The 57198-nt window shown below is 74.2% G+C and carries 47 protein-coding genes (2 of these 47 running past the window's edge); 21 read left to right on the forward strand and 26 right to left on the reverse strand.

All coding sequences use genetic code 11. The annotated features are described in order from the left end of the window. Nucleotides 1-168, forward strand: partial view of an RraA family protein gene (locus tag OG550_RS26815; protein ID WP_442906079.1) — the end only. Its footprint begins 528 nt before the window's first position; only the last 168 of its 696 coding nucleotides appear in the window; the start codon falls outside the window, past its left edge; the stop codon is at nt 166-168. Nucleotides 169-335: 167 nt separating this feature from the next. On the opposite strand, the gene OG550_RS26820 is transcribed toward OG550_RS26815, so the two are convergent. Both OG550_RS26820 and OG550_RS26825 read right to left on the reverse strand, forming a co-directional pair. Beyond that, nucleotides 336-1577, reverse strand: coding sequence for a TerD family protein (locus OG550_RS26820; RefSeq protein ID WP_327684168.1), 1242 nt, complete (start codon nt 1575-1577; stop codon nt 336-338). Between the two features lie 264 nt (nt 1578-1841). Continuing rightward, a complete protein-coding gene (locus tag OG550_RS26825) occupies nt 1842-3380 on the reverse strand; it encodes a hypothetical protein (protein ID WP_327681723.1) in 1539 nt (512 codons plus the stop codon). Nucleotides 3381-3786: 406 nt separating this feature from the next. On the opposite strand from OG550_RS26825, the gene OG550_RS26830 reads away from it, so the two are divergent. After that, the gene (locus OG550_RS26830) at nt 3787-4287 is read left to right on the forward strand and encodes an SsgA family sporulation/cell division regulator (protein ID WP_327681724.1); all 501 of its coding nucleotides are present in this window, start codon (nt 3787-3789) and stop codon (nt 4285-4287) included. Here OG550_RS26830 and OG550_RS26835 read toward each other — a convergent pair. Further along, entirely contained in the window at nt 4239-6263 is a 2025-nt protein-coding gene (locus tag OG550_RS26835) for a GAF domain-containing protein (protein ID WP_327681726.1), read from the reverse strand. The two genes, OG550_RS26830 and OG550_RS26835, sit on opposite strands and share 49 nt — an antisense overlap. 962 nt (nt 6264-7225) lie before the next feature. Between OG550_RS26835 and OG550_RS26840 the strand changes: the two genes are divergently transcribed. The 5 genes from OG550_RS26840 to OG550_RS26860 all read left to right on the forward strand — a co-directional run bounded on the left by OG550_RS26840 (nt 7226) and on the right by OG550_RS26860 (nt 11280). After that, the gene (locus OG550_RS26840) at nt 7226-7894 is read left to right on the forward strand and encodes a phosphatase PAP2 family protein (RefSeq protein ID WP_327684170.1); all 669 of its coding nucleotides are present in this window, start codon (nt 7226-7228) and stop codon (nt 7892-7894) included. Nucleotides 7895-8047: 153 nt separating this feature from the next. Continuing rightward, complete coding sequence (locus OG550_RS26845; RefSeq protein WP_327681728.1) at nt 8048-8560, forward strand: pyridoxamine 5'-phosphate oxidase family protein; 513 nt, start codon at nt 8048-8050, stop codon at nt 8558-8560. Nucleotides 8561-8804: 244 nt separating this feature from the next. Then, nucleotides 8805-9926: a TIGR03364 family FAD-dependent oxidoreductase gene (locus OG550_RS26850; protein ID WP_327681729.1), complete on the forward strand. Its 1122-nt coding sequence runs from the start codon at nt 8805-8807 to the stop codon at nt 9924-9926. A 12-nt stretch (nt 9927-9938) separates the two neighbouring features. Further along, complete coding sequence (locus tag OG550_RS26855) at nt 9939-10622, forward strand: phosphonatase-like hydrolase (protein WP_327681730.1); 684 nt, start codon at nt 9939-9941, stop codon at nt 10620-10622. A 292-nt stretch (nt 10623-10914) separates the two neighbouring features. Beyond that, nucleotides 10915-11280 (forward strand): VOC family protein, encoded by a 366-nt coding sequence (locus OG550_RS26860; protein WP_327681732.1) that lies wholly within the window; start codon nt 10915-10917, stop codon nt 11278-11280. Nucleotides 11281-11355: 75 nt separating this feature from the next. On the opposite strand, the gene OG550_RS26865 is transcribed toward OG550_RS26860, so the two are convergent. Further along, nucleotides 11356-12015: an HAD family hydrolase gene (locus OG550_RS26865; RefSeq protein ID WP_327681734.1), complete on the reverse strand. Its 660-nt coding sequence runs from the start codon at nt 12013-12015 to the stop codon at nt 11356-11358. 769 nt (nt 12016-12784) lie between these two features. On the opposite strand from OG550_RS26865, the gene OG550_RS26870 reads away from it, so the two are divergent. After that, on the forward strand, nt 12785-14137 hold the full coding sequence (locus OG550_RS26870; protein ID WP_327681736.1) for a sulfatase family protein: 1353 nt from the start codon (nt 12785-12787) through the stop codon (nt 14135-14137). Between the two features lie 230 nt (nt 14138-14367). Beyond that, the gene (locus OG550_RS26875) at nt 14368-15273 is read left to right on the forward strand and encodes a formylglycine-generating enzyme family protein (protein WP_442906180.1); all 906 of its coding nucleotides are present in this window, start codon (nt 14368-14370) and stop codon (nt 15271-15273) included. Between the two features lie 64 nt (nt 15274-15337). Here the strand turns inward: OG550_RS26875 and OG550_RS26880 are convergent, their stop codons facing one another. From OG550_RS26880 to OG550_RS26890, 3 genes are all read right to left on the reverse strand, one after another. After that, on the reverse strand, nt 15338-17344 hold the full coding sequence (locus OG550_RS26880; protein ID WP_327681738.1) for a phosphocholine-specific phospholipase C: 2007 nt from the start codon (nt 17342-17344) through the stop codon (nt 15338-15340). Nucleotides 17345-17358: 14 nt separating this feature from the next. After that, complete coding sequence (locus OG550_RS26885; RefSeq protein ID WP_327681740.1) at nt 17359-18780, reverse strand: endonuclease/exonuclease/phosphatase family protein; 1422 nt, start codon at nt 18778-18780, stop codon at nt 17359-17361. Between the two features lie 676 nt (nt 18781-19456). Beyond that, nucleotides 19457-19888: a hypothetical protein gene (locus OG550_RS26890; RefSeq protein WP_327681741.1), complete on the reverse strand. Its 432-nt coding sequence runs from the start codon at nt 19886-19888 to the stop codon at nt 19457-19459. Nucleotides 19889-20559: 671 nt separating this feature from the next. Here OG550_RS26890 and OG550_RS26895 point away from each other — a divergent pair. Then, complete coding sequence (locus tag OG550_RS26895; protein ID WP_327681743.1) at nt 20560-22395, forward strand: ice-binding family protein; 1836 nt, start codon at nt 20560-20562, stop codon at nt 22393-22395. Between the two features lie 736 nt (nt 22396-23131). Next, the gene (locus tag OG550_RS26900; RefSeq protein WP_327681745.1) at nt 23132-23989 is read left to right on the forward strand and encodes a MerR family transcriptional regulator; all 858 of its coding nucleotides are present in this window, start codon (nt 23132-23134) and stop codon (nt 23987-23989) included. A gap of 81 nt (nt 23990-24070) precedes the next feature. Here OG550_RS26900 and OG550_RS26905 read toward each other — a convergent pair whose 3' ends face one another. From OG550_RS26905 to OG550_RS26935, 7 genes are all read right to left on the reverse strand, one after another. Beyond that, nucleotides 24071-24715 (reverse strand): hypothetical protein, encoded by a 645-nt coding sequence (locus tag OG550_RS26905; RefSeq protein ID WP_327681747.1) that lies wholly within the window; start codon nt 24713-24715, stop codon nt 24071-24073. A gap of 316 nt (nt 24716-25031) precedes the next feature. After that, on the reverse strand, nt 25032-25352 hold the full coding sequence (locus tag OG550_RS26910) for a DMT family transporter (protein ID WP_327681749.1): 321 nt from the start codon (nt 25350-25352) through the stop codon (nt 25032-25034). Nucleotides 25353-25358: 6 nt separating this feature from the next. Continuing rightward, nucleotides 25359-26096 (reverse strand): HAD family hydrolase, encoded by a 738-nt coding sequence (locus OG550_RS26915; RefSeq protein ID WP_327681751.1) that lies wholly within the window; start codon nt 26094-26096, stop codon nt 25359-25361. 40 nt (nt 26097-26136) lie between these two features. After that, nucleotides 26137-27216 carry an ABC transporter ATP-binding protein gene (locus OG550_RS26920; protein WP_327681753.1) on the reverse strand — a complete coding sequence of 360 codons (1080 nt, stop codon included), beginning with the start codon at nt 27214-27216 and terminating at the stop codon, nt 26137-26139. Between the two features lie 111 nt (nt 27217-27327). Then, the gene (locus OG550_RS26925; RefSeq protein ID WP_327681755.1) at nt 27328-28167 is read right to left on the reverse strand and encodes an ABC transporter permease; all 840 of its coding nucleotides are present in this window, start codon (nt 28165-28167) and stop codon (nt 27328-27330) included. Further along, the gene (locus tag OG550_RS26930; protein ID WP_327681757.1) at nt 28155-29120 is read right to left on the reverse strand and encodes an ABC transporter permease; all 966 of its coding nucleotides are present in this window, start codon (nt 29118-29120) and stop codon (nt 28155-28157) included. The genes OG550_RS26925 and OG550_RS26930 overlap by 13 nt, the downstream gene beginning before the upstream one ends. Nucleotides 29121-29187: 67 nt before the next feature. Then, nucleotides 29188-30357 carry an ABC transporter substrate-binding protein gene (locus OG550_RS26935; RefSeq protein WP_327681759.1) on the reverse strand — a complete coding sequence of 390 codons (1170 nt, stop codon included), beginning with the start codon at nt 30355-30357 and terminating at the stop codon, nt 29188-29190. 340 nt (nt 30358-30697) lie between these two features. Here OG550_RS26935 and OG550_RS26940 point away from each other — a divergent pair, with 340 nt between their 5' ends. Beyond that, nucleotides 30698-31483: a GntR family transcriptional regulator gene (locus tag OG550_RS26940; RefSeq protein WP_327681761.1), complete on the forward strand. Its 786-nt coding sequence runs from the start codon at nt 30698-30700 to the stop codon at nt 31481-31483. A gap of 180 nt (nt 31484-31663) precedes the next feature. On the opposite strand, the gene tmpA is transcribed toward OG550_RS26940, so the two are convergent. Together tmpA and OG550_RS26950 are read right to left on the reverse strand one after the other, a co-directional pair. Beyond that, nucleotides 31664-33247: a 2-trimethylaminoethylphosphonate dioxygenase gene (tmpA, locus tag OG550_RS26945; protein WP_327681763.1), complete on the reverse strand. Its 1584-nt coding sequence runs from the start codon at nt 33245-33247 to the stop codon at nt 31664-31666. Nucleotides 33248-33460: 213 nt separating this feature from the next. Next, nucleotides 33461-34552, reverse strand: coding sequence for a pyridoxal-phosphate-dependent aminotransferase family protein (locus OG550_RS26950; RefSeq protein ID WP_327681765.1), 1092 nt, complete (start codon nt 34550-34552; stop codon nt 33461-33463). A gap of 96 nt (nt 34553-34648) precedes the next feature. On the opposite strand from OG550_RS26950, the gene OG550_RS26955 reads away from it, so the two are divergent. The 4 genes from OG550_RS26955 (at nt 34649) to glnII (ending at nt 39208) form a co-directional block, all read left to right on the forward strand. Further along, nucleotides 34649-35749, forward strand: a complete 1101-nt coding sequence (locus OG550_RS26955; RefSeq protein WP_327681767.1) for an amidohydrolase family protein — start codon at nt 34649-34651, stop codon at nt 35747-35749. 192 nt (nt 35750-35941) lie between these two features. After that, a complete protein-coding gene (locus OG550_RS26960; RefSeq protein ID WP_327681769.1) occupies nt 35942-36619 on the forward strand; it encodes a uracil-DNA glycosylase in 678 nt (225 codons plus the stop codon). 273 nt (nt 36620-36892) lie between these two features. Next, nucleotides 36893-38017, forward strand: a complete 1125-nt coding sequence (locus tag OG550_RS26965) for an SCO1860 family LAETG-anchored protein (protein ID WP_327681771.1) — start codon at nt 36893-36895, stop codon at nt 38015-38017. Between the two features lie 168 nt (nt 38018-38185). Next, the gene (gene glnII, locus OG550_RS26970) at nt 38186-39208 is read left to right on the forward strand and encodes a glutamine synthetase GlnII (protein ID WP_327681773.1); all 1023 of its coding nucleotides are present in this window, start codon (nt 38186-38188) and stop codon (nt 39206-39208) included. A gap of 101 nt (nt 39209-39309) precedes the next feature. Here the strand turns inward: glnII and OG550_RS26975 are convergent, their stop codons facing one another. Next, nucleotides 39310-44640: a hypothetical protein gene (locus tag OG550_RS26975; protein WP_327681775.1), complete on the reverse strand. Its 5331-nt coding sequence runs from the start codon at nt 44638-44640 to the stop codon at nt 39310-39312. Continuing rightward, entirely contained in the window at nt 44637-46118 is a 1482-nt protein-coding gene (locus OG550_RS26980) for an esterase/lipase family protein (RefSeq protein WP_327681776.1), read from the reverse strand. Before OG550_RS26980 ends, OG550_RS26975 begins: the two co-directional genes overlap by 4 nt. A 466-nt stretch (nt 46119-46584) precedes the next feature. Here OG550_RS26980 and OG550_RS26985 point away from each other — a divergent pair, with 466 nt between their 5' ends. Next, on the forward strand, nt 46585-47685 hold the full coding sequence (locus OG550_RS26985; protein WP_327681778.1) for an LLM class flavin-dependent oxidoreductase: 1101 nt from the start codon (nt 46585-46587) through the stop codon (nt 47683-47685). A gap of 262 nt (nt 47686-47947) precedes the next feature. On the opposite strand, the gene OG550_RS26990 is transcribed toward OG550_RS26985, so the two are convergent. After that, complete coding sequence (locus OG550_RS26990) at nt 47948-48472, reverse strand: GNAT family N-acetyltransferase (protein WP_327681780.1); 525 nt, start codon at nt 48470-48472, stop codon at nt 47948-47950. Between the two features lie 321 nt (nt 48473-48793). Here OG550_RS26990 and OG550_RS26995 point away from each other — a divergent pair, with 321 nt between their 5' ends. Both OG550_RS26995 and OG550_RS27000 read left to right on the forward strand, forming a co-directional pair. Continuing rightward, complete coding sequence (locus OG550_RS26995) at nt 48794-48988, forward strand: hypothetical protein (protein WP_327681782.1); 195 nt, start codon at nt 48794-48796, stop codon at nt 48986-48988. 236 nt (nt 48989-49224) lie between these two features. Beyond that, nucleotides 49225-50610 carry an ALF repeat-containing protein gene (locus tag OG550_RS27000; protein ID WP_327681784.1) on the forward strand — a complete coding sequence of 462 codons (1386 nt, stop codon included), beginning with the start codon at nt 49225-49227 and terminating at the stop codon, nt 50608-50610. A 75-nt stretch (nt 50611-50685) separates the two neighbouring features. Here the strand turns inward: OG550_RS27000 and OG550_RS27005 are convergent, their stop codons facing one another. Then, nucleotides 50686-51333 (reverse strand): hypothetical protein, encoded by a 648-nt coding sequence (locus OG550_RS27005; RefSeq protein ID WP_327681786.1) that lies wholly within the window; start codon nt 51331-51333, stop codon nt 50686-50688. Between the two features lie 221 nt (nt 51334-51554). On the opposite strand from OG550_RS27005, the gene OG550_RS27010 reads away from it, so the two are divergent. Further along, nucleotides 51555-52094 (forward strand): hypothetical protein, encoded by a 540-nt coding sequence (locus tag OG550_RS27010; protein WP_327681788.1) that lies wholly within the window; start codon nt 51555-51557, stop codon nt 52092-52094. Between the two features lie 175 nt (nt 52095-52269). Here OG550_RS27010 and OG550_RS27015 read toward each other — a convergent pair whose 3' ends face one another. The 6 genes from OG550_RS27015 to OG550_RS27040 all read right to left on the reverse strand — a co-directional run bounded on the left by OG550_RS27015 (nt 52270) and on the right by OG550_RS27040 (nt 56771). Then, on the reverse strand, nt 52270-53526 hold the full coding sequence (locus OG550_RS27015; RefSeq protein ID WP_327681790.1) for a tetratricopeptide repeat protein: 1257 nt from the start codon (nt 53524-53526) through the stop codon (nt 52270-52272). A gap of 36 nt (nt 53527-53562) precedes the next feature. Continuing rightward, a complete protein-coding gene (locus OG550_RS27020) occupies nt 53563-54489 on the reverse strand; it encodes a hypothetical protein (protein WP_327681792.1) in 927 nt (308 codons plus the stop codon). Between the two features lie 123 nt (nt 54490-54612). Next, nucleotides 54613-54771, reverse strand: coding sequence for a hypothetical protein (locus OG550_RS27025; RefSeq protein WP_327681794.1), 159 nt, complete (start codon nt 54769-54771; stop codon nt 54613-54615). Between the two features lie 386 nt (nt 54772-55157). Continuing rightward, entirely contained in the window at nt 55158-56006 is an 849-nt protein-coding gene (locus OG550_RS27030; RefSeq protein WP_327681796.1) for a helix-turn-helix domain-containing protein, read from the reverse strand. A gap of 20 nt (nt 56007-56026) precedes the next feature. Next, the gene (locus tag OG550_RS27035) at nt 56027-56557 is read right to left on the reverse strand and encodes a DUF6879 family protein (RefSeq protein ID WP_327681798.1); all 531 of its coding nucleotides are present in this window, start codon (nt 56555-56557) and stop codon (nt 56027-56029) included. Continuing rightward, nucleotides 56529-56771 carry a hypothetical protein gene (locus OG550_RS27040; protein ID WP_327681800.1) on the reverse strand — a complete coding sequence of 81 codons (243 nt, stop codon included), beginning with the start codon at nt 56769-56771 and terminating at the stop codon, nt 56529-56531. Before OG550_RS27040 ends, OG550_RS27035 begins: the two co-directional genes overlap by 29 nt. 324 nt (nt 56772-57095) lie before the next feature. Here OG550_RS27040 and OG550_RS27045 point away from each other — a divergent pair, with 324 nt between their 5' ends. Further along, nucleotides 57096-57198, forward strand: the 5' portion of a protein-coding gene (locus OG550_RS27045) for an SRPBCC family protein (RefSeq protein ID WP_327681802.1). It continues 386 nt past the right edge of the window; the window shows 103 of its 489 coding nt (coding positions 1-103); the start codon lies at nt 57096-57098; its stop codon lies beyond the right edge, outside the window.

Below are 57198 nucleotides of genomic sequence, written 5' to 3' on the forward strand. Positions count from 1 at the left end.
GCCGCCGGGATCGCCCGCACCGAGCGCGTCCAGGCGGAGCGGATCCGCTCGGGCGACACGCTGCGCCGGCAGACCTCGTTCGACCGGTACCTGGAGCGGCGGGCCGCGGATCCGGCGTACAGCTTCCGGCAGCACCTGCGCCAGGTGGGCGGGGCGATCGAGGAGTAGCCGCCGCGCGGGCGTAAAACCCTTGGGGAGTAGGGGAGTTGGAAGGGCCCGGCCGCCCCCGTTCACGGGAGCGGCCGGGCCCTCGGGCGGCGCCGGAGGCGGCGGGTGCCGTCAGACCATCGAGGTCAGACCATCGAGGTCAGACCATCGAGGTCAGACCATCGAGGTCAGAGCATCGAGGCGGCGGGCTTGACCATCGCGCGGGCGGTCTTGGCGTCGACGTACTCGCCGATCGCGGTCATCACCCACTCGCCCGAGAACTGACGGACCAGCTTGCACATCACCACGCCGGTGCGCGGCTCGGACTGGGTGAGGTCGAAGCGGACCAGCTCCTGGTTGGACGAGGCGTCGACCAGGCGGCAGTAGGCGTTCTTGACGTCGGTGAACTTCTGGCCGGAGAAGGAGTTCACCACGAACACCAGGCCGCAGACCTCCGGCGGCAGGCCGTTGAGGTGGACGGTGATCGACTCGTCGTCGCCGCCGCCCTCGCCGGTCAGGTTGTCGCCGGAGTGGGCGATGGAGCCGTTGAAGATGCCCAGCTTCATGAACCAGGCGGTGTCCAGCTTCTCGCGCTTCGCGTCGAAGGCGATGCAGGAGGCGTCGAGGTCGATGTTGCGGCCGCGGCCGGCGGGCTCCCAGCCGAGGCCCATCCGGATCGAGGAGAGGAAGGGCTTGCCGTTCTTCTCCAGCGAGACCGAGCCGCCCTTGGTGAGGCTCACCCGGCCCTTGTCCAGGGTGACCTTGGTGAAGGACGGCGCGGCCGGGGGCACGGGCGGGGCGGCCTGCGGCATCGGCGGGGCGGAGGCCATCGCGACCCGGGGGTCGACGGCCGCGGGCGGGGCCGGCGGTGCGGCGGCGGCCGGTGCCGGGGCGGGCGGCGCGGCGGCCGGTGCCGGGGTGGCGGCCGGGGTGGGCTGGTCGTCGACGCTGACGCCGAAGTCGGTGGCGATGCCCGCCAGGCCGTCGGCGTACCCCTGGCCGACCGCGCGGACCTTCCAGGCGCCGTTGCGCTGGTAGACCTCGACCACGACCAGCGCGGTCTCCCGGCTGAGCGGCGGCGGGGTGAAGGTGACCAGCACCTCGCCGCTGGCGCTGTCCCGGACGGTCGCGGTCGGCTCGATGCCCGCGAAGGTGGCGCCGGCCTCGTCGGGGCTGGCGGTCACCACGATCTTGGTGATGCCGGCCGGGACGGCCGCGGTGTCGATGGCGATGGCGTCAGGAGTGCCCGCGGAGGCCGGACGGTGGGTCACGCCGGGCCCGTTCGGGGCGTTGTAGAAGACGAAGTCGGCGTCCGAGCGGACCTTTCCGGCATCGGTCAGCAGCAGGCCCGAGACGTCCAGCGCCTTGGGTGCGGTGACCTCGACGGTCACCCGCGCGGCGGTCAGCGGGGCGTTGCCGCCTTGGGTCAGGACCGTGGACACGAACTCCTCCTGGGATGCGGTGGTGCGGGGCCGGCCCCGGCGCGGGGCGGCTGTGCCGACTGGCGACCACAGTAACGAACGGGGCGGCCGAGATGAGCCCGAACGGGCGCTGACCTGTCGGGTTGCCGGGTGCTCGGCCGGGGTTCGGGCGTGCGGCGGGCGGCCCGGGCACCGGACGGGCGGCGGGGCGGCGTTCGGTCGGTGCCGTGGGGCCGGTCGGGCGGGTGCGGGGCGGCGGGCCGTCCGGCCGGGTCAGCGGGGCCCGGTGGTGGCGTGGGCCCTGCTGTGCGGCGGTGCGGCCGGGGCGGCGGCCTCGGCGGGGGCGTCCGCCGGGGGTGCGAAGGCGCCGAGGGCGGCGACCGCGCGGGGCCGGTGGATGCCGAAGGCGGCGGCGCTCCAGGTCTCGGCCGCGGCGGCCGGGCGCGGGGCGGCGGTCGGCGCTCCGGGACCGGTGGGACCGGTGGGCGGGGCCGTCGGGGCCGTCGAGGCGATCGGGGTGGAGGCGGCGGTGGCGGGGCGGCTGCCGAGGACGCCGAAGACGTACCGTCCGGGGCGGACGTCGGTCCCGGGCGGCGTGGTGAAGCGGTAGACCAGCGCGCCGCGCTCCTGGTGGGCGGTGGCCACCGCGCCTGTCAGGTCGGTCCAGGCGGTGCCGGAGCCGGGCGCCAGCGCGCCGGGGGCGAGCCGGAACTCGGTCTGCAGCGCGGTGAGCGGCTCGGTGACGGTCAGGGCGAGCAGGTGGCGGGTGCCGTCGCGGCCGAGGGACTGGACCAGGGCGGCGCCGCTGATCGTCCGGTCGGTGTCGGTGTCGGTGTCGGTGCCCGCGCCCGGGGCGGTGTCGGTTGCGGCGCCGTCGTCGGTCGCGGCGCCGTCCTCCCGGTCGGACGGCTCGCCGGTCGCCGGTCTGCCGCCGGCCCCCTCCGCGCCGGTGTCCTTGGCGGATCCGACGGCCTCACCGGTCAGGCCTCCCGGGCCCGGCGGCGCGATGGGCGGGCGGGGTGCGGAGCCGCCCGGCGACGGGACCATCGGCCGGGGGACGGAGGGGGAGGCGGCGGAGGGTGACGGCTCGGAGGGTGACGGGCCGTCGGGCCGGTGACCGGTGAGCGGCTGCCCGTCGGGCAGCTGGTCCGCGAGCTGCTGCTCCGCGAGCTGCCCGGCGGCCGGGCCGTCGGCGCCGTCCTGCTGTCCGTCGGCGGGCTGCGGGCCGGGTCTCGTGCTCGCGGTCAGGGCCTCCGGGCCTCCGCCGAGCGTCCGGTCGGAGGATTCGCCGGTCGTGCCGTGCGCGGTGGCCGGGCCCTCGGCGAGCGGTCGGCCCGACCCGGCGTCACCGGGGTGCGGTGCGGCCGGGGCGGACCCGGCGGGAGCGGGGGACTGCGCGCCCGCAGACGACCCGGCCGCGCGGCTCGGGTCGGCGGGACCGGACGGGCCGGACTGCGGCAGCGCGGCCGGGGGGTGGCCCGCGGGGGCGGTGGCACCGCCGGACGCCAGGCCGGACGAGGACCCGGCGGCGTCGGAGGAGGTGTCGGGCGCGGCCGGACTGGGCGGCCCGCTGGACCCGACCCTGGCGACCCCGGCCCGCCGGCCCACGCCCTGCTGCTCGTTGAGCAGGAAGGTGGTGGCGATGCTGATGCCGACCACGGTGGACATCGCCATCGCGGCACCGGAGAACCGCAGTGTGGGCAGCCGGAGGCGGCCGCCGAACGGCTTCGGCCGACCGTGTCGGCCACGGCGCCCGCCGCGCCGGTCGTGCGGGTACGCCGCGTCCTGCTCGGCGCCCTCGGACAGAGCCACCGGACCCCCTCCCTCCCCTGAAGTCGCCGTTGCGGTCGTCGCATTCTCCCACGTACCGACGGCGCAGCCGGTGCCGCCGGACCAGGTGGACGGCCGCTGGGCAGGCCTGATCCGGCCGGGTCTGGTCCGGGCTGCGCGTGCGGGGTCCGCCGGGACTCGCGCGCGGGCGCGCGCCGACAGGGGGACGAGCGTACCAGCGGGCGCCCCGGGGGTGGCCAGCCCTCGGACGGAACCGATCCGATCCGTGGACAGCCCATTGCTTAGCGGAAGTTGACGGTCAGTCTGACAGGATCGGTAAGGATCTGCCCGGTCGGGCAGGGATTATTGCAACCTCCTTGCAACCCTTGCCGCCCGGTGACCAGTGGCGCAGTCTGAGGGCATCCCACGCCGTCCCGGAGAGATCGTCATGCCGCCCGACCCGCTGTCAGCACCCTCCAGTGCCCCTCTCGCCGCTACCCCCACGGGCGGCGAAGAGGCAGGCTCCACCGCCGCTCCGGCGGCGGTGGAGGAGGTGCTGACCCTGCGGATCTCGTTGGGCGAGGAGGTGGTCGGGGAGGTCCGTACGCGGTTCCGGTTCGACGCCGACCGCCCGTACGAGGTGCTGCTGACGTTCCACCTGGGCCGGCCGGACGAGGCCGACTGGGTGTTCTCGCGTGAACTGCTGCGCGACGGCCTGCGCTCGTTGAGCGGTCAGGGCGACGTCAAGCTGTGGCCGGCGTACTGTCCGTGCCACGGCTCGACGTTGCACCTGGCGCTGGAATCGCCGCACGGGAGCGCCCTGCTGGAGGTGTCCAAGCCCAAGGTCCGGGCCTGGCTGGACCGGACCTACGCGCTCGTGTCGGAGGAGGCGGAGCGCGCCTACGGGCCGACCGACGCCCAGCTGTCCGAGTTGCTGACGGGCGGCTGAGGCCGCGCGGGCCGCGGGCCCGGGGGCTGGGCCTGGGGTTGCGGCCGGGGCCCTTCGGGGCGGAGGGCTGCGGGCGGATCGTTCGTGGGCCGACCGCTCGTGGGCTGATCGCCTGTCGACAGGTCGTGCGCCGGCAGGCCGTGTGTCAGCGGACCGTGCGTCGGTAGGCCGTGTGCCGGCAGGTCATGCGTGGGTAGGCCGTGCGTCGGCAGGGCATGCGTCGGCAGGCCGTGCGGGACGGGCCGGTCGTGCGGGGGCGGGACGGCGGCGGACTGTGTGTCGGCGGGTGGCGTGCTGCCGGGCCGCGCGCCGGTGGGGTGGACGGCTTCGCGCGGTGCGCCCGGGAGCCGCGGGTCCGGGTGCGGTGCACTGGCGGGCGGTGCGCTGGCGGGCGGTGCACTGGCGGGTGGTGTGCTGCCGGGCTGTGGGCCGGGGAGCTGTGCGTCGGAGGGCTGTGCGCTTGTGAGCTGCCTGCGGACGGGCTGGGCGCCCGGTGGCCGCGACGGCCGGGGCCGGGGCGCGGCCGCGTCGCCGGGCGCGCGGGGGTCCGGTAACGGCGGGGTGCCGGGGAGGCGGACCGTACCGGCCGCCAGGCCCGCGCGGAGCCGCCGCACGGCCGGCGCCGACGAGGTCGGCAGCAGGTCGTACGGGTCCTCCGGGCCGGCCACGCTGACCAGCACCGACTCGGCGAACCGGTACGGCCGGTGGGCCAGCAGCCCGCCCAGGTAGCGGCGGAGCCGGGACAGCTCGGCGCGGACCGTCACCGTCCGGGCCGGGTCGCCGAACAGCGCGTCGGCCAGCTGCGCCGCGCTGTGGCCGTTCCGCTCGGTGGCCAGCAGGAGGAGCAGTTCGGCGTGGCGCGGGCTGAGGGCGTGGGACCAGCTGCCGGCCGCGCCGTGCACCGAGAGCTCGGCGCGGTCGGGCCGGCGCAGGTCCAGCCGGAGCCGGGCGCCCTCGGCCTGCTCGGCGAGCAGCTCCTGGTCCGGGGCTCCCGCCGGACCGCCGGCCGTCGTCGGGGCGTCGTCCTGGGGCCGGACCGGGCGGACCAGCCAGCCGTCGGCCAGGGGTTCGATGACGCACTCGCCCAGGCTCGGCAGCCAGTGCACGGTCGCCGAGCCCCAGCCGCCGGCCGGCAGCCGCAGCCGGGGCGGCGGGGGGAAGCCCGCCGCGGCGGCGGTCCAGCCGGCCGCGTCCACGACCAGTGCCGGACCGTTCACCCGGGCGAGCAGCGGCGCGGCCAGGGTGCGGAGGTGGTGCAGCGACTCCAGGCGGCGGGCGCGGAGCTCGGTCTCGGCGAGCTTGGCGGCGGTGGCGGTCAGTTGCAGCAGGTACGGGCGGATGGTGTGGGCCGGGCCGCTGAGGTTGATCGCGCCGATCAGCCGCCCGGTGCCCGGGTCGTGGACGGGCGCCGCGACGCAGGTCCACGAGTGGTGGCTGCGCAGGTAGTGCTCGGCGGAGTGGACGTGCATCGGGCGCTGCGCGCGCAGCGCGGCGGCGATGCCGTTGGTGCCGACGCTCTCCTCGACCCAGCGGGCGCCGGTGAGGAAGCCGATCCGGTCGGCGCTGCGGCGCAGACCGCGTTCGCCCTCCTGCCAGAGGATGTGGCCGTCGGCGTCGGCGATGGCCAGGATCAGCGGGGCCTGGCCGACCGGTTCGAGCAGGGTGTCGCGGAGGACGGGGAGTACCGGGTCGAGGCCGGAGGTGCGGCGGCGGTGTTCGATCTCGGCCGGGCCGAGGTGGACGGCGGCGGCGCCGGCGTCCGGGTCGAGGCCGAGGCGGCGCAGGCGTGCCCAGGAGTCGCCGATCTCGGGGCGGGGCTGGAGGAGGGTCTGTTCGTCGTCGGGGGCGGTGGCGTCCCGGGCGGCGCTGCGGGCGGCGGCCTCGGCGAGGGCGCGCTCGTGGACCTTGGCCAGTTCCGCCGCGGTCTGCGGAGTTCGACGTTCGGGTCGTCGGGTCTGCCGTCCGGTCTGCCGCACTCCGTTTGCTCCTCGCCGCCGTTCGAGGGCGCGCCGGGGTCGACGCGCTGACGAAAGAGTACGGGCGCTACCGGTTCCTGGGGATGGGGTCTGCCAAGTCGGAATACCACAGGGTATGAGAGTGGACATGCCAATCGGTTATGGCCATCCGGCGTCGGGTCCCGTGGGGCCGTAGGGGCGGGTGGTGCTCGATGGGTGGTATGCGGTGGGTGGTTCGGAGCAGGAAGTCGGACGGGTCGACTTCCTGCTTTGGCGTGCCGGGGCGGCGGCCGGCCCCGGGAGGCTGCTGGGCTGGTTCGAGGTCGGCGTGAGGCCTGTGGGGAGGCGGGGTGGGGGCAGGGGCGGGGGTAGAGGTGGGGGAATTTTTATGTAGACCGGTTGGCATATTTTGCCGACTTTGCGGTGGGGGGCGGGTGCTTATGTAGACCGGTCGGTAGATTTTTTATCAGTGGACCGGTCTGCATATTTTCCCCGGGCAGGCGGCCGACAGGGGTGGGGATGGGGCGGGGAGGCGCCTCCGGGTGGGGAGGTGCGGGGGTGGGCTGCAACGGCGGCGGGCCGTCCGGTGGGGGCGGTCGTGCGAGGTGCGCGTCGGGCGCACGGGGGCGTGCCGGGGGCGCGTGTCCGCATGCTGGGCACGGGGTGTCCAGGGCCTCGTGGTGACGGTCGTGGGCGGTCCCGCCCGCGGGCGGTGCGCGCGGCGGGCGGCCCTCCTCGGGGAGGGACGGGGCTCCGGAGCACCCGCGCCCCGGTATCGAACGTTATCCGCTGTTCATCGCCGGTCTGGTAGTAGTTGTCTCCATGCTCCCGTTTGTTCTCGAAGTGTTCCGCTCCGGGCGGGCCCGCGGTCGCCGGGGTGACCGCCGGTGACCCTCATCGTTGCGGCGGCGGCCCCGGTGGCGGCGGCTCCGGCGTCGGTCGCCCCGGGACCGGTCGCCCCCGCGGTGACCGGTGCCGCGCAGCTGCCCCCGGTCCACCCGCTGGCCGCCTACGACGGCAGCGGCGTCGACGGCGGCCTCTACACCCGGGTGGTCGGCTGGGCCGACGCCGCGCCGCACTGGCTGGACCGGCTGGTCGCGCTCTGGTCCGCCGTCGGCCTGGCGCTCTTCGCGCTGCTCATGCTCGCCGCCTGGTGGCGCGCGCGGGGCGCGGCCCCGGCGGTGATAGCGCAGGTGCTCGCCTCACCGCTGGTCGTGGTCGTCGCGTACGCCGTGAACTCGGCGCTGAAGGGTGTGGTGGAGGAGGTCAGGCCGTGCGCCCAGCTCGGGGTGCGCGACACCCTGGAGGCTTGCCCCGGACCGGGCGACTGGTCGTTCCCGAGCAACCACACGGTGGCCGCGTTCGCGGCCGCCGCCGCGCTCTGGTTCGCCGACCGGCGGATCGGGGTGGTCGCCGGGTTCGCCGCCGTGCTGATGGGCGCCTCCCGGGTCTGGGTCGGCGTCCACTACCCGCACGACGTCCTGGCGGGCGCCGTGGTCGGCGTGCTGGTGGCGGTTCCGCTCGCGCTGGCGGCCGGCCGGGCGGGTCCGCTGGTCGGCCGGGCGCGCAGCGGTCCGCTGCGCCCGTTCCTCGGCGCCGGTCTCGTGCCGGCGGGGGGCGGCCGCCCGCCCACGGTGGTGCGGCGGGGCTGAGCGGGCCGGGTGCCGCCCGGCCCTTGTGTGGCCGGGGTGGCGGGGAGAGCATGTGAGCCGGGCGTGGGGCCCCTGTGGACGGGGCGCCCGCCCGGCTCAGTCGTGCCAGGGCGCCCGAGGGCGCCGGGCGTGTCATGGAGGGAAGTGCTGCCCATGCCGTACCGACTCGACATCACCCAGGGGGACTGGCCGGCCGAGGAGCTCGGCAAGGGGGTCGAAGGGCTGCTGGCCGAGGCGATGGTGCTCACGCTCGCGACCGCCGGTCACGAGCACGGTCCGCACGCCAACCTCGCCTTCTTCGCCTACGACGACGACCTCGTCCTCTACTTCGTCAGCGAGCGCGCCACCCGGCACAGCCACCACCTGGCGGAGGAGGCCCGGGCGGCGGCGACCGTCTTCCTGCCGCCGCCGGTCTTCGGCGAGCAGCTGCGCGGCCTCCAGCTGACGGGCAGTGCGGGCGAGGCGTGGGGGCGGCAGGCGGAGGCGGCGCTGGTCGCCTACCAGGGGCGGTATCCGTCGTTCGCGCAGGACGCGGAGGTCCGGCGGCAGTTCCTGACGGGGGGCGGTGCGGCGGCGCTGTACCGGTTCCAGGTGGAGGAGCTGACGGCGGTGGACGAGCCGAAGTTCGGCAGGCGGCACTACCTGCGGGCGACGGTGCGGCGGTAGCGGTGCGGCGGTAGCGGTCCGCCCGGTGCGGGTTCCCCTCCGGTCCGGGGTCCTGCGGGGGTGCGGCCCTCCCGGGGAGGGCCCTCCCCGGGGGCGGGTGGCGGGGGCCGAGCGGCCGGAGCGGGCTCCCGTCGGTCGGGCTTCCGCACCCCGCCCCAGGTTGGCTGTACAACTTTTCGGTCGGTTCATCTGTGGTCCGCCGCTCGGACGCCCCTCGGTCACCTGGCGGCACCACCCTGGCCGCATGAGAGTCATCGTCGTAGGAGCAGGCGTGCTCGGCACCATGCACGCCTGGCACGCCGTGGAACGCGGTCACGAGGTCGTCCACCTGGAGCGCGAGGCCGAGGCGCGCGGCGCCTCGGTGCGCAACTTCGGCCTGGTCTGGGTCAGCGGCCGGGCACAGGGGGAGGAGCTGGACACCGCACTGCGTGCCCGCGAGCTCTGGGAGCGGATCGGCGCCCGGGTGCCCGACCTCGGCTTCCGGGCCAACGGCTCGCTCACCGCGATCCGCACCGAAGCCGAACTGGCCGTCGCCGAGCAGGCGTTGACCCTTCCGGACGCGGCCGCGCGCGGCTACCGGCTGCTCGACCCGGAGCAGACCCGGGCCGCCAACCCGGCGGTGCGCGGCAAGCTGCTCGGCGCCCTGTGGTGCGAGCGGGACGCCGCCGTCGAGCCGCGCACCGCCCAGCCCGCCCTGCGCGCCGCCCTGCTGGCCACCGGCCGGTACACCTTCCTGCCCGGGCGCGAGGTCCGCGACGTCATCGGCGAGAACGCCGTCCGCGACGACCACGGCGACGTCCACACCGGCGACCTCGTCGTCCTCTGCACCGGCGCCTGGCTGGGCGGTCTGGTCCGCGAGCTCGCCCCCGAACTGCCCGTCCGCAAGGTGCGGTTGCAGATGATGCAGACCGACCCGCTGGGTGAGCCGCTCACCACCTCGGTCGCCGACGGCGACTCCTTCCGCTACTACCCCGCCTTCGCCGGCAGCGCGCTGGAGCGGCTCAAGGCCGCCCAGCCGCAGCCGCCGGTCGCCGCCGAGCACAAGATGCAGCTGCTGATGGTCCAGCGCCGGGACGGCGGCCTCACCATCGGCGACACCCACGAGTACGACCAGCCGTTCGGCTTCGACGTCGTCGAGGACCCGTACGACCACCTGGTCGGCGTGGCCGAGGAGTTGCTCGGCCGCCCGCTGCCCCGGGTCCGCCGCCGCTGGGCCGGGGTGTACGCGCAGTGCGTCGACACCACCCGGGTCGTCCACCGCGAGCGCGTCCGCGACGGCGTCTGGCTGGTCACCGGCCCGGGCGGCCGGGGCATGACCTGCTCGCCCGCCATCGCCGAGACCACCGCCGAACTCGCCAACCTGTAAGAGGAACTCACAATGTCGAACGACATCCGCCTGGTCGTCCTGGACATGGCCGGCACCACCGTGGCCGACGACGGACTGGTCGAGCAGGCCTTCCAGGCCGCGGCCGGCACGCTCGGCGTCGAGGCCGGCAGCCCCGAGCACGTCCGCATGCTGGAGCACGTCCGCGCCACCATGGGCGAGTCCAAGATCTCCGTCTTCCGCCACCTGTTCGGCGAGGAGGAGAAGGCCCAGCGGGCCAACACCGCCTTCGAGGCGGCGTACCACGACCTGGTCGACGCGGGCCACTGCGCGGCGCTGCCCGGCGCGGCCGAGGCCATCGCCGAACTCCGCGGCCAGGGCCGGACGGTGGTCCTCACCACCGGCTTCTCCCGGTCCACCCAGGACCGCATCCTCGACGCGCTCGGCTGGCAGTCCGTCGCCGACCTCACGCTCTGCCCCGCCGAGGCGGGCCGCGGCCGCCCGTACCCGGACCTCGCCCTCACCGCGCTGCTGCGCACCGGGACCGAGTCCGTCCGGCAGATCGCGGTGGCCGGCGACACCGGGTACGACATGCTGACCGGCACGCGCGCCGGGGCGTCCGTGGTGGCCGGGGTGCTCACCGGCGCCCACGGCGAGGAGCGCCTGCGGGCGGACGGGGCCACCCACGTGCTGGCGTCGATCGCCGAACTGCCCGCGCTGCTGGGCCCGGTGGGCTGAGCGGTCGCCGGGCGGGCGCGGCGGAGGGCGCGTCCGCCCGCCCGGTCCGGCCGCGGGGCCACGCCCGCGGTCGGCCGCGCGGGCTGCGGGGCCGGCCGCGGACCGACGGGCGACCCGCCGGGGACGGGGCGAGGTCCGGGGGCCCGGACGGACGACCGGGTGACCGGATCGAAGCGGCGGCGGGGAGGGGGCCACGGGGTGGACGCGGTCCGGAGCCGCGGCCCCGAGTCGCGGACGGGAGACCGGCGTTGCGCGCGGCGCCCGATGCGGAGCGGCTCGTAGGATCCGTGGCATGAGCCTTCGCCTCTACCAGATCGCCGTCGACGCACGGGACCCCGCAGCCCTGGCCCGTTTCTGGGCCGAGGTGCTCGACTGGCGCATCCTGCTGGAAGACCCGGACGAGGTGGTGGTCGGGGCGGACGAGTCGGCGTGGCCGGGGATGGTGTTCCTGGCCGTCCCGGAGGAGAAGGCGGGCAAGAACCGCCTGCACCTGGACCTCGCCCCGGAGGACCGGCCGGCCGAGGTGGCACGGCTGTTGGCGCTGGGGGCGGTGCTCGTGGACGTCGGCCAGCCGGCGGACGCTCCGTGGACCGTGCTCGCCGACCCCGAGGGCAACGAGTTCTGCATCCTCGGCCCGAAGCACTCGCTGACCGTCTGAGGAGGGCCGGGGCCGTCCCGTCCCCCCCGCCGTGGCCGGACGCGAGGGGACGCGAGGGACGGTCCGGTCCGGCCGCTACCCGGCGGCGAGCAGGGCGGGGAGTTCCCGCATGTCGTGGAAGACCACGGTGCCGGGCCCCGCCATGCGGTCGGCGGGGGTCAGGCCGCCGGCGTAGCCGAAGGCGCGCATGCCCGCGGCCCGCGCCGCCTGCACGCCGGGCGCGCTGTCCTCGACGACGGCGCACGCGGCCGGCGGCACGCCCATCCGCTCCGCCGCGTACAGGAAGAGGTCGGGGGCGGGCTTGCCGCGGGCGACCTCGGTGGCGCTGAAGATCCGCCCGGCGAAGCGGTGGTGGAGGCCGGTGCGGCCGAGCGTGTGGGCCATCTTCTCGTGCGAGCCGCTGGACGCCACACAGGTCGGCAGGGTGATCGCGTCCAGCGCCTCGGGCAGGCCGTCCACGGCGGTGAGGCCGGCGTCCACCTCCTCGGCGTGCCGCCGGACGAACCCGTCCCACCAGAGCCCGGCCGTCTCCTCACCGAGCCGGGCGGCGACCTGTTCGTGGATCGACGCCTGCGAGCGGCCGATGAACCGCTCGATCACGTCCGCCTCGGTGAGCGGCCAGCCGAGCTCGGCGCCGAGGGCGACCTGGACGCCGGCGGCGATCCGCTCGCTGTCGACGAGGACGCCGTCGCAGTCGAAGATGACGAGCCGTAGCGGCTCCGGTGAAGTGATCATCTTCGCAGCCTACGGAGTGCCGGACCCGGGGGGTGAGCGACCCCGGGCGGTGGGGGGAGGGCGTACGGGTCGGGCGGGCAGGGGCGGGCGCTCCGGCGGCGCCACCCGCCGGAGCGCGGGGGTGCGGGCGGTGCGGGTGGTGCGGGGGCACCGGAAGCGGCGGGGGAGGCGTGCGGCCCGCCGGTCGACACCGTGCCGACACAATGGGCCGAAGGTATTGCCAGCGATTCCCGGGAACTCCTAAAGTCGCTCGCATGGCAGCAGGAGATTTCCTGGCTGCTCGCCGGCATGTCGATTTCGGACGGCTGGCGAGCGCCCTCTGTACGGCCGACCCGGCGTGAGTCGGGCGGCGGTTCCCCGAAGGGTCGACGGGAACCGGCCGGACCGCGGCGCAATTCCTCGGGGTGGCTCGCACTCGCACCGTTCGTGCAGGTAGGCGGCCTCCCCGGTTCCTTTCAGGCGGACCGCCGTCGATTCGCCGTGCCCGTGGACGCCGTCCGGGGTGCGTGTCGCGGACCGGGGTTCCGCTTCCCGGCATTGGTCCGGTCGGCGCCGTGCCGGGGTTTCCCGTGAGCGGTGCGGCCGGGATCACCGAAAAAGCACGGAGGGAATTCGAATGAGCGATTCCACGGGATATCCGACGGGGAATTCGGCGGGCGGGTCCGCCGGACCTGGTGACTCGGGCGCGGCCGGCGGCCCGGGCCGGTCCGCCGGGGACGGCCGGGCGCCTGCGGTCGGCCGGCGGGGGTTCCTCACCGGGGCCGCCGCCGTGGCGGCCGCCGCCGCGGCCCCCACCGCACTCCAGCTGGCCGCCGCCCGGCCCGCGGCCGCCGCGGGCGCCGCCGCCCGGCCGAACATCCTGCTGATCGTCACCGACGACCAGCCCAAGCACACCGAGTGGGCGATCCAGAAGACCGTCGACTGGATCGCCGGCCAGGGCGTGCGGTTCACCGACGGCCACGTGACCACGCCGCTCTGCGCGCCCTCGCGGTCGTCGGTGTTCTCCGGCCGCCACGCCCACAACCACGGCGTGCGCAACAACGGGGCGTCGCACAGCCTCGACCAGCACACCACCGTGCAGCGCTACCTCCGGCAGGCGGGCTACCGCACCGGCCTGTTCGGCAAGTACCTCAACTCCTGGACGCTGGCGGACAACCCGCCGCACTTCGAGGAGTGGGCGCTGCTCCAGCCCGCCTTCAACAACGCGAACTGGAACATCGACGGCACCGTCCAGACGCTCACCGGCTACACCACCAACATCATCAGGAGCCGCACGCTGGCGTTCCTGGACAAGGCCGCCACCGACACCCGCCCCTGGTTCGCCTACGTCACCCCCTACGCCTCGCACGAGCCCAACGTCCCGGCCGCCAAGTACGCCGACACGGTGGTCCCGCCGTGGAACGGGCGCCCCTCCGTGCCCGAGGCCGACCGCAGCGACAAGCCCGGCTACATCAAGAACGCCACCGCCACGCTCGCCGACGCCCAGGCCCTGCGGACCCGTCAGCTGCGCAGCCTGCTCTCCGTCGACGACGCCGTGCAGGCGATCCACGACAAGCTGGTGGCGCTCGGCCAGCTCGACAACACCCTGGTCATCTACATCGGCGACAACGGGTACACCTGGGCCGACCACGGCTGGCTCAAGAAGTCCGTGCCCTACTCCCCGGCCCACGAGGTGCCGTTCTACCTCTCCTGGCCGGCCGGCGGCCTCGGCGCGGGCACCGTCGACAGCCGGATCGTCGCCAACATCGACATCGCCCCGACCATCCTCGACGCCGCCGGCATCACGCCCGACACCCCGCAGGACGGCCGCTCGTTGCTCACCGCGTACAGCAGGGACCACCTGCTGGTGGAGTGGTGGAAGCAGGGCACGGCGGCGGGCGGTCCGCCCACCTGGTCCTCGTACGTCGCGAAGGACCGGCAGTACACCGAGTACTACGCGCTGCACACCGACGCGAACGGGACGGTGTCCGGCACGGGAGAGGTGAAGTTCCGCGAGTACTACGATCTTGCGGCCGATCCGTACCAGCTGACGAACCTGCTGTACCAGGCGACGCCGCAGGAGGAGCAGGCGCTCGGCGTCCCGGCGCTGGCGGCGCGGCTGGCCGCGGACCGGGTCGCCTGACCGCCCGACCACCCGTGGTCGGTGCCCCGGACCGGTACGCCCGGTGCGGGGCACCGGCCCGCCCGGGCCCGCCCCGGCTCGGGCGGCCCGACCGACCCGACCGACCCGACCGACCAGAACGACCCGGAGCGAGGAATACCGTGCCGACGACCAAGCCCTGCTGCACCCCCGGACGCGGTGCGGACGACCCGATCACCCTCGCCGCGCCCGTGATCCTCGCCGCGCCCACCGTGGTGCCGCCCGCCGCGCCCGCCGACCCGCGGGCCTCGCGGGTCGCGCGGCAGCTGACCGGCCTCCCCGGCGGGCGGTTCCTGATGGGGACGGACGACCGGACGGGGTACCCCGCCGACGGCGAGGGCCCGGTGCGCGAGATCGGCGTGAGCCCGTTCCGGATCGCGCCGACCACGGTGACCAACGCCGCGTTCGCGACCTTCGTGAAGGCCACCGGCCACCGGACGGAGGCCGAGGCCTTCGGGTTCTCCTACGTCTTCGAGGGCTTCCTGCCCGGGGAGCTCGCCGCCGCCTCGCCCGCGGTGGCCGCCGTGCCGTGGTGGCGGGCGGTCGCCGGGGCGACCTGGCGGGCGCCGGAGGGGCCGGGCTCCTCCGTCACGGTCCGGCAGAGCCACCCCGTCGTCCACGTGTCCTGGAACGACGCGCAGGCGTACTGCGCCTGGTCCGGCACCCGGCTGCCGACCGAGGCCGAGTGGGAGTACGCGGCGCGCGGCGGCCTGGAGCAGCGGCGCTACCCGTGGGGGGACGAACTCACCCCGGGGGGACGGCACATGTGCAACATCTGGCAGGGCGTCTTCCCGACCCTGAACACGGCGGCGGACGGTCACCGGGGCACCGCCCCGGTGACCGCGTTCCGGCCGAACGGCTTCGGGCTGTACAACACCGTCGGGAACGTCTGGGAGTGGTGCGCGGACTGGTTCAGCCCCGACTTCCACCGGACCGCTGCGGGCCACGACCCGGCCGGGCCGCCGGACGGCTCGGCACGGGTCATGCGCGGCGGCTCCCACATGTGCCACGAGTCGTACTGCAACCGCTACCGGGTGGCGGCCCGCAGCTCGAACACGCCCGACAGCTCGGCCGGAAACATCGGCTTCCGGGTGGCGGCCGATGCGGTGGCCCGCTGAGCCCGGTTGAGCCGTCGGGAGCGAAGAGGGCCGTCGGGAGCGTCGAGGGCCGTCGGGCGGGTGCTCAGTGCAGGGTGCCCGCGTAGCGCTGGGTGAAGCGGGTGCCGGTCGTCGCCGTGACGGTGACGTCGTAGCGCGACTGGTCGAGCGGGTAGGTGGCGGTGGCCCGGGAGTTCGCGGCGACCCGCAGGGTCTGCGCGGTGCCCGCGTAGTCGTTCGGCGTGAGGGTGAAGGTGACGGCCGTCCGCCCGGCGTTGACCAGGTCGAGGGTGAGCGCCGGGGTGCCGGGCGTCGCGGTCACCACCGGGACGGCGACGTCGTCCTGCTCGGCGCGGACGACCGTGCCGGCGTAGCGTCGGACGAAGCCGTCGGGGCCGTGCACCGTGAAGTCGTAGCGGCCGTCCGTCGCGGCGGCGTCCCAGGTGTACGTGCGGGTGGCGCCGGGCGCGACGGTGAACGGCGTCCCGGCGAAGGCGTACGCGATGTTGGGGTAGACGGTGAACGGGAAGGCGACGGTGCCGTCGTTGCGGAGCGTGCAGGTGATCAGGCCGGTCGTGCGGTCGACGGCGGCCTCCGCCCACGGCCGGTACGGCAGACGCCGGTGCGGGCGCGCTCCGGCCTCCTGGACGGGCATGGACTGGGCTCCGGTGGCGGGGAGTTGGACGCCGGGGAGCTTGGTGCCGGCGTCGGACTGCGCCATCAGGGCGACGGTGTCCGGCAGTCGGGGGATCGAGTAGTCGGGCGAGGTGAAGTCGAAGCAGCTGGTGAGGTCGCCGCAGACGGCGCGGCGCCAGGCGGAGATGTTGGGTTCGGCGACACCGGTGACCTGCTCCATGAAGCGCAGGACGGAGGTGTGGTCGAAGACCTGGGAGTTGACCCAGCCGCCGCGCGACCAGGGGGAGGCGACCCAGAGCGGGACGCGGTTGCCGAGGCCGATGGCGCGGCCCTGGGTGAACTCCTCGGGGGTGCCCGGCTCCGGGGTGGGCGGGACCATGTGGTCGAAGTAGCCGTCGTTCTCGTCGTACATGACGAGGAAGACGGTGTGCTTCCAGACCTCCGGGTTGGACATCAGCGACTGGAGCGCCTGGTTGACCCAGTGCGCGCCGTAGGAGGGGCCCGCGCTGGGGTGTTCGGAGAACAGGTAGGGCGCGACCAGCCAGGAGACGGTCGGCAGGGTGCCCGCCTTGCAGTGGGCGTCGAAGGCGGCCGGGTCGAACTTGGTCATCGCGTTGACGTAACGCGGGTCGGTGGCGGGGAAGTTGTGGAACTGCTTGAAGTACGACAGGGCGTTGTCGTCGTAGTCGCCGGTGCGGTCGTCCTTGCTGGGGTTGTGGTAGACCCGCCAGGTGACACCGGCCTGCTGGAGCCGCTCGGCGTAGGTGGTCCAGTCGGCCACCGGATTGTCCGTGACGGGCGTGTTGTCGATCCACGGGCCGGTGGTGCCGTCACGCCCCGGACCCGCGGTACCCGTCCACAGGTAGAGCCGGTTCGGGTCGGTCGGCCCGGCCAGCGAGGTGAAGTACGCGTCGCACAGCGTGAACGCGTCCGCCAGCGCGTACTGGTAGGGGATGTCGGCACGCGTGAAGTACCCCATCGCGCGCTCGCCCTTGGCCGCGATCCACTTGTTCATCGCACCGTTGTTGATCGCCTGGTGGCCCGTCGCCCAGTCGTGGGCGAGGCCGCCGGCGTTCTGCGCGTTGTACTTCGACGTGTCCATCCGGTACGGCAGCATCGCACCGCCGTCGCTGCGCCCGGCGTCGGGCTGGCGGAACACGTCGCCGCCGTCCGGGAACTGCAGCGCCTGCTTGTCGCCGAAGCCGCGCACGCCGCTGAGGGTGCCGAAGTAGTGGTCGAAGCTGCGGTTCTCCTGCATCAGGACGACCACGTGCCGGACGTCGGCGATGGTGCCGGTGGCCGCCGGGCTGCCGGAGGAGGCCTCGGCGGGGGTGTTCACAGCGGGGGTGTTCACGGCGGGGGCGGCCAGGGCGGGGGTGCCGGACAGGCCGGTGAGGGCGGTGGCGCCGGCGGCCGCGGTGGCGCCGACGAAGGTACGGCGGGAAAGGTCGGACATCGCGAACTGGCCTCTCAGAGCTGGAAGGTGGCGACGGCGGCGGCGCAGTCCGAGGGCCAGCCGTTGCCGGCGGCGCTCGGCTCGGGCTGCGGCCAGCCGGTGGCGAGCGTGTGGGCCTCGACGAGGGTGAGCGGCCCGGCGAAGTGCACGGCGGCGATGCGGTCCTGGGGCTCGGCCTTACCGGCGGCGCGCTGCTTGCGGGTCGGCGACCAGGTGGCGCCCGGGGAGGCGACCGGGTCCGGGTGGGCGGCGCGGTGGGCGTCGGTCAGGCCGGCGGCCTGGATCGCCTTGGTGACGGGCCAGTCGAGCGGGCCGACCCCGCCGTGCGCGGGTGCGGCGGCCGCCGTCCAGTCCAGGTGGGACGGCGAGGCGAGGTCCGCGCCGAGGACGACGGTGCGCCCGGCCGCCACGTCGGCCTGGACGGCGGAGGCCAGCGCCCGGGCCTGCTGGAGGCGGAGGGAGGCGTTCTCGGTGGCCGTGATCTGTGCGGCGCTCTGGCCGTCCTGGGCCGCGTACGGGCCGTAGTTCGCCTCGTCCAGGTGGGCGGCCCAGACGCGGACGGTGCGGGCCCCGGGGAGCTGGACGGTGACCCCGGCGGCGGGGAGGGCGGTGGTCGGCGCGGTGACGGCGGTGAGCGGGTGGCGGCTGAGGACGCCGACGCTCCCCGGGCTCTGGTAGGCGTACCAGCCGAGTGCGGTGGCGAGGCCCTGGGCGGCGCTGCCGGCGGTCTCCTGCAGCGCCAGGACGTCCAGGCCCTGGGTGAGGACGACGCGCAGCTGCTTCTCCAGGGCGTCGGTGAACGCCGCGCCCGCGTTGGCGAGGTTCCAGGTGGCGGCCTTGAGGCGGGGCGCGGCGGCGGGGTCGGTGACCGGGACGGTGAGGATGAGGGCGTCGGCGGCGCCGGCCGCGTCCTTGACGCCGACCAGGAGCTGCACCTCGCCGGTGGCGGTGGGCGCCGTGCCGGTGACGGTGCCGTCGGCGGCGACGGAGAGCCAGGAGGGCCCGCTGATCTTGCGGAAGGCGGGCGCGCCGGCCGGGCGGCACCAGAGGCCGCCGAGCTTGACGGTGACGGCGCCGCCCGGGGCGACGGCGGTGGCGGTGAGCGCGTCGACGGCCAGGTGCGGGCGGACCGCGGCGGGCTTGGTGCGGAAGGTGAACGGCGCGGTCTGGGCGAGGATCCCGTAGCCGTCCTTGGCCAGCAGGTACGCGGTGTACGGGCCTCCGGTGAGTGCGGAGGTGTCGAGCTGGACGTCACCGGAGGCGCCGGGCGTGTACTTCCAGAGCAGCGAGGCGCCGTTGCCGGGCTGCCGGGTGCCGTCGTAGAGGCCGACCCAGTTCTTGGCGTCGGGGGCGGTGGTGGTCCAGTGGAAGGTGAGCTTGTCCCCTTCGGTCGGACTGGTGGGGGACGAGAGGGCGAGGGTGCTTCCTGCGGCCACGGGGGTCCTTCGGGTCGGGGGGAGTGGGCGCCGAGTTGGCTGGACAACTGAACGCCCCATTGACCCGAAGGGCGGAGTACGCGGCGTGAACGAGACATGACTGGTCGCCGGGGGAACGGACAACTCGGCATTGAGTCATGGTCGTTGACGAACGGCACCGGTGAGCGATACCGGCGAAACGGCGTCGGAGCGCGCGGCCGATGGCCGTGGCGGCGGGAAGGGCGGCGGCCGTGGTGGCGGCGCTCCCGGGCCTGCAGAGCGGGGCGAACCGGCCAGTCCGGCGAACCGGCGGCCCGGTGGCCCGGCCGGCCACCGGTCGGCGGCAGGCCGGAGCTGGTCGGTATGGCCGCCCGCAACCGGGACCGACCGACCGGTCCCCGACCGGTCGGTCCCGGCCTCGCACACGCACCTGGTAGCCGCGGAACGTCGGTTCGGAGATCCGACGCCCCGTCGTCGACGGCCTCGTCCGCTGTGGGGCGCCGGCCCGCCCCGATCTCGACGACGAGGACCGTGCCGGCCACCGAGCCCTGCAGCGCCCCCGGATGGCGGCGCAGACGTCGGCGAGCCCGCCACGGTGACCGTGCGGCCGTTCGCCGGTGCCATGGGCGCTGCCGTCGTCCACGTGTCCCGGAGTGCCGTGCGGGCCTGCCGCGCCGGGTCCGGCGGCTCGGCGGGCTCAGAGCCCGAGGATCTCGCGGATCAGGCCGAGCTTGCGCTCGGGGGAGAGGTCTTGGGGACGGTCGGCCAGAAGCCCGTTCAGGACGGTGGGGACGTCGGAGCCCTCGGGTGCCTGGATGGCGTCGATGACCTGGCAGCGGAGACCGCCGTCCCGGAGGAACACCCACACCTCGTGTTCCTTCCGCGGTTCGCCGTTCTCCCTCGGTGAGAGCCGCCAGGCCGGAAACCAGCCGAGTCCCTCTTTGGTCAGGCTCTCGGCCACTTCGTCCAGGACGTACTTGCCTAGTCTCCGGTAGCCGAGTTCCTCGCGCAGGTCGCCGAGCGTGACTCTGAGCAGGCCGCCTGCGAGACGGCAGCGCGCGGCTACGGTGCCGGCGTCGCCTTCGGCCACCGCGAAGACCTCGCCCGGCGGATACGTTGGGTTGTTCATGTTCCGGCCAACGACTACATCCCCCGAGCGATACGTCATTTCACCAGCCTGGACGCGGCCAAGAGAAGAAACGGTACTGCCCAGTGGCCCGGCGCGACCCGCCGAGGTCTGTGGTGACGGTCGGGTGGGTGGTCCTGCCGGGAGCGATGCCTGGTCGGGTGGCTGGGGCCGGATCTGCGGGAGTCGGCCGCAGCCGAAGCCGGCGGCTTCGCACGCGGCCATGAGTGCGTAGGCAAACGACACGCCGGGGCCGGTGGCAATGTGCCCTGTTTGCGTCGGCGCGTCACCCGAGTGCATCTTTATTATTCTTTCCTTTTTATGTTGTCGTTGCACGGTGTACTGAGTTGGTGATTGTGCATCACCGAACCTGGCGGGCATCGCTCTGCGGCCCTCGGGGACGGCGTCGTCGGCGCCTCGGTACGTGTACGAAGATTTGTGGTCCGACCAGAAATCACCATCGGCGCTCCGAAATCCTCTTTTCGAGTGACGGAGCTCAACGGCGACAAGAAAGGGTCCTGTCCTATGGCAGTCGATGCCATTCCGCCCGCCCCCCTGAGAGAGGGCGTAAACGCTCCCGGCTCACGGGCGCGCTCGTCCTGCTGTCCGGACTGACGTTGCTTGCGACGGCAGGCCTGGTCACGAGCCCCGCGCACGCCGCAGAGGCACCGGTGATGCTGGGGACCGACGCCAGCTATGCCATCCTGGCCGCCTCAACGGTCACCAACACCGGTCCCAGCGTGATCAACGGGGACCTGGGCCTCAGTCCGGGAACCAGTGTGACGGGCTTTCCGCCCGGAATCGTGAACGGTGTCCAGCACGTCAACGATGCCCAGGCCGCACAGGCTCAGTCCGACCTGGTCATCGCCTACAACGACGCCGCAGGCCGGGCCCCCACCGCCAGCCTGACGTCTCCGGGCGACATCGGCGGACTGACGCTGACGCCCGGTGTCTACAAGGCGACGTCGTCGCTGAACCTCACCGGGACCGTCACCCTCGACGCCTTGGGCGATCCCAGCGCCGTCTTCATCTTCCAGATCGGCTCCACCCTGATCACGGCCCCGTCGAGCGTCGTCAGCCTGGTCAACGGGGCGCAGCCCTGCAATGTGTTCTGGCAGGTCGGCAGCTCGGCCACCATCGACGTCAACTCCTTCTTCAAGGGCAACATCCTGGCCATGGCGTCCATCACGGTGAACACCAACTCGGTGATCGAAGGCCGTGCCCTGGCGCGCACGGGGGCCGTCACGCTGGACGACAACACCATCACCAGGGCGGCCTGCACCGTCGGCCCGCCGGGGCCGAGCGGTCCGGCGGGGCCGAGCGGTCCGGCGGGGCCGAGCGGTCCGGCGGGGCCGAGCGGTCCGGCGGGGCCGAGTGGGCCTGCCGGCCCCGGCGGACCGGCCGGTTCTCCCGGTGCTCCGGGCCCCAACGGCGCTCCCGGTCCGGCCGGTTCTCCCGGTGCTCCCGGTGCTCCGGGCCCCAACGGTGCTTCCGGTGCGCCCGGAGCCCCCGGTGCTCCGGGCGCCCCTGGCCCCAACGGCGCGCCCGGTGCTCCGGGCATTCCGGGTGCCCCCGGTCCCAACGGTGCTCCTGGCGTGCCCGGAGCCCCCGGTGCTCCGGGCGCCCCTGGCCCCAACGGCGCGCCCGGTGCTCCGGGCATTCCGGGTGCCCCCGGTCCCAACGGCGCTCCCGGTGCGCCCGGCGCCCCGGGGCCCGATGGCGCCCCTGGAGCTCCCGGTGCCAACGGTTCGCCCGGCGCGAACGGGCTGCCTGGCGCCAATGGTTCGCCCGGTGCTAATGGTTCGCCCGGCGCGAACGGGCTGCCTGGCGCCAATGGTTCGCCTGGCACCAACGGACTGCCCGGGGCCAATGGTTCGCCTGGCGCTAACGGTTCGCCTGGCACCAACGGACTGCCTGGCGCTAACGGTTCGCCCGGGGCCAACGGTTCGCCCGGCGCTAACGGTTCGCCCGGCGCAACAGGCCCTGCCGGACCTGCCGGACCTGCCGGACCTGCCGGACCTACGGGACCTGCGGGGCCGTCCCCGTCTCCAAGTGGCCACGGCGGCCAGGGCCACGGCGGCCATGAGCAAGATGATCACGGACCTGGCCCGGGCAACCACGGCAATGCGCACGGCGGTCCCGCTCACGGCGGCCCCGTGCAGGGCGGTCCCGCTCACGGCGGCCCCGTGCAGGGCGGCTCCGTTCACGGCGGCCCCGTGCAAGCCGGTTCCGTGCAGGGCGGTCCCGTTCAGGGCGGCAACGTGCAAGCCGGTTCCGTGCAGGGCGGTCCCGTTCAGGGCGGCAACGTGCAGGCCGGCCCCGTTCACGGCGGCAACGTGCAGGGTGGCCTCGTTCAGCACCCGGATAAGTCGGGGCAGGCACTCGCTGCCACCGGCGCGGGCGGATCGATCGGCATCGTGGCCGGTTCGGCGGCCGCCGTTGCCCTGGGAGGCGCGCTCGTCATCCTCGTGAGGCGAAGCGGACGAGCCGCAGCCCGCCGACGGCACTAGGCGTGTCCCCTCGGTGAGCTGAGCAGTCGATCGGATGTGCCTGTCCGGTTGGTGATCGGCAACGGGACGTGGACCGGATCGGCCGTTGACAGCGGCCGATCCGGTCCACGTGCGGCGGTGGGCGGACTACCGTCGCACGTTTTGAGGTCCTTGGTCGGCCCGTCGCCCCCCCAGGGACCTCGTGCGCGTCGAGGCCCGGCCGTTCTCCCGCCTCCATGCGGCGGTCGAGCGCCGCCCGGGTTTTCGGGCGCCGGATCAGGGTGCCTTTCAGGACGGCCGCTCCGTGCCCGTCGTCGGACCGGCCGGCCTCGGCCCTGACCGGATCCTCACCGCCCGGGTCGGGAGAGGCGTCCGAGTCGGCGGGACACCTGGACGCCCGATCGGCCCGAGGACGGTGTACCTGGCGTGAACGAGGCCCGGCCGGTCGCGGGAGGACGGGCAACCCGGCATTGAGTCAAACTCGTTGACGAACGGAACCGGCTGCGCTGCCGACGGGGGTGCGATGGCGCGTCCGACCGAAGGGGCAGGGGCGACCCGCCGTGTCACCGTCCACGTGAGCCGCCGGACGGGACGTACGTGCCGGACCTCCTGTAGGACCGCTACGCGACCACGGCGGTGGAGGGGGCGGCGGCGGCCTCCCCACGGGTGCACACCGTGGACGACGCCGTGGCGAACCGGACGTCCACCGGGCCGCCGCTTGACTCTCGGGTAACCCGAGACGGCACAGTCTTGTCCCGTGGACAGGACGAACCTGCTGCCGATCGGGCAGTTCGCACAGGCCAGCGGCCTCTCGGTCACCACCCTGCGGCACTACGACGCGAGCGGCGTACTGGTGCCGGCGCTGGTCGACCCGGACAGCGGCTACCGCTACTTCCGGCGCGACCAGCTCCGCACGGCGCAGCTGATCCGCGCACTGCGGCAGCTGGACATGCCGGTCGAGGCGGTGCGCCGCCTGCTCGGCGGCGGGGGTGACGCGGAGCTGGCCTCGGCCGTCCGGGCGCACCTGGTCGCCGCGGAGCGCCGACTGGAGGTCCAGCGGTCCGTCGTCCACGGCTTGTTGGCCCGGCTGACCGAAGGAGAGGGAATGAACCACCGTGTCACCGTCCGCGAGGGCGCCGCAGTGCGTGCGCTGGTCCGCGGCGCGACCCTGGACCAGCCCCGGCTGGACGCGTTCATGCGCGACAGCTACCAGCTCATGTACGCCGTCGCGGGGCGGGGGCCGCTGACCTTCGACGGCCCCGCTTTCGCCCGCTACCACGGGCTCTGCGACGAGGAGAACGAGGCCCTGGTCGAGGCCTGCCTGCCGTTCGCGGCCTCCGGCGCGCAGCCGGGCGAGCTGCCGGAGGGGATGTACGTGCTGGACGTCCCGGCGGGCAGTTACGCGAGCACCGTGGTGGAGGGGGAGGCGGCGGCCTTCCCGCAGGTCCTCACCGCGTACGACGCCGTGGCGAGCTGGATCACCGAGCACGGGTTCGTCTTCGCGGGACCGTCCCAGGAGACCTTCCGCCGGTGGATGGGGACGCCCGGCCACCCGGACAACCGGCTGGAGATCGCCTGGCCGATAGCGGAGCCGGCCCCGGCCGGCAACGGCTGACGCGGGCGGGAGGCGAGAGGCGGGGGCGCACGGCGGGGCGGGCTCGGAACCGGGCCCGCCCCGCCGTGCGCCGGACGCGCGTCAGCTCGTCGGGGCCTCGGCCTCGACCTCGTCCCAGTAGCCGTCCTCCTCGGGGAACGGGATCGGGAACGGCGACGGGAAGACGCCCTCCAGCCGGACCGCCCCGTTGTACTCCGCGACCTCCTTGATCGCGCCCGCCTCGCCGACGACGAACGCGTCGAGCACGGCGAACAGCGCGATCAGCTCCGGGAACGCCTCCAGGGCCTCGCTGAGCGCCCGGTCGAAGCCCGACGAGGCGGCTTCGAGCAGGGGGATCGCCTCCGGGCTCAGGTGGATCGTGTAGCAGAGGTCCAGGAAGCCGTGCACGTCGGCGGTGATCAGCGGCCAGTCGTCGAACTGCGCGGCGACCGCCTCCAGGTGCTTCTCGTCCACCTGGACGCCCTGCTCGGCCGCCCTGGCCTCCCACTTCGGGCGGACCCGCTCCGCGCGGGACCGGATCAGCGCCTCGGGGATCTCGGCCGCCGCGGTCCGCGCCTCCAGGTGCTTGCGGGTGGCGGTCTCCAGGCTGAAGCGCCCCTCCAGGTCGAGCTTCGGCCGCGCCCTGCGCTCGAACGCGGCCCGGATCTCCAGGGCCTTGGCCTCCACCTGCTCGGCCGTGACCTCGGCCGTGCTCCCGCCGGTGATCTCGGCATCGTTCCCGGTCATGTCGTGCCCTCCCACTGTCGCTACGGCTGCTCCACCCCGCGTTCCATTAACTCCGGGCGAGGGGTCGCTCACCTAGCGTGTGATCGGCCAAGTCGGCAGCGCGGGCCGGGCTCATCGGGGGGCCCGTCAGCCGCAGGGGCCCCCGGGCTCACGTGCCTTCCGTACGGGGTCGAAGGGGTGGGGCGCGGCGGGCGCCTGCGGGCGCAGGTGAGCGGGGGGCGGCACGCCCCGGTGGCTCGTCCGGCCTCCGCCCGGGAGAAACGGAACGGAGCAGGAGGTCGGCCGGGCCGACCTCCTGCTCCGCGGGGGCCGTGGGTCAGTGGCTGCCCTTCAGGTTGAGCACCACCACGCCGATGATGACCAGGGCGAGCCCCAGCCACTGCAGCCGTCCCAGCGATTCGCCGAAGGCCACCACGCCTATGCCGGCGACCGCCGCCGTCCCCGCCCCGGACCACACCGCGTACGCGACCGACACCGGGATGTGCTTGAGCGCCTTGCCGAGCAGGTAGAACGAGAGCACGTAGCCGATGGCCACCCCCACGCTCGGCCAGAGTCTGGTGAAGCCCTCCGTCAGCTTCAGGCAGCTGGTGGCGCAGACTTCACTGAGGATCGCGAGGGCGAGGAGTACGTAGGGCACGGGGGCTCAAACCCGCGGCGCGGTCGTGAGCTTCCCGAGCAGTGCGACGTCCGCGTGCTCCAGGCTGTCGAGCAGGGTGATCCGGGAGCCGTCCGGGATCCGCGCGGCGCTGGACGGGACGGCGAGCACCGCGCAGCCGGCGGCGGTGGCGGAGGCGACGCCGGTCGGGGTGTCCTCGACGGCCACGCAGAGGGCCGGGTCGAGGCCGAGGCGCTCGGCGGCGGCGAGGTAGGGGTCGGGCGCGGGCTTGGTCCGCGGGGTGTCCTCGGCGGCCAGCGTGACGGCGAACCAGTCGCGGCCGATGGTGCCGAGCACCATGTCGACCACCCGGCGCGGGGACGCGGAGACCAGGGCGGTGGGCACGCGGGCGTCCCGGAGGGAGGCGAGCAGGGCGAGCGCGCCCGGCCGGGGGACGGTCTCGGCGGCGACCTTGCCGGCGAAGGAGTCGCCCAGCCGGTCGGCGAGTTCGGCCTCGGTCAGCGACGTGCCGCTGACCCGGTGGAGGTGGGCGGCGGTGTGCTCGATGGCCTGGCCGAGGACCTCGGGGGCGTCCTGGTCGGTGAGCGAGTGGTGGAGCTCGTCGGCGAGTTCCGCGGCGGCCTGCCACCAGAGGTGCTCGGTGTCGACCAGGGTGCCGTCCATGTCGAAGAGGACGGCGGCGGGAACGGCGGCGGCAGCGGCGACAGCGGGAACAGCGGCTACGACGGGAACAGCGGGAACGGCGGATTCAGCGGGTGCAGGCATGGCGGTACCTTCGGTGGTTCAAGAGGGAGGAGCTGACGGGTCAGACCGTACGGCGGTCGACCAGCACCGGGCGCTCCGGCAGGGTCGGCACGGCGTACGAGCCGACGGGCAGCGCGGTGGCGGCCTCGGTCGGCAGGTCGGCCTTGACCTCGGTGCCGTCGGTGAGCCGGACGGTGAGGCGGGTGACGGCGCCCAGGAAGGACGCGGAGACCACCTGCGCGGGGCCGTTCGCGGCGGGGGTGAGCGTGACGTTCTCCGGGCGGACCAGCACCTCCAGCGAGCCGTCCGACGGCAGCGTGCCGTCCACGGCGTGCCGGCGGCCGAGGACCTCGACGCCGTCGCCGGTCCGGACGCACGGGATGCGGCTCATGGTGCCGACGAACTCGGCGACGAACGCGGTGGCGGGGCGGGCGTACAGCTCGGCGGGCGCGGCGCACTGCTCCAGCCGGCCGGCGCGCAGCACCGCGACCCGGTCGGCCATCGAGAGCGCCTCCTCCTGGTCGTGGGTGACGAACAGGGTGGTGATCCCCAGCTCCTGCTGGAGGCGCCGGATCTCCTCGCGCAGCGACAGCCGCACCTTGGCGTCCAGGGCGGAGAGCGGCTCGTCGAGCAGCAGGACGCGCGGCTGGAGGGCGAGGGCGCGGGCGAGCGCGATGCGCTGCTGCTGGCCGCCGGACAGCTGGTGCGGGTACCGGTCGGCGTGCTGCGGCAGGCCGACCAGCTCCAGCAGCTCCTTGGCGCGGCGCAGGCGCTCGGCCTTGCCGGTGCCGCGCATCCGCAGGCCGAAGGCGACGTTGTCGGCGGCGGTCAGGTGCGGGAAGAGGCTGTACGACTGGAACACCATGCCGGCGTCGCGCTTGTGGGCCGGGATCGCGGTGATGTCCTGGCCGTCGACCAGGACCTGGCCGGAGTCGTGCTGCTCGAAGCCGGCGAGGATGCGCAGTGCGGTGGTCTTGCCGCAGCCGGACGGGCCGAGCAGGGCGAGGAGTTCACCCGGCTGGACGGTCAGGTCGAGGCCGTCGAGCGCGGTGGTGGCGCCGAACGTGCGGCGCAGCGAGCGGAATTCGACGGTCGCGCCGCCCGAGCGGGTGGCGGTCTTCTCAACGGCGAGGGAGGTCAAGGGAGTTCTCCGGAGATGCGGGGGAGGCCGGCGGGTCGGTCGTCGGTCGTCGGTCGGGGGATCGGTCGGCGGGCTGTTCGGCGGGTGGTTCGGCGCGCGGTCAGGACGTGGTCAGGACGTGGTCTTGGCGTGGCGCTCGCGGCCGAGGGTGGCCAGCAGGAGCAGCAGCAGCCAGGTGATCAGCAGGCTCAGGATGGAGACCGCGACCGACATGTGGGCCTGGCTGTTGCCGACCGTGTAGATCCAGACCGGGAAGGGCTGGTAGCCGAGGATCGAGGCGGCGGTGAACTCGCCGAGGACCAGGGCCAGGGTGAGGAAGGAGGCGTTGAGCAGCGCCCCGCGCAGGTTGGGCAGGACGACGGTGAACACCGCGCGCGGCCAGCTCGCACCGCAGTTGCGGGCGGCCTCGACCAGGGTGCGGACGTCGACGGCGCGCAGGCCGGCGTCGAGCGCGCGGTAGGCGAGCGGCAGGCCCATCAGCACGTAGGCGATGACGAGGACGACCGGGAAGTCCGGGTCCTGGACGAACACGAAGGTCTGGAAGAACGGCGTGTCCATCAGGTAGTCCGGGCCCCAGCGCAGCACGCCGATCAGGCCGGCGGTGAGCGCGACGGGCGGGACGACCAGCGGCAGGGTGCAGAGCACGTCGATCACCGGGCGCAGCTTCGGGGCGCCGAGCCGGACCGCGATCAGGGCGGGCACCAGCAGGAGCAGCAGCACCAGGACGGTGACGACGGCGAGGCCGAGGGTGAGCCAGAGGCTGTCGAGGAAGCCGGGGGCGGAGAGCAGTCCGGTGTACGCCTCCAGGGAGTAGCCCTGGGGGTCGTCGATCGAGAAGTAGCCGGCGGCCGCGAGCGGGACGACGAAGTAGACGGCGGCGATGCCCAGGACGGCGCCGCGCCACCAGCGCACCTTGGTGCGGTCGGTACGGGCGGGGGTCAGCTGAGCCATCGGGCGCTCCGGCGCTGGAGGGGGAGGTACACGGCCATCACGAGGACGGCCACCACGATCATGTTGAGGCTGAGGGCGAGGGCGAGGTTGCCCTGGCCGACCAGCACGTTGCCGGAGAGCGCGTCGGCGATCGAGCGGCTGACCAGCGGGACGGTCGCGCCGACCATGGCGGCGGCGGTGGCGTACGCGGCGAAGGCGCTGCCGAAGAGGAGCACGAAGCCGCCGAGCAGCGAGGGCAGCAGGATCGGCAGGGCCACGTGGCGCCAGTACTGCGCGGTGGTGGCCCGGTTGTTCTGGGCGGCCTCGCGCCACTGCACCCGCAGGCCGTCCAGGGCCGGGGTGATGGTGAGCACCATCAGCGGGATGAGGAAGTACAGGTAGACGATGGTGAGGCCGGTGAACGAGTACAGCGACCAGCCGTGGTCGGTGAGGTTCAGCAGCTTGGTGACCTCGCCGGCGTTGCCGAGGGTGGCGACGAACGCGAACGCGAGCGGCAGGCCGCCGAAGTTGGCGAGCACGCCGGAGGCGGTGAGCACGGCCTGGCGCAGCCAGGTGTGCCGGGAGGTGACCACGGCCTGGGCGATCGGCAGGCCGATCAGGGTGGCGAGCAGTGCGGTCAGCGCGGAGAGCTTGAGGCTGCTCAGCATGGCCGTCCAGTAGGCGCCCTGGACGGAGGCGGTGACGTTGTCGAACGTGAACTGGCCGCCGCCGCCCTCCGCGTCGGTGGAGGTGGTGAACGCGCCGATCACGATGGCGACGGCGGGGAGGCCGAAGCCGATCAGGAAGAACAGCAGGAGCGGCACGGTGGCGAGCCAGGAGGCGCCGCCGAGCCGGGCGAGCGGTCGCCGCCGGGGGGTGGGGGTGGTGGTCGTGGCGGTGCGGGACGCCCCCGCGCCGCCACCGAGGTCGGTGGCGGCGGGGGAGGTCGGCACCGGGGTGGGAGCCGTGGTCATGAGTGCCTTTTCGCGGTGTGGCGGTTTCGCGGTGGGTCGGCCCGAACTGCGGTGCTCGGCCGGGGGGTCAGCCCGCGATGGCCTTGGTCCAGTTCTCGGTCACGACCTTCTTGGCGGCCGTGATCTGGTCCTGGGTCGGGAAGGTGGTGAACGGCTTCTCGACGGTCGGCAGCTTGGCGGCGGCCGCGGCGTCGAGGGTGCCGTCCTTCTTCAGGGCCTCGAAGGTGGAGGGGGTGGCGTAGCCGCCGAGGAAGAGGTTCTGGCCCTCGGCGCTGAAGAGGTACTCCTGCCACAGGCGCGCGGCGGCCGGGTGCGGGGCCCACTTGTTGACGCCCTGGTTGTAGAACTGGGCGTAGCTGCCGTCGGAGGGGATGGAGACCTTCCAGTCGACGCCCTTGTCCTTGAACTGGTCGCTGTAACCGGCGTTCAGGTAGGACCAGTCGATCGAGATCGGGGTCTCGCCCTTCTCGATGGTGGCGGGGGTCGACTCGACCGGGTTGAAGTTGCCGGACTGCTTGAGCTTGCCGAAGAAGTCGATGCCGGGCTGGATGTTGTCCAGCGAGCCGCCGTTGGCGAGCGCGGCCGCGTAGACGCCGCCGAAGGCCGAGCCGGACTTGGTCGGGTTGCCGTTGAGGGCGACCTGGCCCTTGTACTCGGGCTTGAGCAGGTCGGCGAAGGTCTTCGGGCAGTTGGCGATCTTCTTGGCGTCGCAGCCGATCGAGATGTAGCCGCCGTAGTCGTTGACGCGGGCGCCGGTCGGGTCCTTCATGGTCTCCGGCACCTTGTCGAAGGTGGCGACCTTGTAGGGGGCGAGCAGGCCGTCCTTGACCGCCTGGAGCGCGAAGGCGCTGCCGAGGTCGACGACGTCGGGGGCGCGGTCCTGGCCCTTGCGGGAGGTGATCGCGTTGATCTCGTCCTGGCTGGAGCCGTCGGGGTTCTCCTCCTCGACCTCCAGGCCGTACTTGGCCTTGAAGCCGTCGATGATCTTGCCGTAGTTCGCCCAGTCCCGGGGCAGCGTGATGACGTGCAGCTTGCCCTCCTTCTTGGCGGCGGCGATCAGGCCGTCGATGCCGCCGAGGTCGGCGGCGGAGGTGGCCTCCTTGGCGTCCTTGGTGCCGGCCTTGGCGGCGTCGCCGGCCTTGGCGGTCGAACCGGCGGAGCCGCAGGCGGTGAGGGAGAGCGCGGCGGCGGTCAGTACGGCCGCGAAGGCGGCGGCGCGGGCACGGTGCACGGTCACGGGTCAGTCTCCTGAATCAGGGCGTACTGCGAGGGGTGCGTATCGAGGGGATGCGTCGGGCGAGTGGGGTGGCCGGGGCGCCCGGGCCGGGGTGAGCGGCCGGCGATCGGTGCCCGAGTTGACTAGCCAACTTCGCTGACGGGGGTAAGTACGCCGGAGCCCGGTGACGGGAAGGTGAACGGATGGCCCAGTCCCGGGGTCGGCTGCGGGAACGGTCGAATCAGGTCGCCGGCGGATGATCGCCGGAGTGCGATGCTTCGGGAGCGCAGCGGGATAAGGTCGGGCTGTCCGCGCCGGTACGGCTGCGCAGGACACCGCCCCTGGAGGGACATTGACTGACGTGGCAGTTGAGTCGGGCCGTCCGGCCGCCGAGGACCGCGCCACCGGAGCGCTCTACCGCAAGGTCGCCGCCGACCTGCGCGAGGCGATCACCACCGGCGCGTTCGGAGAGGCCGGCCGGCTGCCAGCGGAGGGCGCGCTCGCCGAGCAGTACGGCGTCTCGCGCGGCACCGTCCGCCAGGCGCTCGCCGTGCTGCGCTCGGACGGGCTGGTCACCTCCCGGCGGGGCACCCGCCGGGTGGTGCTGGGCACGGCCCGGGTGCAGAGCTTCTCCGAGCTGCTCAGTTTCACGCACTGGGCGTACTCGATGGGCGAGGAGCCCGGCGGCATACTCGACTCGCTGGTCCGCCGCCCGGCCGACGCCGCCGAGCGCGAGCAGCTCCGCCTGGAGGCCGGTGCGGACGTCTACGTGACGGTCCGGCTGCGCACCCTCTCCGGGAAGCCGGTGATGGTCGAGCGCACGGTCTACCCGCCGCGGGTCGGCGAGATCGTCGCCGAGCTGCCGGCGGACGTCGTCTCGCACACCGAAGTGCTGCGCGAGCACGGCATCCTGTTCACCGACGCCGACCACACCATCGACATCGTCGCCGCCAACGCGGACGACGCCCGGCTGCTCGGCTGCCGGCGCGGCGGGCCGCTGCTGCGCGAGCGGCGCCGGACCACCGACCCGACCGGCACGCCGGTGGAGTGGTCCCAGGACCGTTACCTGCCCGGCACGGTGGCCTTCAGCGTGCACAACTCGCTGGCCACGTCCGCGCTTTCGCGGCACGCCCGGGAGCTGGACTGAACCCCTGGCGGGGGGAGGCGGATTCGGGGAGCGGGCGGGGGAGCCGGCAGGGGAGTCGGCGGGGGAGTCGGCAGGGGAGCGCTCCGGCCGGGGTCGGGGCGCAGCACAGCGGGGCGGGAGGCCGGCAGGCCCCCGCCCCGCTTCGTGTGCGCCGGCCGCCGGCCGCCCCTTCGCCCGGGGTCAGTGCATCAGGGCCGCCAGCAGCGGGCGGAAGTGCTCGAAGTCCGGGGTGTCCGCGTCCGCCTCCTTGGCCTGCTCGTCCCAGCGGCGGACCGCCACCGCGTCCTCGGCGCCCGGGTGCGCGGCGAAGGCGGCGGCCTGCTCCCCGGTCATCGGCCCGCCCTGCACCCCGAGCGTGTACTCGGACGCCTCGGACAGCCGCTCCCGGTAGCCGGGCTCGACCGCGCACAGGTAGCGCTTGGCGGCCACGTGCAGCCGGACCGGCTCGGTGACCTCCGGGCCGAACCAGCGGGCCAGCCAGTCCGCGCCCGTGTCGCTGTGCCGGTTGTCCCGGCCCTCCATCAGGTCCCTGCCGTGCAGGGCGCCCCGGAAGTGGCCGATGTCGTGCAGCAGCGCCGCCGCGACCAGGTGCGGGGCCGCGCCCGCCGCCTGGGCGAGCGCCCCGGCCTGGAGCATGTGCTCGGCCATCGTCACCGCCTCGCCCAGGTACTCCCCGGCGCCCTCGCCCGCGAACAGCTCGGCGATCGTGTCCAGCGCGGCCGCGCGGCGCCGCAGCACGGCGAGGGTGCTGGTCAGCGAGTCGAGGTCGGCGTAGCAGCCCTGGAGGTGGCGGTGGCCGTCCTTCTCGAAGGCCGTCCGGGCGTGCAGCAGGCGGACGTTGTCGAAGATCAGGCAGTCGCCCCGGTCCAGCCGGAACTCCAGCTGCAGCTCCGGGCGGAGGGTGATGGCGGCGAACCGGCGGTAGGCGGCGTAGAACGCCTCCAGCTCCCCGGCGGCGCCGCGCAGCGTGCCGATCGAGCGGTTGTTGAACCGCACCTCGCGGATCCGGCCCAGCGGGTCCACGTCGATCAGCGGCCGGTCGGCGCGCAGCTCGGTGCCGCGGTCGCGGAACACGAACGGGACGGGGGTGCGGGTCAGCACCGCGAATGCCTCCGGGTCCTCCTCGCGCAGGACCGCCGCCGCCTTGAACCCGTCCACCAGGCCGGAGTCCCCGCCGGTCGCCGAGTTGTCGAGGCAGTGCAGCAGTTGGAGGGTGGGGACCGGGTCCCGGTACGGGTTGTCGGTGTGCGGGGTGATCGCGACGCTGGTGAACGCCAGGTTGTTGGGGTCCGGCTCGACCCGGACGTCGAACAGCTCGCCGTAGTTGGTGACCCGCACGTGGCCGAAGGTCCCGGCGACGGCGAGCACCTGCCGCTCGACCGCCGGGACGCCGCGCAGCACGGCGAAGCCGGATCGGCGCACGGCGGCCAGGACGGCGGCCTGCTCCGCCGGGTCGGCCAGGTAGGCCTCCCAGTGGGCCTCGGGGATGCCGTGCGCGAAGTCCGCCGCCGCCCAGAGCCGCTTGTCGGCCTCCGTCCGCCCGTCGCCGTCCGCCGCCCCGGCCAGCCACTCCAGCGGGTAGCGCGACCGGTGCCCGTCCGACCAGAGCACCTCCAGGTGCCCGTCGAGTTCGGCCTGCGCGGCGATGCCGAGGTCGTCCGGCAGCTCGGTGATCTGGAACAGCTTCTGCCCGTTCCGCTGGTCGCGGCACTCGGCGCAGGGGCAGTTGTCGCGCAGCCAGTAGGGCGGCAGGTGGGTGGTCATGGGCTCCTCCTCGGCGGGGCGGTGGGCATCAAGTTGTATAGCCAACTTGGTGCTGTGGGGAGCCTTGCGGGTGGTGGTGAGATCCGGGTGGCGAAACGGTGAACCCCTCGGGAACAGAAGCTCCCGAGGGGTTGCGAGGGGGCGGGGCAGGGGCGCGGCGGGGTGTGGGGCGGTATGTCGGCCGAGGTGGGCGGGGGAGGGGGGCCGTGGCGGTCAGCGGCCGGTCGCCGTCCAGGCCTCGTCCGCGGCCTTGAGGGCCGGGGCGGGGTCGGCGCCGGTGGCGGTGGCCAGGGCGGCGAGGGTGGCGCGGACCGTCTCCGCGGACGCGGCCGGGCCGTAGTGGTTGACCCGGAGCATCCCGGCGGCCAGGGCGCCGCCGCCGGCCTGGACGGGGAGGGACGGGTCGAGACGGCGGAGCTCGGCGGCCAGCGCGGCGGCGTCCAGGCCGGCCGGGGTGCGCAGGGTGGTGGCCACCGGGGCGGCGTGGGCGTCCTCCGGGACGAACGGGGCGACGGTGCCGAGCGCGCGGACACCGGCCCGGGTGGCGGCCGAGGCCGCCCGGTGGCGGGCGATCACCGCGTCCAGGCCGTCCGCCTCGATCCGGTCCAGACAGGCGCCGAGGGCGAGCATCTCCAACTGGGCGGGCGCGTGCGGCAGGACCGTCCGTCCGGCGTCCGTCCAGCGCTCCTTCCAGTCCAGCAGGGAGAGGTAGGAGCGGCGCGGGGCGGCCGGGTTGGCGGTGATCCGCTCCCAGGCCCGCCCGGACACCGACACGGCGGAGACGCCGGCCGGCCCGCCCATCGCCTTCTGCCCGCCGATCACGCACAGGTCGACGCCCCAGGCGTCGGTGAGCAGCGGCTCGGCGGCCACCGAGGCGACGGCGTCCAGCATCAGCAGCGCCCCGTGCTCGCGCACCACGGCGGCGATCTCCGCGACCGGGTTGGTGTTGCCGGTGGCCGCCTCCGCGTGGACCAGGGAGACGAAGTCGACGGCCGGGTTCGCGGCCAGCGCCTCGGCGACCTGCCCGGCGGTGACGGCGCTGTCGAACGGCACGGCGAGGTCGACGACCTCGGCCCCGCAGTCGCGCAGCCAGTTGCCGAAGGTCTGCCCGTACGGCCCGGTGACGATGTTGAGCGCGGTCGAGCCGGGGTGGGCGGCGCCGCGGATCGCGGCCTCCAGCGGCAGCAGCGCCTCGCCCTGGGTGACGATCACGTCGGCGGTGGTGTGCAGCAGCGCGGCCACCTGGTCCTCGACGGCCGCGAAGTCGGCGGCGCTGAGCGGGGGCAGGTCGAGGAAGGGGCTCACGGGCTCGGGCCTTTCGCGGTGGGGATCGGGGGCCGGGTCGAGTCTGCCTCATCGGCGGTGGTCACGGGGAATGCCGCCGTCGGTAGAGTGCGGGCCATGAGCGATGGCACGGTGCTGCACGTCCGGGGTCGGGTGCTGGTCGGTCCGGAGGACGTCCGGGACGAACTCTGGGTGGTGGACGGCCGGGTGACCTTCGACCGTCCGGCGGCCGCGGACGCCGCCGGCGACGTCCGGACGGTGGACGGCTGGGTGCTGCCGGGCCTGGTGGACGCGCACTGCCACGTCGGCCTGGACGCGCACGGCGCCGTCGACGCCGCCACCAGCGAGAAGCAGGCGCTCACCGACCGCGACGCCGGCACCCTGCTGATCCGCGACGCCGGTTCGGCCGCCGACACCCGGTGGATCGACGACCGGGAGGACCTGCCCCGGATCATCCGCGCCGGCCGACACATCGCCCGCACCCGCCGCTACATCCGCAACTACGCGCACGAGATCGAGCCCGGCGACCTCGCCGCGTACGTCCGGGCCGAGGCGCGGCGCGGCGACGGCTGGGTGAAGCTGGTCGGCGACTGGATCGACCGCGAGCGCGGCGACCTCGCGGCCTGCTGGCCCGGCGACGCGCTGGCCGAGGCGATCGCGGCGGCGCACGAGGAGGGCGCGCGGGTCACCGCGCACTGCTTCGCCGCCGAGTCGCTGCCGGACCTGCTGGCGGCCGGGATCGACTGCGTCGAGCACGCCACCGGCCTGACCGAGGAGCTGATCCCGGCCTTCGCCGAGCGCGGTGTCGCGATCGTCCCCACGCTCGTCAACATCGCGACCTTCCCGGGCCTGGCGGACGGCGGCGAGTCCAAGTTCCCGGCCTGGTCGGCCCACATGCGCCGGCTGCACGCCCGCCGGTACGACACGGTGGGCGCCGCGCACGACGCCGGCATCCCGGTGTTCGTCGGGACGGACGCGGGCGGCTCGCTCGCCCACGGCCTGGTCGCCGAGGAGGTGGCCGAGCTGGTCAGGGCCGGGCTGAGTCCGGCCGAGGCGCTCTCGGCGGCGACCTGGTCGGCGCGCGAGTGGCTGGGCCGGCCGGGCCTGGAGGAGGGCGCGTCGGCGGACTTCGTGGTGTACGCGGAGGACCCGCGGGCGGACGTGCGGGTGCTCGCCGACCCGCGGCAGGTGGTGCTGCGGGGGCGTCCGGTGGGGTGAGGCCCCGGGGCGGTGGTTGGGGTGGGGGGGGGTGGCTGCGGTGGCGGTGGCTGGGGCGGGCGGCCTGCCGCCCCCTGCCGTGGGCGGTGCGGGCGGTGCGGGCGGTACGGGCGTCGCGGGCGGTGCGGGCGGTGCGGGCCGAAGATCATCCGGGTGAAAGGACTGTCCGGGTAGGCCGATAGGGTTACGCCCATGGCACCGCGTCCACTGAATGAGATCGTCGAGCCCGGGTGGGCCACCGCGCTGGAGCCGGTGGCCGGGCGGGTCGCCGCGATGGGCGACTTCCTCCGCGCCGAACTGGCGGCCGGCCGCACGTACCTGCCCTCCGGGCCTAACGTGCTGCGCGCCTTCCAGCAGCCCTTCGCCGACGTGCGGGTGCTGATCGTCGGGCAGGACCCGTACCCCACGCCGGGCCACGCGGTCGGCCTCAGCTTCTCGGTGGGGGCGGAGGTCCGCCCGATCCCGGCGAGCCTGATCAACATCTTCCAGGAGTACGGGAACGACCTCGGCCTCCCGCAGCCGTCCAACGGCGACCTCACCCCCTGGACGCAGCAGGGCGTCCTGCTGCTGAACCGCGCCCTCACCACCGCGCCGCGCAAGCCCGCCGCGCACCGGGGCAAGGGCTGGGAGGAGGTCACCGAGCAGGCGATCCGCGCCCTGGCGGCGCGCGGCGGCCCGCTGGTGGCGGTCCTCTGGGGCCGGGACGCGCGCAACCTGCGTCCGCTGCTGGGGGAGATCCCGGCGATCGAGTCCGCCCACCCGAGCCCGTACTCGGCGAACGGCGGGTTCTTCGGCTCGCGCCCGTTCAGCCGGGCCAACGAGCTGCTGGTGCGGCAGGGCGCGCAGCCGGTGGACTGGCGCCTGCCGTAGCCGGCGGGCTCAGGTGGCGCGGCGCAGGTGGCGCGCGCACAGGCAGCGCGCGTAGGTAGCGCGCGTAGGTAGCGCGCGGCGCGCCGTCCGTGTCGTCCTCGGGCGTCAACCTCACCCTAACGAGTGAAATGACGTTCTGTGTGACTCATGTGACGGATTGTTCGAGAAGACTGGCGGCTCGTCGTTCGGAGCGCCAGCCCCTTTGCCCCGCCCCTACGGGTGGGTGATGTCGGAGGCGCGCTCTGCCTCTTCACCACCCGTGGGGGTACCGCCATGTCCTCGTCCGCCATGTCCTCGTCCCGTTCCGTCTCCGTGCCCGCCGCCGGCGCCGCCGCCCTCGCGGTGGCGGCGCTGATGGCCCCGCCGTCCGCGGCCCACGCCACCGCGCCGACGGCCTCCCCGACCTCCTCCGCGTCCGCGGCGGCCCCGGGCTCCCCGACCGGCAGGGCTCGCGCCGTCACCGTCGAACTCGACCTGGACGTCAGCCTGTTGAACAAGACCGTGGACGTCCCGGTGAACATCGCGCTCAACAAGGTCGAGACCCCCGCACAGCGGGACGGCTCCGTCCTCACCGCCACCGTCGACGGCGTCGACCAGCAGGGCCCGGTCACCCTGGTCAAGGCGGACATCGGCAAGTCGGTGACCAGGGCCGACGCCAAGGGCGCCTCCGCCGCCGTCCAACTGGTCAACGCCGACGTCCACGCCCCCGGCCTCCCGGCCACCACCCTGCTCGGCCTGGAGTCCCTCAGCGCCACCGCCACCTGCCCGGTCGACGGGCAGCCGACCGCCGACGTGGTCGCGCCCGCCAAGCTCACCCTCCTCGGCAAGCCCGTCACCGTCAGCCTCTACGGGCCGACCAGGGTGGACGTGCCACTGGTCGGCAGCGTGTCCGTCGAGTTCTCCAAGAAGTCCACCACCTCGACGACGGCCGCCGCCTCGGCCCTGGAGGTACGGGTCGAGGTCGACCCGCTCAACCTCAACGTCGCCAAGGTGACGGGCACCGTCACGGTCGCCTCGGTGAGCTGCGAGAAGCCGACCCCCGCGCCCACCGCCACGGCGCCCGCCACCCCCCCGGCCACGGCCCCGTCGAGCGCGGCCCCGGCCACCGCGGCGCCGACCGCGCAGCCGGTCGTCGACGGCACCCCCACCGGTGCCCCCGGCACCGGCCGCGCCGCCGCCCCGCAGGCCGCCACCGGCACCCAGGCCGCCCGCCGCCCCGCCTCCGGCACCGCCCCGGCCTCCGCGCCCGCCGCCGACCACCTCGCCGCCACCGGCGGCAGCGGCACCACCGCCCCGCTCGCCGCCGGCGCCGCCGCACTGGTCGCGGCCGGCGCCTGCGCCCTCTGGGCCACCCGCCGCCGCCGGGCCGCCACCGCCGCCCACGCCCGCCGGCACTGAACCCCGCCCCGCCCCCGCGCGGGAGTGCCACCCGCGGCACTCCCGCACGGTGACCGTGCCGACGCGGACGGTTGGTTCACATGGGCGTTACATGAGAGGAACAACCGGGAAACGGCGGCTTGCGACGCTACGCGGGCACCCACCACTCAGTTTGCGAGGTACACCGCCGTGGCAATCAAGGCCGAGTACATCTGGATCGACGGCACCAAGCCGACCGCCAAGCTCCGCTCCAAGACTCGGGTCCTGCCGAACGCCGACAAGATCCCCACCTGGGGCTTCGACGGTTCCTCGACCAACCAGGCCGAAGGCCACGCCTCGGACCGAGTGCTGGAGCCGGTCAAGGTCACCAAGGACCCGATCCGCGGCGGCGACAACATCCTCGTCCTCTGCGAGGTCCACGAGACCGACGGCACCCCGCACGAGTCGAACACCCGCGCCCTGCTGCGCACCGCCGCCGAGCAGTACGCGGCGCAGGAGTCGATCTTCGGCATCGAGCAGGAGTACACCTTCTTCAAGGGCTCCCGCCCGCTCGGCTTCCCCGAGGGCGGCTTCCCGGCCCCGCAGGGCGGCTACTACTGCGGCGTCGGCGCCGAGGAGGTCTTCGGCCGCGAGATCGTCGAGCTGCACCTCGACCGCTGCATCGACGCCGGCCTCGCCATCTGCGGCATCAACGCCGAGGTCATGCCCGGCCAGTGGGAGTTCCAGATCGGCCCGGTCGACGCCCTGACCGTCTCCGACGACATGTGGATCGCCCGCTACCTGCTCTACCGCACCGCCGAGGAGTTCGGCATCGACGCCACCCTCGATGCCAAGCCGGCCAGGGGCGACTGGAACGGTGCGGGTGCGCACACCAACTTCTCCACCCGGGCGATGCGCGAGGGCTACGACGCGATCATCACCGCCTGCGAGTCGCTCGGCGCCTCCCAGGAGATCGTCCTGGAGCACGTCAGCCAGTACGGCGACGACATCCAGTCCCGCCTGACCGGCAAGCACGAGACCGCCCCGTGGAACGTCTACTCCTACGGCGTCTCCAACCGCGGCGCGTCGGTCCGCATCCCGTGGCAGGTCGAGGTGGAGCAGAAGGGCTACATCGAGGACCGCCGCCCCAACGCGAACGTCGACCCGTACGTGGTCACCCGCCTGCTGATCAACACCTGCTGCGCCGCCCTGGAGAAGGCCGGCCAGGTCTGAGCCACCGCTCGCCGCTCACCGCTCGCCGGTGACGGCGAGGCGCCCGCCGGGCCTCCCCCTGCTGCACGGGGGAGGCCCGGCGGGCTTTCGCGTACCCGGGGTCAGCCGGGGTGGATCGCGTCGGCCAGCTCACCGGCGAGGGGGGCGAGCTCCGGCAGACGCCGCGCCAGGTTGCGCAGGTGGACGGCGTACGCCTCGCGCTGGACGTCGCCGCCGTGCTCGATGATCACCGCGGCGATCTCCCGGGTGGCGTCGGTTCTGCCCAGGCCGAGCAGGATGACCAGGGCGAACAGTCCGCCGTGGGTGTGGTCCAGCAGCTCCGGACAGGCGGCCTCGACGGCGCCGAGACGGTCGAGGTCCGCGGCCTCGACGGCCGCGAGGGCCTCGTCGACCGCGAGATCGGGGTCGGCGACGATCCCGTAGACCTGCTGCAGCGGCATGACCCGGGCCAGGCGGACGATCGCGAGGTGCCGGCGGACCTCCGGGTCGTCCACCTGCGAGAGCACCTCGGAGAACCGGGGGTCGTGCAGTTCCGACCGGTGCGCGGCGTGGAACGCCTGGGACTCGGTCCAGGTGGGGAGGGCCGTCCAGGCGGCCGCGAGGGCCATCGCGTCGTGCTCGCGCCGGCCGGCGGCGAGGACCGCCGGGAGGCCGAGGGCGTCGATGTCGTCGAGCACCCTGGTGAGGTCGGCGATGTCCGAGTCCTCGGGGAACATCTCGCCGGCCAGCCGCAGGTGGTCCCGGCCGGCGGGCGTCCGGAGCCGGTCGGCATGGTCGTGCAGGAACCTCTCGACGTCGGGCCAGCCCTCCTGGCCGCCCCAGACGTCGAGCAGGCCGATGAACTCCTTCGGAAGGGGGTCGGTGGCCCAGCCTGGCAGGCCGCCGATGGTGGTGGGGAGGTTCGACACCAGCGTGCGGATCTCCAGCCGGGCGGCGCCCAGTTGCCGCGGCTCGCCGTGGGCGGCGGCGCCGGTGGCTTCGACGAGCAGTTCGAGGGCGCGCCGGTGGTCGCCCCGTCCGGCGAGCCAGTAGGCGTAGTGGGCCCGCAGCACGGCCTGGGGGAGGGGGCGGCCGCGTAGCGCGGCCAGGGCGTCCTGCCAGGCGGTGTGCGCCGGTTCGCGGTCGGTGTGCAGGGCGGCGAGGGAGTGGAGGGCTCTGGTGAGGCCGCTGAGGAAGTCGGTGGGATCGGCTTCGGCGAGTCGGCGGTAGTGGGTGACGGCCTCGGCGGTGGAGTCGAGGGCCCCGGCCCGGTTCCCGCTGTCGAACTGCTGGAGGGCCAGGTTGTCGAGGGCACCGGCGAGGTGGGGGAGGTGGGCGACGGGGTCGGCTCCGGCGAGTCGGCGGTAGCGGCTGACGGCTTCGGTGGCGGAGGCGAGGGCCGCCGCGCCGCTGCCCGTCCTGGATTGCTGGAGGGCCAGGTTGTCGAGGGCACCGGCGAGGTGGGGGGCGAAGGCGGCGGGGTCGGCTTCGGCGAGTCGGCGGTGGAGGGTGACGGCTTCGGTGGCGGAGGCGAGGGCTGCCGCGTCGCTGCCGGTCTTGGAGTCCCCGGTGTCCAGGGTGGCGAGCTGGTTGAGGGCGTCGGCGAGGTGGGGGGCGAAGGCGGCGGGGTCGGTTCCGGCGAGTCGGCGGTAGTGGGTGACGGCTTCGGTGACGGATGCCAGAGCCGCCGCGTCATCGCCGGTCCTGCTCTGGTGGGTGCCCAGGTTGCGCAGCGAGTAGGCGAGTTGGGGAAGGAAGACCTCCGGTTCGTCGGCGGCCAGCTGACGGCAGATCGCGGTGGCTTCCGAGCTGGTGGAGAGTGCGTCCGCCCTGCTGCCGTTGGCGGCCTGCCTGTCGGCGAGGCTGTTGAGGGCGTCGGCGAGCAGAGGGAGGAAAGCGGCGGGGTTGGTGTCGGCGAGATCGAGGTAGCGGTCGACGGCCTCGGTGGCGGTGGCGAGTGCGGCCGCCCGGTCGCCGTTGGCGGCCTGTCCGTCGGCGAGGTTGGTGAGGGCGCCGGCGAGGTCGGGGGCGAAGGCGGCGGGGGCGGCTTCGGCGAGTCGGCGGTAGTGGATGACGGCTTCGGTGGCGGTGGCGAGTGCGGCCGCCCGTTCGCCGTTGTCGGCCTGTTCGTTGGCGAGGTTGTTGAGGGCGTCCGCGAGGTGGGCGGCGGGGTCGGCTCCGGCGAGCCTTCGGATGAGGCCGACGGCCTCGGTGGCGGAGGCCAGGGCCGAGCTCCGGTCCCCGCGGGCGGACTGGTGGACGGAGAGGTTGTTGAGGGAGCGGGCGAGGACGGGGAGGTGGATGGCGGGGTCGGCTTCGGCGAGCCTTCGGATGAGGCCGACGGCTTCGCTGGCGTCGGCCAGGGCGCCCGCGCGGTCGCCTTGGTCGGAGCGACGGTTGGCGAGGGTGTTGAGGGAGCGGACGAGGCCGGGGAGGTGGGCGGCGGGGTCGGCTTCGGCGAGTCGGCGGTGGAGGGTGACGGCCTCGGTGGCGGAGGCCAGGGCCGAGGCCCGGTCCCCGAGCCCGGACTGGTGGACGGCGAGGTTGCTGAGGATGCCCGCGAGGCCGGTGAGCTGGGTGGCCGGGTCGGCATCGGCCAGCCGACGGGCGAGGACGACGGCCTCGGTGGCGGCGGCGAGGGCGCCCGCCCGGTCGCCGTGGTCGGAGCGGTGGACGGCGAGGTTGTCGAGGCCGGCGGCGAGGTCCGGGAGGAAGACGGCCGGGTTGGCGCGGACGAGGTGGCGTACGAGGTTGACGGCCTCGGTGGCGGCGGCGAGGGCGCCGGTCCGGTCGCCCTGGTCGGAGCGGTGCTTGGCGAGGTTGCCGAGGCTGGTGGCGAGGCGGGGGAGGTGGGCGGCGGGGTCGGCTTCGGCGAGTCGGCGGTAGTGGGTGACGGCTTCGGTGACGGTGGTGAGGGCGGTCGCCCGGTCGCCGTTGTCGGCCTGGTCGGCGGCGAGGTTGGTCAGGGCGCTGGCCAGGTCGGGGAGGTGGGCGGCGGGGTCGGCTTCGGCGAGTCGGCGTACGAGGTTGACGGCCTCGGTGACGGAGGCCAGGGCGCCAGGCTTGTCACCGGCCGTCGACTGCTGCGTGGCGAGGTTGTTGAGGGAGCTGGCGAGGGCGGGACGGTAGGCGGGGTCGGCTTCGGCGAGTCGGCGGTAGAGGGTGACGGCCTCGGTGACGGTGGTGAGGGCGGTGGCCCGGTCGCCGACTTGGAACTGCTGGACGGCGAGGTTGTTGAGGGAGGCGGTGAGGTCGGTGAGGAAGGCGGGGTCGGCGATCGCGAGTCGGCGGTAGATGCCGACGGCTCGGGTGAAGGCGGTCAGCCCCGCGGCCTGGTCTCCGGTGTGGTGCCGGCGCCGCCCCAGGCGGTTGAGGAGGATGCCGATCTGGTGGTCCGTCGTCCCGGCGGCCGCGAGGGCCGCGTCCAACCGGCGCTGCTCCGCCCGGAGCGCGAGGTGCGGGACCCCGATCGAGGTGAACGGGATCGTCTCCGCCAGTTCGGCCAGCCAGACCGGTGCCTCCGGCGCGTCGACCAGCCGTCCGAGTGCTTCCAGGACCGCTCCGCCCTGATCCGTGGCCACTGTCAGGGCGGGACGCCAGCGCTCCGCCCCGGCAGCGGTCCAGTCGGCGACCATGCCCGCCGCCGTCGCCTGGTCGGCCGCCGCTGCGCGGTTGAACTGGCGTAGTGCGCTCACCACTTGATCCTCGCCGAGTCCGCTCAGCGCGGCCGTCAGCAGTTCCTCGTCCTCCCGGAGCGTGCGCAGCGTCAGGTGGTCGGCGATCGGGTCGGGGCGGAGGGCGAGCGGTTCGCCGGGGGCGGGCTGGAGGCAGTCGGTGAGCGCGCCGCGGATCTGTTCCCGCCACCGCGCGTCGTCCGCGAGCTCCTCGACCGCGCGCAGGGCGGCGGCGGTCGCCTTCCGGCCGGTGGGCGCGCGCAGGGTGAGGCAGGTGACGGCGCGGTCGAGGACGTCGAGCGGGGCGTCGCCGGTGGTGCCGGTGGCCCGCCGGTAGACCTGGGCCCAGTACGAGCGCTCGTGGTCGAGCACCTCCTCGTACAGTTCGGCGCGGGTGGCGGGGAGCCGCTCCCGGTCCGGGGTGCGGGAGGCGAGGAAGGCGAGCAGCAGGCGGTCCAGGGTGGTCCAGTCCTGCGGGGCGGCGTCGGCGAGGTCCTCCGGGGCGAGGGCCCGGGCGCCGGGCCCGAACGCCTCGACGGCGCGCCGGGCCAGCGCCCGCCCGTCGGGGTGCTCGGGCGGCAGCATCATCGGCGGGCGTTCGCGGCAGGGGTGGCCGTCGGCGAGCCACGCCCGGCGCAGGTCGGGCAGCCACTGCCCGTCGGTGGAGCGGGCGGTCATGAGGACCACGGCGGGCGCGGCGCCGCGCTCGGCGCGGCGGCGAAGCACTCTGAACAGTTCGCGGGCCTCGGCGGGCCGGGCGTCGGCGTAGTCCAGGACGATGAGCGTGGGTGAGACGACGACGCCCAGCCAGTCGAGGCCGGGTGTGTCCTTGCGCAGGTAGCCCGCGTACCAGTCGTGCTGCTCGGCGAGCCGGTGGGCGACTTCGAGGGCGAGCCGGGTCTTCCCCGCGCCGCCGACGCCGTGGACGACGGCGACGCCGGTGTGCTGCCCCTCGGCGACGGACCGGCACCAGTCGGTCAGGACGGTGAGTTCGTCGCGCGCCTGGAACCGCACCGCGTTGTGCTCGGGCCGCAGCAGCCGCAGCGGGCGGTGGACCTGCGGGTCGAACGGCAGGTACGGGGCGCGCAGCGGGTCGTCGGCCCGGTGCACCGACGGGGTGTGGGTGTCCTGCGCGTGCCAGAGCCGGGCGATGTCGACGGCGGTGCGCCACCGCCAGTCCGCCGCGTACCGGGCGCCGGTGCGGGCGGCGTCGGCGAAGGCGGCGCCGGTGCCGGTGATCGGGGAGGTGGGCAGGGCGTGGGCGAGGCCGACGGGGTCGAGGACGAGCAGGGGGCGGGCGGGGCCGTGGACTTCGGCGCGGACGAGGTCGTCCCAGTCCTCCGGCCGCTCGGCCCACAGGTCGGTGTCCGGCGGGCGCGGTTCGCCGGGGTCGGGGTCGTCGACGCGGACGCCGAGCAGTGCGTGGCCGGGGCCGCTGCCGCCGGGCGGGTCGACGAGGAGCACGAACGGGTGCAGGCCGGCGTGCAGGCAGGCGGCGGCGAGGACGAGGGCGAGGTCGAGGCAGGTGGCGTGCCGGGGGCTCCACAGCACTTCGGCCGGCTGCCGGACGGCCTGCCGGCCGGCTTCGTCGCTCGGTGCCTCGTACGAGTAGGTGATGCCGGCGCCCGCGAGGGCCTCGTACACGGCGCGGGCCTGGTCGAGGCGGCTGCCGCCGGCGGGGCCGGGGAGGCGGACGAGGGCGGCGACCTCGTCGGGGCGGACGTACTTGGCGAGGGCGGCGTCCTCGCCCTCCTGGTTCCAGCGGGGCCACGAGGTCACGGGGCCACCACCGCGATGGTGTCGGTGGCGGTGAGGTCGCCGGCGCCGGGGACGGCGCTCGCGGTCACCTTGAGGTCGTAGAGGCCGGGCGGCTGGCCGGGCAGGTCGGTGCGGTAGCAGCCTTCGGCGGTGTCCCACTCCAGTCTGACCTCGGCGGTCCGCCGCCCGGGGGCTTCGGCCTGCCGGAGGGAGGCCCACACTGCGGCCGGCTCGCCGTCGGGGCCGCTGTCCTGCTCGCCGCCGGGTGCGCCCCCAGGGCCGCTGTCGGTCGCGCCGGCGGGCGGGGTGTAGCGGTGCAGCCGGACCCGGAGCGGGACGGCGGCGTCGGCCGGGTGGAGTTCGTCCAGGTCGAGGCCGAGCGAGGTCAGCCGCTCCTCGCCGCGGACGGCGGTGAGCGCGGCGCGCCGCTCGTAGGACTCGACCAGGGCGGGGATCCAGGAGGCGGAGCCGATCGGCCCGTGCCGGTCGCGGGCGCGCCAGTCGGAGGTGTCGTGGCCGCTCATCTCCAGGGGGACGGCGGAGTAGGCGGGGACGGTGCCGTCGCCGTGGTCCTCCTCCCAGCCGTCGAGGTCGAGCCAGTCGGGCATGCTCTTCGTCACCGTGAGCCGCTTGCCGTCCCAGTACGCGGCGCCGGGGGTGCGGTGGCTCCAGCCGAGCAGCGGCCGGACTTGGGGGGCTTCGGGGTCGCGCGGGATGTTCCGCCAGCCGTCCTCGATCTCGTGGTGCATGGCGAGGGCGGCCGCCGCGTGCTCGCCGAGGTCGGGGAGCGCCGGGTCGAGCGGGTGGCGGGCGCTGCCGGTGGTGGCGTCCCAGACGGCGGGGTAGCGGGGGAGCAGGTCGGCGACGCCGGGCCAGGTGCGGAGCAGGTCGCTGACGTCGTCGAGCCGGAACCCGGCCACCCGGACGCCGTTGGCCAGGACGTCGAGGGCCTTGGGGGCGCCGCGGTGCGGGGTGCCGAGGGTGATCAGGGCGCGGCAGAGCGGCCAGCCCTCCAGGGCGCCGAGCCAGTGGCGGGCGACCAGGCCGCCCATCGAGTGGGCGACGACGACGACGCGGCCGGCGCGTTCGGCCTCGCTGTGGTCCTGGAGGCGTTCGTGGACGTCGGCGGCGAGCAGTCGGGCGGCGTGGGCGACGCCGAGCCGGAAGTCGTAGGGGAAGGCGACCACGTTGGCGGCCGGGTCTCGCCGGTCGGGGTGGCCCTCGTCGAGCCGGACGCCGGGCAGGGCGCGCAGGCCGTCGAGGAGCCGTTCGTAGCCGGGGACGACGGTCCAGCCGGGCAGCAGCCGGCGGGAGCGGATGAGTCCGGTGGGCCGGAGCGGCCGGTCGGGGGTGAGGCGGCCGGGTCGGGCGAGGAGGGCGGCGATGTCGCCGAATCCCGCGTCCCAGACGGCCGTTCCCGGCTGTCCGCCCGCCCCCGGACGTTCCAGTACGCTGCCGCCGATGCCCGGCAGGACGTACACGAGGTGCCTGCGTGCCACGCTCACTCCACTCGAATCGGTGTGCTGGTGCTGACGGTGGCGTCGCTGTGCCGTCGACCCAACCCCCCCTGGCCGGGACCGCACTTCCGACGCCGCGGTGTCGAGGCCCATGGTCCGGCCCGGGAGGGCCGGGGGCGTAGGGTTCCGGCCGCATGGTGGCCAAGTCGAGACACAGGCCCGGGACGGGGTGGATCGGGTGTGCCCGTACCGTTCCGCTGTTCGGCCGGAGCGGCCGGTCGGGGGGTCGGGGTCGGGGGACGAGGGCGTCGGCGGGGGTCTCTTGATCCGTGCTGGTCGTGGGCGGATAATCGCCCGCATGACCGCCCCCGCCGCCTCCGCCGCCGCTTCCGGGTGCCTCGTGCGGCGCCTGCACGTGGACCTGGTGCGGGTGTGCGCGGCCGCCTGTCGTCGGTGAGTGCTCCTTCTCCCCTCCCCACAGGCGTTCTCGGCACCGGAGTGTGTGTTCATGTCCCTGACCTTCCACTGGTTCCTGCCCACCAACGGCGACAGCCGGCACGTCGTCGGCGGCGGGCACGGCTCGACGCCCGGCACGGCGGGCACGGACCGTCCGCCGTCCGTCGCCTATCTGGGTCAGATCGCCCGCAGTGCGGAGCAGTTGGGGTTCGAGGGGGTGCTGACGCCGACCGGCGCGTGGTGCGAGGACGCCTGGCTGACGACGGCGATGCTCACCCAGGTGACGGAGCGGCTCAAGTACCTGGTGGCGTTCCGGCCGGGGCAGATCAGTCCGACGCTGGCCGCGCAGATGGCGGCGACCTACCAACGGCAGTCCGGTGGGCGGCTGTTGCTCAACGTGGTGACGGGCGGCGAGTCGGCGGAGCAGCGCGCGTACGGGGACTTCCTCGACAAGGACGCGCGCTACGCCCGGACCGGGGAGTTCCTGTCGATCACGCGCAGGCTCTGGGCGGGCGAGACCGTCGACCACGAGGGGCCCCATCTCCGGGTGGAGCGCGCGCAGTTGAACCGGCTGCCGGACCCGGTGCCGCCGGTCTACTTCGGCGGTTCGTCCCCGGCGGCGGGCGATGTCGCCGCCCGGTACGCGGACGTCTACCTGACCTGGGGCGAACCGCCCGCCCAGGTGCGGGAGAAGCTCGCCTGGGTCCGTGAACTGGCCGCCGCGCAGGGCCGGGTGGTGCGGTTCGGGATCCGGCTGCACGTGATCACCCGGGACACCTCGGCGCAGGCCTGGGCGGAGACCGAACGGCTGCTGGCGGCGATGGATCCGCAGCGGATCCGGGAGACCCAGCGGGCGCTGGCGGAGAGCGAGTCGGAGGGGCAGCGCCGGATGCTGGCGCTGCACGGCGGTTCGGCCGACCGGCTGGAGGTCCACCCGGGCCTCTGGGCGGGCATCGGGCTGCTGCGGGGCGGTGCGGGGACGGCGCTGGTCGGCAGTCACCGGGAGGTCGCCGACCTGATCACCGAGTACCACGAGCTGGGCATCGACGAGTTCGTGCTCAGCGGGATGCCGCACCTGGAGGAGGCGTACTGGTTCGGCGAGGGGGTGCTGCCGCTGCTCGCGGAGCGCAACCTGTGGCGGCGGCCGGTGTAGGGGCGGGTGTCGTTGTGTGGCGGGAGGCGGCCCGTCGGGGCGCCGTCCCCGCCCGGCCGTCCCGCCTGTCTGTCCGGTCTGTCCGTCCGGTCTGTCCGTTGCGCCTGTCACGGTTTCCACGGCGGGCGTGCTCTCGGTCGAGCGGGCGCAGCGGTCCGCTGTGTCCTCGCGCGCCAGGGGGACGGCCCGTGCCGGTGAACCGTGACGGCGCCCGGGTGCGGCGCGCGTCACGACCGGGAAGCCGGTCCGGTGGACCGCCGGCTCACTGCTCGCCGAGGGCCATCCACTTCCCGGGCGTCTCCAGCGGTGCGAACCCGACCTTGGCGTAGACCTCGTGGGCGTCCGCCGTGGCCAGCATGACGCGGCGCAGGCCGTACGGGGCGAGGTGGTCGCGGACGGCGGCCGCCAGCGCGGTGCCCAGGCCCTTGCCGCGGGCGGCGGGGTCGATGTAGACGTCGCAGAGCCAGGCGAAGGTGGCCTGGTCGGTGACGACGCGGGCGTAGCCGAGCTGGGCGCCGGAGGCCTGGTCGTAGACGCCGAAGTTGAGGGAGCCCGCGATGGCGGTGTCCTGCTTCTCGCGGGGGCGGCCCTTCGCCCAGTAGGCGTCCAGCGACAGCCAGCGGTGGATCAGTGCGGCGTCGAGGCGCCCGGGGTCGGTGGAGATCTCGTAGCCGTCGGGGAGGCCGTGGGGCCCGCCGCCGGGCAGGTCCTGGGCGGTGGCGGTGGCGGTGGCGGTGGCGGTGGCGGCGGGGGCGGGGGCGGGGGCGGTCTGGCGGTCGTCGGTCATGGCGGGATCCAAGCAGAGCGGCCCCACGGGGATCCATCGGATATCCGCGGGGCCGGTGCGCTACGTTGCGGCGGTGATCAGTGATGCCGTGCCGCAGGACCGGGTGCCGGACCGGATGCAGGAGCAGGTGCAGGCGCGGGAGGAGGAGACCGGGTGGATGGTCCTGGTCGAGTCCGAGACCGGCCGCGGTGACGGGGAGCACCGGTGGCAGCTGGTGGCGACCCGGACGCCCGCCGAGGGCGGCCGTGCGGCGGCCGGCCGGCTCGCGGAGCGGCTGGCGATGGAGTACGTGCCCAAGAGGTTCGTCGTGGGCGAGGGGAGGTGCCGGGCCGCAAGGTGTTCCGGGTCTCCGGGGACTCGTGGCTGGTCGAGGTCTGGGCGAGCGGCCAGGGGCGGACCCTGTGCCGGATCACCACGGCCGAGCTGGTGCACCGGCAGGAGCCCGTGCGTGCCCCGCAGCCGCGGAGCGAGCCGCCCGAGGCCGCCCGGAAGTCCCGGCTCTGGGGACGCTCCTGACCCGGGCCCCGGCCCCCGACCCCAGCCCAGGCCCGGCCGTTCGGGATCGAATCGGCCCGTACTCCTGATGGATTGTCCGCATACGTCAGTCATTGCCCGTCGACGGCGGCCGGAGTGGTCCAGCTGCGACGATGTCCCGCAAACTGATGGTGATATGACAGACGTGTAAGAATTTTATGCTGGCCGGGTTCACGGCTTCTCCCCGTGTCCTCCGCTCAAGAAAACGGGTCTGTTTGATGAAGTTGCCCAAGGTGTCCGCCGTCATCGTCGCGGCCGCACTTGCGCCCACCGTCCTGTTCCCGTCGATGGCCTCCGCCGCCGACCAGCCGAAGCCCACCGGGGTGTCCGGCCCCGACGCGGCCTCCGACGCCGTCGAGGACTCGCAGGAGGCGCAGGACCGCGCCGAGATCCAGCGGATCCTGGACGACAAGGCCACCGGACGCGGCGTCCGCGAGGGAGCGCAGAAGGCCCTCGCCGGGACCGCCGCCGACCTGCGCCACTTCCTCACGGTCGAGCTGGACGGGCTCCGCCAGGAGGACGACCGGGTCGAGGCCTTCCGGCTGATCGCCACCGGCGGACCCGCCGTCAAGAAGGCGGCCACGGAGGCTCTTCGCGGCAGCCACGCGGACCTCGTCAAGTTCCTCAAGGAGGGGCAGTTCGCGGCCCGCGCCGAGGACGACGACCGGGCCGAGGTGCAGCGGATCCTGGCGGACAAGGACTCGGGCACCAGCGTTCGCGAGGCCGCCCAGAAGGTCGTCGACGGCACCGCCGCCGAGCTGCGCCACTTCCTGGAGGTTGACCTGGAGAACGCGCGCATCACCGACGACCGGGTCAGGGTCGTCCAGATCCTCAGCACCGGCGGGCGGTCCGTCAAGGCGGCCGCGGAGAAGGCGCTCAGGGTGAACAGCCCCGAGGCGATCCGCAAGTTCCTCACCGAGGGCCAGTTCACGGCGCGCGCCGAGGACGACCGGGTCGAGATCCTGACCCTCATCGGCGGCAAGGACGTCAGCCCGGCCGTCTTCGAGGCCGCTCAGAAGGCCCTCGGCGGCACGCCGGCCCAGCTGCGCCACTTCCTCACGGTCGAGCTCCCGAACATCCGCGAGCAGGACGACCGGGTGAAGCTCTCCCAGATCATGCACGTCGGCGGTCCGGCCGTCCGGAAGGCCGCCAACGCCGCCATGAGCGGCAGCCACGCGGACGTCCTCAAGTTCCTCCGGGAGGGCCAGTACACGGCCCGCGCCGAGGACGAGGCCGCCGCGGCCGCCGAGGCGGCCGCCAAGCAGACCACCCCGCCGGTCCAGCCGGGCCAGTCGCAGAACACCGGCGCCGGGCACGTCCAGCCGGCCGCCCAGACCACGCAGACCGGCCAGACCGCTCAGACCGCCGCCGTCACGGGCGCCCAGGCGACCCCGGCCGTGGTGCCCGCCAAGGCCGCCGGCACCACCACCGGCACCACCGCGACCGGCACCACGGCCGGCACCACGGCCGCGGTCTCCGGCCAGCTCGCCGCCACCGGCGTGGACGAGGGCCTCGGCTGGGAGGCCGGCGGCGCCGCCGCGGCCGTCGCCGCCGGTGCGGCGCTGGTCGCCGTGTCCCGCCGTCGCCGCTCCGTCGAGGGCTGACGGCGAGGCCGTCAGCACGACACGGTGCCCCGGCCGACCGGCCGGGGCACCGTGCGTTCCGCGCGCGGCGGCGGGTCAGACGCCGGGGACGGCGTCCTTCGGGGCGGTGTGCCAGTTGGTGACCACCGGCTTGTCCACCTTGGTCGGACCGACCGGGAGGCTCACGGGGTCGGGGTCGGGGCTGCCGATGCCGACGATGACGTCGGTGAACTCGATCGCCTGGTTCCCCTTGGTGCTCTTCGGGTTGACGCCCGCGTAGGCGACCTTGTCCCCGCCGAGCGTGATCGGCTCGCCGACGGCCTGCTCGGCGTTGGCGGCCTCGATCCCGCCCGAGCCGAAGGCGATCACCGCGTGCGCGCCCGGGAGCGTGCAGGTGACGCCGGGCTTGGCCTTGGCGGAGATCAGGATGAACCCGCCGGCCTGGGACTCGGCCTTGGCGGTGAACGCGAGGTCCTTGGCGCCGCAGTTCCGGCCGGCGGCGGGCTTGTCGGTGGCCTTGTCGGTGGGCTTCTCCGTGGCCTTGCCGCTCGGGGCGGCGGACTTGACGGGCGCCGCCGTCGCGGGCGCCGATGCCGGGGCCGTCGCCGAGGGGGCCGCGGTGGTCGCCGCCGGGCTCGCCGCGACGGAGCCCGAGTCGCTGTTCTCCGGCCCGCAGGCGGTGGCGGCAGCGGCGAGCACCGCGACGGCGGCGGCGGCGGTGAGGGCGAGGCGGCGCGTGCGCATTCGGGACTCCCAGGTCGTTCCGCCGGTGCGCTTCACCGGCGGGACCACGGTAGGCCGCAGCCCTCGACGGCCAGGTCCGCGTGATATCCCGATCCTGTCCCAGAAGCCCGCGCACGGAGCCCGGCCCGTCCCTCCTCCACCGGGATCCCGTCCGGCCGGTGGCGGGCCGGACGCGGCGAAAGGGATGGCCAACCGGCTGACCGCGCGCGACGATTCACCCCATGAAGCCGTTGCCGCTCCTCCTCCTCGACGTCGACGGGCCGCTGAACCCGTACGCCGCCAAGCCGCACCGGCGGCCCGCCGGGTACGGGACCCACCGGGTCCGGCCGGACTCCTGGGTGGCCCGGTTCCCGCAGCGGCCGGCCGAGCGCGTCCGGCCGCTGCGGCTCTGGATCAACCCCGACCACGGGCCGGAACTCCTCGCGCTCCCCTATGAGTTGGTGTGGGCGACCACGTGGATGGCGGAGGCGAACACCTGGATAGCCCCGCTCCTCGGGCTGCCCGAACTCCCGTACATCGTCTGGCCGCAGCTCCACCAGGAGGACCCGGACGGGCTGCACTGGAAGACCCGTGCGCTGGTCGCCTGGGCGGCCGGCCGTCCGTTCGTCTGGGTGGACGACGAGGTGGGGCCGCAGGACTCCGCTTGGGTGGCGGCCCACCATCCGGGCCCGGCGCTCGTCCTGCGGGTCGACCCCGGACTCGGCCTGCGGGAGGGCGACTTCGCCACCCTGCGGGAATGGGCGGCGACCGGGGCGGGGTGATCGGGGTACCGGCCGCCCCCGGGCGCCACGCGATCGCGGCGTGCCCCCGTGACCTGCGCCGCCCGGCCCGGTGGTTCGCCGGGTGGGCGACGCCTCGCGCGGCGGGGTGGGGCGGGGGACACCGCGAGGCATGGGACGGCGTGACGTCGCGGTGGCGCGCGAGAGGGCGGCCGGCTCAGTGGCGGCCGACTCGTGGGGGCCACGCCGGTACCGGGGGGAGGTCCGTCAGCGCGCGCCTTGCCCGGTCCCGTGCGCGGAAGCCGAGGCTGATGAGGGTGATGCCCTCCCCGGTGCCCAGGGGCGTGCGGCCGTGCGGCGTGAGCGCTCCGTCGAAGACGGCTCCGCTGCCCACGGCGAGGTCGCATTCGAGGTAGCCGGCGGCGCTGATGAAGACGGTGGTGCTGGCCTTGGCCGTCCCGGCACGGCGTGTGCGTGCGAGGCAGATGATCAAGTTGGCCTCGCCGAGTCCGGCCTCGTCCACATGGAAGTCGAGGGACTGCCCTTCCGTGTAGCCGATGTAGACGCCGGTGTGAGGCGGCTCGACGTCCAGGCGGGTGGACTGCGCGACGAGCGCGGCGAGGTCGACCTGGGTGACGAAGCGGCTCGCGGCCTCGCCGACGGCCGCGTTGCGCTTGCCGTTGTGCCGGTAGCCGTCGGTGGCGAGGGCCTTCTCGGCTTCGGCCGCCATGGCGTTGATCAGTTGGGCGGGAAACGGCTGGTCCGACAGGTGGCGAGGCTGCACCCGCTGGTGCACGGCGAGGCTCCGCACCGCGCCCCGGAGGGCGCGGAGGTCCTCGTGCCACCGGGTCGGGTCGCCCACGGTGGTGTGGGCCTGGAGCCACGCCGTCCACCGGCGGCTCCACTCGCCCGGTGCGGCGACGGCCGGTGCCGGCGCGGTGGCGCTGCCGATCAGCGCGTCGACCCGGTCGAGTGCGGCTTGCGTGGACTCGACGAGTTCGGTGTCGCCCCTGCCGATCCGCAGTCGCAGCGCCTCCTGCAGCTGTGCGCGGGCACCGGTGAGGTCACCGCGCTCCATGAGGTGCTTGCCGAAGTGCTGGCACGCGAAGTCGAGGAGTTCCGGGCACTTGCCCCGCGCGGTGTCCAGGGCGCTGCGGTAGAGCGCGTCCGCGGTCTCGACGTCGCCGGCGTAGCGGTGGGCGTCGCCGAAGTTGAGTTCGGTGGCGATGACGGCCCGGACGTTCCCCCTGGTGACGGCCAGTTCCAGCGACCGGCGGAGGAACGTGCGGGCCTCGTCGTGGTTCCCCAGGCTCATCTGGGCGATGCCGATCCACCGGGTCAGGACGCGGGTCCGGTCAGGATCGGGCCCGGTGGACAACTCCACCCGGAGCCGGTCCACCGCGGCGATCAGCCCGGCCCGGTCGGTGGGGACCATCCGCAGGTCTTCGTCCTGCGTGATGAGGTGCTGGAGCACGGCGCCTTCCCTCGTTCGGTTGCGGTCAGCCTGGCACTACAGCCGGTCGACCTGCTGGCGCAGGCCGGTCAGCAGGTCCACCCCGTGCGGGGTGAAGTGGTCCACCAGGATTTCGAGTTCGCGCATGAGGTAACGGGCGGCCGGCAGCCCCTCGTCGTAGGCGCTCCGGAAGCTCGTACGCTCGGCGGCGGTCAGGTCGTCACGGTCCAGCTCGGTGCGGCGGAACCGCAACAACTGGTTGTAGACGCAGATCGCGTGGAAGGCGCGGTCGATCTCCCAGAACCGGTTGCGCACGACGCCCTGCCCGGCCCGCCACGCGATTTCGATCTTGGGGGAGGTCTCGGACGAGTACCCGTCGGTGAAGACCTGGTGCTGGTGGATGTGGAGGGCGATCGACTGGTGTGCTCCCTCGTGCAGCAGGTTTTCCGCGAGGAAGCGGGGGGACGCCTCCGGGCTGACGGTGTTCGGCGGGATATGGTGCCGGGCCTTGTCGGAGAACACGATGACGTACGGGAGTGCCGGGTCGCTGGAACTGGTCAACGAGGAGGAGCGGACACCGGGCTTGAGACCCACCCACAGCATGCCGCGGACGAACTCTCGCAGGCGGTCGAAGCCCTCGGGGTGGACCAGCGCCAGGCGGTCCAGCGCGGCCGTCAGCACTGCACGCCGCTCGTCGGTGTGCTCCACGATGCGGTAGTTCGCCAGGTTCACGTCGTCGCCGATCTCGCGGGGCAGCTCGGCGTCGAACCAGTCGAAGGTCGCCCCGGCCACGTTCAGACGCTCGCTTCGCAGGGCGCGGGCGTGCTCCGCGTAGGGGGTGCCCGAGCGCAGGATACGGCCCATCAGCGCGAACGGGAGGGCCGCCTCGGCCCCCTCCTCCCGGAGCCGGGTCAGTTCCGGGTCGTTGCGGGTGAGGTCGAAGAAGGAGCCGGGCGGGACGCGGGGGGCGATCGTGGTCGACACGGTGGACTCTCCTTGGGCGGTGCGTACAGAGGGCGGAGCGAGAGGGGAGCGGGCCGACTCGGCTCTTCACGCCGAGCCGACCCGCCATGCCGCCGACGAGGCGGCTTCACCTCGGGACCGAGATCAGCTCTCGGGCACCGGCGCGAAGTCGCCGTCCGGGACCATGTGGTCCAAGGCGCGGGTCAGCCCGGTGACCTCCGGCGCGAAGTCGCCGTCCGGGACGGAGTGGTCCGGCCGCCGCGTCAGGTCGGCGACCTCCGGGGCCCGCTTGATGTCGCTCATGTGCTTCTCCCATCGGTTTTGCTCTGCCCGTCCGGAGATGGGCGGGCAGTAGCGCGGGGTGGTGCGTCCCAGTCGACTGGAAGCGTCCTTCCAGGGCCGGGAGTTCATAGGCAGCCGGCAGCGGCGTTGGTAGCCCAGAGCCGCCGGACCGTCGAGGGGCACTGCGCGAGCCGCTGGCCGCCCGGTGGTCGTCCAGCGGGCTTCACCGGTCGGGGAGCTGCGCCGACTCGACCTTGCTCGGGCCGGTCACGACCTCGCGGTACTCACGCTTGGGGTTGCGTCTCGCCATCGGTCCGTCCTCCTTCGCCGTGGCGGTGGGGGTGTGTGATAGACCGTAGGGAGTCGACTACAGACGGTGCCACGAAGTTGCACGCGGTTGCACAGGTTCACCCGAGAGCGCTGCGGGCCTCGGTGATTCGGCTTCGGGCTTCGGCTCCGTGCACGGCGGCCCTGGCCAGTTCGGCGAAGGCGCGGAGGTAGGTGCGGATCTCACCGGGGGTCGTGACGTTGATCTCCGCCGTCAGCGTCTCGACTGCCACGAGGCTCTCGTCGAATGCGTAGAACGCTTCGAGCGGCCAGACGGTCCGGCGAGCCCGAAACGGGATGACTCCGACGGAGACGTTCGGAAGGGACGCAATCCCCAGCAAGTGGTCGAGTTGACCAGCGAGTGCCTCGTCGTCGCAGACGCCGTAGTAGAGAACAGCCTCTTCCAGGATCAGGGCGAACTGATTGCCGGCATCGTGCAACACCCGGGACCGCTTCAGTCGGGCCTCGACCGCGTCCTCCACGTCGTCCGGGGTGCCCTGGAAGGTGGTGATCGAACGAAGAAGCCCGGTTGCGTACGGGCCCGTCTGGGTCATCCCCGGCATGACGTTGGAGGCGTACACCTTGAATCTTCGTGTCCGCTGGTAGAGCGGCAACGTCTTCTGGTGCACCCGTCTCATGCCGTCGCGGTGAAGGTCTCGCCACTGCGTGTACATCGACTCGGCAGTGCGCGACGCCGCGATGAGATCCGCTGCCCTCTCTGCAGAACCGCAGGCCGTGCACCAAGCGCGGATGTCGCTGTCGGAGGGGACCGTGAGACCGCGGGCGATGCGGGACGACTTGGACTTGTGCCACCCGCACCGCGCGGCCAGTTCAAGCCCTGAAAGCCCGGCGTCCCGCCGGATCCGGTCGAGCTGATCGGCGAGCGCCTGCCGTGCGGCTCGGGCACTGGAGAGGGGAGAAGAGGACATGGACTGGCCGGCTGCGGTGACTACTCGGCGATGCCGAATGCCTCGTGAGGGACGGCGCGCTCCCACACGGCGTCGAAGGCTGCCGCGCAGCTCCGTGTCACAGCGGGATCGTCGCTCTGATCCGTGTGCACCCATCGGCCGTCGCCGTCGAAGATGTTGAACTGGACGATCCTGCCGTCGAACAGCCAGAAGTCGTTTCCGGGCAGCAGAAGATCGGAGGCATCCCGGCGGGGGAGCCACCTCACCTCCTCACCACCGGCCACGTTGGTGAACGTGAACGAGTGCTCGTACCGGATGTACTCGCTGGCGGGCTCCGAAACGACCCTGGCTCGTCGCAAGGAGACACCGTTGGCGGTTACCTCTTGGACGAGGTCGAGCCAGGGCCTCCACCACGACGTGCGGTCGGAAGGGTCGAGCCGGTGACCGGACTTCCAGGCCCGGAAGCCTTCGTCCTCGGCGTCCACCGAATAGACATCGCGCAGCTCCAGGTGGACCGCCGACTTCCGCGCCGATCTCAAGAGGTCAGCGAAGCTGCTCAAGCTCTGCGACATCCAACGCCTCCTTGAGCGCCTTGGCCATGCGGGCGGGGATGCGGACCACGGTCTCATGATCCGGGATCGGACCGTCAGCCAGGCAATCCGCCGTCGTCGCCTCGTCGATCCTCCAACCCTGGATGACGAAGTCCCTGGTCTCCGGGTCCACCCACACAGTGGGAGAGCCGTGATCCCCCGACTTCTCATCCTTCGCGACGAACCGTAGTGCCATCCGATCCTCCCGTGTCGAGCCGGTTGCGCTCGGTTGCGGACCCGAGCCAGTGCCCATGCTCCGCCCTGGAGGCTCCCCCTGTCAGGACTTCCACAGCATCTGTGGTCGCCCCCCGGTGTCTGACGCTTCTGCCTGTACCGACCGCGATCCACGCCCGGGCGGTCGGTCCGGTACGGCGAACCTTCGCGGTACCGGACCGAGTCGTCGGCCCGGCGCCGGCGTTCGCAGTGGCGGGGCGACCCGGGACTCGGCCCCGCCCCGGTCCGGAGGTTCGCCGGGGGCGACGCCTCGCGCGGTGGGGTGGGGCGGGGGACACTGCGAAGCATGGGACAGCGTGATGTTTCGGTGGCGCGCGAGATGGCGGCCCCGGCGGAGCGGGTCTGGGCGTCGATGACGGACCTGGAGTCGATGCCGCGGGTGCTGAGCG

Source organism: Kitasatospora sp. NBC_00458 (assembly GCF_036013975.1).
GTDB lineage: Bacteria > Actinomycetota > Actinomycetes > Streptomycetales > Streptomycetaceae > Kitasatospora.

Coding starts and splice junctions, on each gene's coding strand:
- OG550_RS27025 (WP_327681794.1), bottom strand. CDS start 54,771: ATGAGCGACATCAAGCGGGCCCCGGAGGTCGCCGACCTGACGCGGCGG.
- OG550_RS27000 (WP_327681784.1), top strand. CDS start 49,225: ATGAAGTTGCCCAAGGTGTCCGCCGTCATCGTCGCGGCCGCACTTGCG.
- OG550_RS26830 (WP_327681724.1), top strand. CDS start 3,787: ATGCCGCCCGACCCGCTGTCAGCACCCTCCAGTGCCCCTCTCGCCGCT.
- OG550_RS27035 (WP_327681798.1), bottom strand. CDS start 56,557: ATGTCGCAGAGCTTGAGCAGCTTCGCTGACCTCTTGAGATCGGCGCGG.
- OG550_RS26985 (WP_327681778.1), top strand. CDS start 46,585: ATGTCCCTGACCTTCCACTGGTTCCTGCCCACCAACGGCGACAGCCGG.
- OG550_RS26890 (WP_327681741.1), bottom strand. CDS start 19,888: ATGAACAACCCAACGTATCCGCCGGGCGAGGTCTTCGCGGTGGCCGAA.
- OG550_RS26850 (WP_327681729.1), top strand. CDS start 8,805: ATGAGAGTCATCGTCGTAGGAGCAGGCGTGCTCGGCACCATGCACGCC.
- OG550_RS27010 (WP_327681788.1), top strand. CDS start 51,555: ATGAAGCCGTTGCCGCTCCTCCTCCTCGACGTCGACGGGCCGCTGAAC.
- OG550_RS27040 (WP_327681800.1), bottom strand. CDS start 56,771: ATGGCACTACGGTTCGTCGCGAAGGATGAGAAGTCGGGGGATCACGGC.
- OG550_RS26895 (WP_327681743.1), top strand. CDS start 20,560: ATGCTGGGGACCGACGCCAGCTATGCCATCCTGGCCGCCTCAACGGTC.
- tmpA (WP_327681763.1), bottom strand. CDS start 33,247: ATGACCACCCACCTGCCGCCCTACTGGCTGCGCGACAACTGCCCCTGC.
- OG550_RS27030 (WP_327681796.1), bottom strand. CDS start 56,006: ATGTCCTCTTCTCCCCTCTCCAGTGCCCGAGCCGCACGGCAGGCGCTC.
- OG550_RS26845 (WP_327681728.1), top strand. CDS start 8,048: ATGCCGTACCGACTCGACATCACCCAGGGGGACTGGCCGGCCGAGGAG.
- OG550_RS26905 (WP_327681747.1), bottom strand. CDS start 24,715: ATGACCGGGAACGATGCCGAGATCACCGGCGGGAGCACGGCCGAGGTC.
- OG550_RS26960 (WP_327681769.1), top strand. CDS start 35,942: ATGGCACCGCGTCCACTGAATGAGATCGTCGAGCCCGGGTGGGCCACC.
- OG550_RS26915 (WP_327681751.1), bottom strand. CDS start 26,096: ATGCCTGCACCCGCTGAATCCGCCGTTCCCGCTGTTCCCGTCGTAGCC.
- OG550_RS26965 (WP_327681771.1), top strand. CDS start 36,893: ATGTCCTCGTCCGCCATGTCCTCGTCCCGTTCCGTCTCCGTGCCCGCC.
- OG550_RS26860 (WP_327681732.1), top strand. CDS start 10,915: ATGAGCCTTCGCCTCTACCAGATCGCCGTCGACGCACGGGACCCCGCA.
- OG550_RS27005 (WP_327681786.1), bottom strand. CDS start 51,333: ATGCGCACGCGCCGCCTCGCCCTCACCGCCGCCGCCGCCGTCGCGGTG.
- OG550_RS26990 (WP_327681780.1), bottom strand. CDS start 48,472: ATGACCGACGACCGCCAGACCGCCCCCGCCCCCGCCCCCGCCGCCACC.
- OG550_RS26880 (WP_327681738.1), bottom strand. CDS start 17,344: ATGTCCGACCTTTCCCGCCGTACCTTCGTCGGCGCCACCGCGGCCGCC.
- OG550_RS26855 (WP_327681730.1), top strand. CDS start 9,939: ATGTCGAACGACATCCGCCTGGTCGTCCTGGACATGGCCGGCACCACC.
- OG550_RS26955 (WP_327681767.1), top strand. CDS start 34,649: ATGAGCGATGGCACGGTGCTGCACGTCCGGGGTCGGGTGCTGGTCGGT.
- OG550_RS26925 (WP_327681755.1), bottom strand. CDS start 28,167: ATGGCTCAGCTGACCCCCGCCCGTACCGACCGCACCAAGGTGCGCTGG.
- OG550_RS26865 (WP_327681734.1), bottom strand. CDS start 12,015: ATGATCACTTCACCGGAGCCGCTACGGCTCGTCATCTTCGACTGCGAC.
- OG550_RS26930 (WP_327681757.1), bottom strand. CDS start 29,120: ATGACCACGGCTCCCACCCCGGTGCCGACCTCCCCCGCCGCCACCGAC.